This window comes from Haemophilus parainfluenzae (genome assembly GCF_003252755.1).
Lineage (GTDB): Bacteria > Pseudomonadota > Gammaproteobacteria > Enterobacterales > Pasteurellaceae > Haemophilus_D > Haemophilus_D parainfluenzae_N.
Map to the genome: position 1 here is coordinate 1 of NZ_QEPT01000010.1, position 55,629 is coordinate 55,629.

General features: G+C 38.3%; 54 protein-coding genes and 1 riboswitch. Of the genes, 32 read left to right on the forward strand and 22 right to left on the reverse strand.

Going from position 1 to position 55,629, the window contains the following annotated elements:
- From DPV95_RS09665 to bioD, 4 genes are all read left to right on the forward strand, one after another.
- On the forward strand, window positions 1-750 hold a 750-nt coding region (locus tag DPV95_RS09665), incomplete at its 5' end, for a hypothetical protein (RefSeq protein WP_111407006.1).
- A 300-nt stretch (window positions 751-1,050) separates the two neighbouring features.
- Entirely contained in the window at window positions 1,051-1,596 is a 546-nt protein-coding gene (locus tag DPV95_RS09670; protein ID WP_049366618.1) for a histone, read from the forward strand.
- A gap of 70 nt (window positions 1,597-1,666) precedes the next feature.
- Window positions 1,667-1,933, forward strand: a complete 267-nt coding sequence (locus DPV95_RS09675; protein ID WP_111407007.1) for a YcgL domain-containing protein — start codon at window positions 1,667-1,669, stop codon at window positions 1,931-1,933.
- Between the two features lie 102 nt (window positions 1,934-2,035).
- Window positions 2,036-2,770: a dethiobiotin synthase gene (bioD, locus tag DPV95_RS09680; protein WP_070852786.1), complete on the forward strand. Its 735-nt coding sequence runs from the start codon at window positions 2,036-2,038 to the stop codon at window positions 2,768-2,770.
- Between the two features lie 56 nt (window positions 2,771-2,826).
- Here the strand turns inward: bioD and can are convergent, their stop codons facing one another.
- Window positions 2,827-3,519, reverse strand: coding sequence for a carbonate dehydratase (gene can / locus DPV95_RS09685; RefSeq protein WP_049366615.1), 693 nt, complete (start codon window positions 3,517-3,519; stop codon window positions 2,827-2,829).
- Between the two features lie 127 nt (window positions 3,520-3,646).
- Window positions 3,647-5,050, reverse strand: a complete 1,404-nt coding sequence (asnS, locus tag DPV95_RS09690) for an asparagine--tRNA ligase (RefSeq protein ID WP_111407008.1) — start codon at window positions 5,048-5,050, stop codon at window positions 3,647-3,649.
- A 140-nt stretch (window positions 5,051-5,190) separates the two neighbouring features.
- Between asnS and sohB the strand changes: the two genes are divergently transcribed.
- Both sohB and DPV95_RS09700 read left to right on the forward strand, forming a co-directional pair.
- Window positions 5,191-6,246: a protease SohB gene (gene sohB, locus DPV95_RS09695; protein WP_111407009.1), complete on the forward strand. Its 1,056-nt coding sequence runs from the start codon at window positions 5,191-5,193 to the stop codon at window positions 6,244-6,246.
- A 214-nt stretch (window positions 6,247-6,460) separates the two neighbouring features.
- Entirely contained in the window at window positions 6,461-7,318 is an 858-nt protein-coding gene (locus DPV95_RS09700; RefSeq protein ID WP_014065433.1) for an OmpA family protein, read from the forward strand.
- 62 nt (window positions 7,319-7,380) lie between these two features.
- Here the strand turns inward: DPV95_RS09700 and DPV95_RS09705 are convergent, their stop codons facing one another.
- Window positions 7,381-8,244 (reverse strand): fructosamine kinase family protein, encoded by an 864-nt coding sequence (locus DPV95_RS09705; RefSeq protein ID WP_111407010.1) that lies wholly within the window; start codon window positions 8,242-8,244, stop codon window positions 7,381-7,383.
- A gap of 200 nt (window positions 8,245-8,444) precedes the next feature.
- On the opposite strand from DPV95_RS09705, the gene pheS reads away from it, so the two are divergent.
- The 4 genes from pheS (at window position 8,445) to DPV95_RS09725 (ending at window position 12,749) form a co-directional block, all read left to right on the forward strand.
- Window positions 8,445-9,434, forward strand: a complete 990-nt coding sequence (pheS, locus tag DPV95_RS09710) for a phenylalanine--tRNA ligase subunit alpha (RefSeq protein WP_111407011.1) — start codon at window positions 8,445-8,447, stop codon at window positions 9,432-9,434.
- Window positions 9,435-9,512: 78 nt separating this feature from the next.
- Window positions 9,513-11,903 (forward strand): phenylalanine--tRNA ligase subunit beta, encoded by a 2,391-nt coding sequence (gene pheT / locus DPV95_RS09715; protein WP_111407012.1) that lies wholly within the window; start codon window positions 9,513-9,515, stop codon window positions 11,901-11,903.
- A gap of 13 nt (window positions 11,904-11,916) precedes the next feature.
- Window positions 11,917-12,216 carry an integration host factor subunit alpha gene (locus tag DPV95_RS09720; protein ID WP_005697518.1) on the forward strand — a complete coding sequence of 100 codons (300 nt, stop codon included), beginning with the start codon at window positions 11,917-11,919 and terminating at the stop codon, window positions 12,214-12,216.
- Between the two features lie 47 nt (window positions 12,217-12,263).
- Window positions 12,264-12,749 (forward strand): C40 family peptidase, encoded by a 486-nt coding sequence (locus tag DPV95_RS09725; protein ID WP_005696176.1) that lies wholly within the window; start codon window positions 12,264-12,266, stop codon window positions 12,747-12,749.
- Window positions 12,750-12,791: 42 nt separating this feature from the next.
- Here the strand turns inward: DPV95_RS09725 and metF are convergent, their stop codons facing one another.
- Complete coding sequence (gene metF, locus DPV95_RS09730; protein WP_049365449.1) at window positions 12,792-13,682, reverse strand: methylenetetrahydrofolate reductase; 891 nt, start codon at window positions 13,680-13,682, stop codon at window positions 12,792-12,794.
- A gap of 328 nt (window positions 13,683-14,010) precedes the next feature.
- Between metF and rplM the strand changes: the two genes are divergently transcribed.
- The 4 genes from rplM to DPV95_RS09750 all read left to right on the forward strand — a co-directional run bounded on the left by rplM (window position 14,011) and on the right by DPV95_RS09750 (window position 16,163).
- The gene (rplM, locus tag DPV95_RS09735; protein WP_005628896.1) at window positions 14,011-14,439 is read left to right on the forward strand and encodes a 50S ribosomal protein L13; all 429 of its coding nucleotides are present in this window, start codon (window positions 14,011-14,013) and stop codon (window positions 14,437-14,439) included.
- 16 nt (window positions 14,440-14,455) lie between these two features.
- Complete coding sequence (gene rpsI / locus DPV95_RS09740) at window positions 14,456-14,848, forward strand: 30S ribosomal protein S9 (RefSeq protein ID WP_005696173.1); 393 nt, start codon at window positions 14,456-14,458, stop codon at window positions 14,846-14,848.
- 230 nt (window positions 14,849-15,078) lie between these two features.
- Window positions 15,079-15,717, forward strand: coding sequence for a stringent starvation protein SspA (gene sspA, locus DPV95_RS09745; RefSeq protein ID WP_005696172.1), 639 nt, complete (start codon window positions 15,079-15,081; stop codon window positions 15,715-15,717).
- Window positions 15,717-16,163: a ClpXP protease specificity-enhancing factor gene (locus DPV95_RS09750; RefSeq protein WP_049366607.1), complete on the forward strand. Its 447-nt coding sequence runs from the start codon at window positions 15,717-15,719 to the stop codon at window positions 16,161-16,163. Before sspA ends, DPV95_RS09750 begins: the two co-directional genes overlap by 1 nt.
- 49 nt (window positions 16,164-16,212) lie before the next feature.
- Here DPV95_RS09750 and trpA read toward each other — a convergent pair whose 3' ends face one another.
- The 9 genes from trpA to DPV95_RS09795 all read right to left on the reverse strand — a co-directional run bounded on the left by trpA (window position 16,213) and on the right by DPV95_RS09795 (window position 24,828).
- A complete protein-coding gene (trpA, locus tag DPV95_RS09755; RefSeq protein ID WP_049366606.1) occupies window positions 16,213-17,019 on the reverse strand; it encodes a tryptophan synthase subunit alpha in 807 nt (268 codons plus the stop codon).
- Window positions 17,019-18,215, reverse strand: coding sequence for a tryptophan synthase subunit beta (trpB, locus tag DPV95_RS09760; RefSeq protein WP_049355740.1), 1,197 nt, complete (start codon window positions 18,213-18,215; stop codon window positions 17,019-17,021). Before trpB ends, trpA begins: the two co-directional genes overlap by 1 nt.
- Before the next feature lie 12 nt (window positions 18,216-18,227).
- On the reverse strand, window positions 18,228-18,986 hold the full coding sequence (locus tag DPV95_RS09765) for an SDR family oxidoreductase (protein WP_111407013.1): 759 nt from the start codon (window positions 18,984-18,986) through the stop codon (window positions 18,228-18,230).
- Window positions 18,987-19,009: 23 nt separating this feature from the next.
- Window positions 19,010-20,446 carry a bifunctional indole-3-glycerol-phosphate synthase TrpC/phosphoribosylanthranilate isomerase TrpF gene (gene trpCF / locus DPV95_RS09770; protein ID WP_165818940.1) on the reverse strand — a complete coding sequence of 479 codons (1,437 nt, stop codon included), beginning with the start codon at window positions 20,444-20,446 and terminating at the stop codon, window positions 19,010-19,012.
- Window positions 20,447-20,487: 41 nt separating this feature from the next.
- Window positions 20,488-21,489 carry an anthranilate phosphoribosyltransferase gene (gene trpD, locus DPV95_RS09775; protein WP_111407015.1) on the reverse strand — a complete coding sequence of 334 codons (1,002 nt, stop codon included), beginning with the start codon at window positions 21,487-21,489 and terminating at the stop codon, window positions 20,488-20,490.
- An 11-nt stretch (window positions 21,490-21,500) separates the two neighbouring features.
- Entirely contained in the window at window positions 21,501-21,887 is a 387-nt protein-coding gene (locus DPV95_RS09780; protein WP_005629316.1) for a tautomerase family protein, read from the reverse strand.
- Between the two features lie 9 nt (window positions 21,888-21,896).
- Window positions 21,897-22,481, reverse strand: a complete 585-nt coding sequence (locus DPV95_RS09785) for an aminodeoxychorismate/anthranilate synthase component II (RefSeq protein WP_111407016.1) — start codon at window positions 22,479-22,481, stop codon at window positions 21,897-21,899.
- A gap of 12 nt (window positions 22,482-22,493) precedes the next feature.
- Window positions 22,494-24,044 (reverse strand): anthranilate synthase component I, encoded by a 1,551-nt coding sequence (gene trpE / locus DPV95_RS09790; protein WP_111407017.1) that lies wholly within the window; start codon window positions 24,042-24,044, stop codon window positions 22,494-22,496.
- Window positions 24,045-24,246: 202 nt separating this feature from the next.
- The gene (locus DPV95_RS09795; protein ID WP_111407018.1) at window positions 24,247-24,828 is read right to left on the reverse strand and encodes an FMN-dependent NADH-azoreductase; all 582 of its coding nucleotides are present in this window, start codon (window positions 24,826-24,828) and stop codon (window positions 24,247-24,249) included.
- A gap of 259 nt (window positions 24,829-25,087) precedes the next feature.
- Between DPV95_RS09795 and thrS the strand changes: the two genes are divergently transcribed.
- The 6 genes from thrS (at window position 25,088) to rplT (ending at window position 30,385) form a co-directional block, all read left to right on the forward strand.
- Window positions 25,088-27,019, forward strand: a complete 1,932-nt coding sequence (gene thrS / locus DPV95_RS09800) for a threonine--tRNA ligase (RefSeq protein WP_049366599.1) — start codon at window positions 25,088-25,090, stop codon at window positions 27,017-27,019.
- 97 nt (window positions 27,020-27,116) lie between these two features.
- The gene (locus DPV95_RS09805; RefSeq protein WP_049366598.1) at window positions 27,117-27,992 is read left to right on the forward strand and encodes a hypothetical protein; all 876 of its coding nucleotides are present in this window, start codon (window positions 27,117-27,119) and stop codon (window positions 27,990-27,992) included.
- A gap of 71 nt (window positions 27,993-28,063) precedes the next feature.
- Window positions 28,064-28,882: a D-hexose-6-phosphate mutarotase gene (locus tag DPV95_RS09810; RefSeq protein WP_049366597.1), complete on the forward strand. Its 819-nt coding sequence runs from the start codon at window positions 28,064-28,066 to the stop codon at window positions 28,880-28,882.
- Between the two features lie 145 nt (window positions 28,883-29,027).
- Window positions 29,028-29,570, forward strand: a complete 543-nt coding sequence (gene infC / locus DPV95_RS09815) for a translation initiation factor IF-3 (protein WP_080351268.1) — start codon at window positions 29,028-29,030, stop codon at window positions 29,568-29,570.
- Between the two features lie 197 nt (window positions 29,571-29,767).
- Window positions 29,768-29,965: a 50S ribosomal protein L35 gene (gene rpmI / locus DPV95_RS09820; protein ID WP_005596065.1), complete on the forward strand. Its 198-nt coding sequence runs from the start codon at window positions 29,768-29,770 to the stop codon at window positions 29,963-29,965.
- 66 nt (window positions 29,966-30,031) lie between these two features.
- Window positions 30,032-30,385, forward strand: coding sequence for a 50S ribosomal protein L20 (gene rplT, locus DPV95_RS09825; RefSeq protein WP_005596075.1), 354 nt, complete (start codon window positions 30,032-30,034; stop codon window positions 30,383-30,385).
- Between the two features lie 242 nt (window positions 30,386-30,627).
- Here the strand turns inward: rplT and dxs are convergent, their stop codons facing one another.
- The 3 genes from dxs to xseB form a co-directional block, all read right to left on the reverse strand.
- On the reverse strand, window positions 30,628-32,481 hold the full coding sequence (gene dxs, locus DPV95_RS09830; RefSeq protein ID WP_049366596.1) for a 1-deoxy-D-xylulose-5-phosphate synthase: 1,854 nt from the start codon (window positions 32,479-32,481) through the stop codon (window positions 30,628-30,630).
- A gap of 69 nt (window positions 32,482-32,550) precedes the next feature.
- On the reverse strand, window positions 32,551-33,444 hold the full coding sequence (gene ispA / locus DPV95_RS09835; RefSeq protein ID WP_049366595.1) for a (2E,6E)-farnesyl diphosphate synthase: 894 nt from the start codon (window positions 33,442-33,444) through the stop codon (window positions 32,551-32,553).
- Between the two features lie 3 nt (window positions 33,445-33,447).
- On the reverse strand, window positions 33,448-33,690 hold the full coding sequence (xseB, locus tag DPV95_RS09840) for an exodeoxyribonuclease VII small subunit (RefSeq protein ID WP_049355728.1): 243 nt from the start codon (window positions 33,688-33,690) through the stop codon (window positions 33,448-33,450).
- A gap of 167 nt (window positions 33,691-33,857) precedes the next feature.
- Between xseB and thiI the strand changes: the two genes are divergently transcribed.
- A complete protein-coding gene (gene thiI / locus DPV95_RS09845) occupies window positions 33,858-35,309 on the forward strand; it encodes a tRNA uracil 4-sulfurtransferase ThiI (RefSeq protein WP_049366594.1) in 1,452 nt (483 codons plus the stop codon).
- Between the two features lie 34 nt (window positions 35,310-35,343).
- Here thiI and DPV95_RS09850 read toward each other — a convergent pair whose 3' ends face one another.
- On the reverse strand, window positions 35,344-36,288 hold the full coding sequence (locus DPV95_RS09850; RefSeq protein ID WP_111407019.1) for a gluconeogenesis factor YvcK family protein: 945 nt from the start codon (window positions 36,286-36,288) through the stop codon (window positions 35,344-35,346).
- 157 nt (window positions 36,289-36,445) lie between these two features.
- Window positions 36,446-36,587, forward strand: a riboswitch (molybdenum cofactor riboswitch).
- Between DPV95_RS09850 and moaA the strand changes: the two genes are divergently transcribed.
- From moaA to DPV95_RS09875, 5 genes are all read left to right on the forward strand, one after another.
- Complete coding sequence (gene moaA, locus DPV95_RS09855) at window positions 36,576-37,589, forward strand: GTP 3',8-cyclase MoaA (protein WP_049355725.1); 1,014 nt, start codon at window positions 36,576-36,578, stop codon at window positions 37,587-37,589. It overlaps the preceding riboswitch by 12 nt.
- An 88-nt stretch (window positions 37,590-37,677) precedes the next feature.
- Window positions 37,678-38,160 carry a cyclic pyranopterin monophosphate synthase MoaC gene (gene moaC / locus DPV95_RS09860; RefSeq protein ID WP_009499888.1) on the forward strand — a complete coding sequence of 161 codons (483 nt, stop codon included), beginning with the start codon at window positions 37,678-37,680 and terminating at the stop codon, window positions 38,158-38,160.
- Window position 38,161: 1 nt separating this feature from the next.
- Window positions 38,162-38,407, forward strand: coding sequence for a molybdopterin synthase sulfur carrier subunit (moaD, locus tag DPV95_RS09865; RefSeq protein ID WP_005625813.1), 246 nt, complete (start codon window positions 38,162-38,164; stop codon window positions 38,405-38,407).
- Window positions 38,408-38,860 carry a molybdopterin synthase catalytic subunit MoaE gene (gene moaE / locus DPV95_RS09870; RefSeq protein WP_049366592.1) on the forward strand — a complete coding sequence of 151 codons (453 nt, stop codon included), beginning with the start codon at window positions 38,408-38,410 and terminating at the stop codon, window positions 38,858-38,860.
- Window positions 38,861-39,112: 252 nt separating this feature from the next.
- Window positions 39,113-41,695 carry a YadA-like family protein gene (locus tag DPV95_RS09875; RefSeq protein WP_049366591.1) on the forward strand — a complete coding sequence of 861 codons (2,583 nt, stop codon included), beginning with the start codon at window positions 39,113-39,115 and terminating at the stop codon, window positions 41,693-41,695.
- A gap of 99 nt (window positions 41,696-41,794) precedes the next feature.
- On the opposite strand, the gene DPV95_RS09880 is transcribed toward DPV95_RS09875, so the two are convergent.
- The 3 genes from DPV95_RS09880 to purE all read right to left on the reverse strand — a co-directional run bounded on the left by DPV95_RS09880 (window position 41,795) and on the right by purE (window position 44,778).
- Window positions 41,795-42,985 (reverse strand): amino acid aminotransferase, encoded by a 1,191-nt coding sequence (locus DPV95_RS09880; protein ID WP_049366590.1) that lies wholly within the window; start codon window positions 42,983-42,985, stop codon window positions 41,795-41,797.
- 139 nt (window positions 42,986-43,124) lie between these two features.
- On the reverse strand, window positions 43,125-44,213 hold the full coding sequence (gene purK / locus DPV95_RS09890) for a 5-(carboxyamino)imidazole ribonucleotide synthase (RefSeq protein WP_049366589.1): 1,089 nt from the start codon (window positions 44,211-44,213) through the stop codon (window positions 43,125-43,127).
- Between the two features lie 70 nt (window positions 44,214-44,283).
- On the reverse strand, window positions 44,284-44,778 hold the full coding sequence (gene purE / locus DPV95_RS09895) for a 5-(carboxyamino)imidazole ribonucleotide mutase (protein ID WP_049366588.1): 495 nt from the start codon (window positions 44,776-44,778) through the stop codon (window positions 44,284-44,286).
- A 161-nt stretch (window positions 44,779-44,939) separates the two neighbouring features.
- On the opposite strand from purE, the gene pepN reads away from it, so the two are divergent.
- From pepN to rnm, 4 genes are all read left to right on the forward strand, one after another.
- The gene (gene pepN / locus DPV95_RS09900; RefSeq protein WP_049366587.1) at window positions 44,940-47,549 is read left to right on the forward strand and encodes an aminopeptidase N; all 2,610 of its coding nucleotides are present in this window, start codon (window positions 44,940-44,942) and stop codon (window positions 47,547-47,549) included.
- 147 nt (window positions 47,550-47,696) lie between these two features.
- The gene (locus tag DPV95_RS09905; protein ID WP_049366586.1) at window positions 47,697-49,307 is read left to right on the forward strand and encodes an ABC transporter substrate-binding protein; all 1,611 of its coding nucleotides are present in this window, start codon (window positions 47,697-47,699) and stop codon (window positions 49,305-49,307) included.
- 136 nt (window positions 49,308-49,443) lie between these two features.
- Window positions 49,444-50,463: a quinone-dependent dihydroorotate dehydrogenase gene (pyrD, locus tag DPV95_RS09910; RefSeq protein WP_111407020.1), complete on the forward strand. Its 1,020-nt coding sequence runs from the start codon at window positions 49,444-49,446 to the stop codon at window positions 50,461-50,463.
- Entirely contained in the window at window positions 50,464-51,291 is an 828-nt protein-coding gene (gene rnm, locus DPV95_RS09915; RefSeq protein ID WP_111407021.1) for an RNase RNM, read from the forward strand.
- A gap of 27 nt (window positions 51,292-51,318) precedes the next feature.
- Here the strand turns inward: rnm and DPV95_RS09920 are convergent, their stop codons facing one another.
- Window positions 51,319-52,218 carry a LysR family transcriptional regulator gene (locus tag DPV95_RS09920; RefSeq protein WP_111407022.1) on the reverse strand — a complete coding sequence of 300 codons (900 nt, stop codon included), beginning with the start codon at window positions 52,216-52,218 and terminating at the stop codon, window positions 51,319-51,321.
- Window positions 52,219-52,315: 97 nt separating this feature from the next.
- Here DPV95_RS09920 and topA point away from each other — a divergent pair, with 97 nt between their 5' ends.
- Both topA and DPV95_RS09930 read left to right on the forward strand, forming a co-directional pair.
- Entirely contained in the window at window positions 52,316-54,922 is a 2,607-nt protein-coding gene (gene topA / locus DPV95_RS09925) for a type I DNA topoisomerase (RefSeq protein WP_111407023.1), read from the forward strand.
- Between the two features lies 1 nt (window position 54,923).
- A complete protein-coding gene (locus DPV95_RS09930) occupies window positions 54,924-55,484 on the forward strand; it encodes an LOG family protein (RefSeq protein ID WP_111407024.1) in 561 nt (186 codons plus the stop codon).
- A gap of 35 nt (window positions 55,485-55,519) precedes the next feature.
- Here the strand turns inward: DPV95_RS09930 and DPV95_RS09935 are convergent.
- The coding region (locus DPV95_RS09935) for an IS3 family transposase (RefSeq protein ID WP_133253133.1) at window positions 55,520-55,629 on the reverse strand (110 nt) is incomplete at its 5' end.

A 55,629-nucleotide genomic window follows, 5' to 3' on the forward strand; every position in this document is an offset into this window, starting at 1 on the left:
AAAGATGCAGTTGTAGATAAAGTTGCTGAAGTAAAAAATGCAGTTTTTGAAGTAAAAGATGAAGCTGCTGATAAAGCGGCTGAGTTAAAAGATGAAGCTGAAGATAAAGCTGCTGAAGTGAAAGATGCGACTGAAGATAAAGCAAAAGAAGTAAAAAAAGCAGTTTCAGAAGCAAAAGATGAAGCTGCAGATAAAGCATCTGAGCTAAAAGATGCAGCTGAAGATAAAACTGTAGAAGCAAAAGAAGCGGCTTCAGAAGCAAAAGATACAGTTGTAGACAAAGTAGTTAAATTCAAAGATGCAGTTGTAGATAAAGTTGCTGAAGTAAAAAATGCAGTTTTTGAAGTAAAAGATGAAGCTGCTGATAAAGCGGCTGAGTTAAAAGATGAAGCTGAAGATAAAGCTGCTGAAGTGAAAGATGCGGCTGAAGATAAAGCTGCTGAAGTGAAAGATGCGGCTGAAGATAAAGCTGTAAAAGCAAAAGAAGCTGTCGAAGATAAAGTTGCTGAAGTAAAAGATTCGCTTTCAGAGGCAAAAGATGTAATGTCTTCTAAAGTTGAAGCTGCAAAAGATGCCACAGTAAGCGCGGCAGTACAAGTTAAAGATGCTGTGGTTGCTGCAGCTAACTATGTTAAACATGTTGCGGAAAATAAAATGACTGAAGCAAAAGATGCTGTGTGCTCTAAAGCAGAGGAAGTAAAAAATGTAGATTCTGAAACAAAAGATCAATCTGCAGCCGTAAAAAAGTAACTAAAAAGTAAAAGCAATAGTTAAGGATTATTCAAATTAACTGAGTGGGATTGTTCAAAAAAAACACAAAAAAGTGATTTTTTATCTTTACAAAAAATAAAATTTTTATAATGAACTTTTTTACAAATCTTTTAATTTCATTGGGTTATAGTTGTTTTAGAGAGGTATTATAAAAAACTATATCTTTAGAAATGTAAATTTTTTTGGAAGATGTTTTATTTTAAGTTTTTTTTACGTAAACTAGATCACACAAAGCAGATAGCTTTGGATTAATTCTTAATTATAAAATGGAGAATGACAATGAAAAAATCAGTATTAGCCGTATTAGTATTAGGTGCATCTTTAGCCGTAACTGGTTGTTTCGATAAACAAGAAACAGCTCAAAAAGTTGAAGCAGCAAAAGATGCAACAGCAAATGCAGCAACACAAATTAAAGATGCAGCAAAAGAAGTTGCAACTGATGTTAAAAATGCGGCAATTGACGCAAAAGATTCAGCTGCAAATAAAATGGCTGAAACAAAAGAAGCAGTAGCTGATAAAGCTTCTGAAATGAAAGATGCTGCTGCAAATAAAATGGCTGAGGCAAAAGATGCAGTGTCTTCTAAAATGGAAGAAGTAAAAAATGCAGCTTCTGAAGCAAAAGATGCAGCAGCAGATAAAGCAGTTGAAATGAAAGATGCTGCAGCAAATAAAATGGCTGAAGCAAAAGATGCGATGTCTTCTAAAATGGAAGCAGTAAAAAACTCAGCTTCAGAAACAAAAGATGCGGCAGCTGATAAAGCGGCTGAAGCAAAAGATGCAGCAGCAAATAAAGCAGCTGAAGTAAAAGAAGCTGTGACTAAATAATTAAACTTTCGTAAAATAAAAACCTATCAGAGATTATCTGGTAGGTTTTTTCTTTTTGGAGCAATATGAAATGTTATGTGCAATTTATAAAAGTAAACGTAAACCAGGCTGCTACCTTTATATTTCCAAACGAGATGATTTTTCAGCTGTACCGGATATATTAATGCAGAGTTTTGGCAAGCCTCAGTTTCTTATGCCTTTCAATTTGAAGGGGAGTAAGTCGCTTGTTCATGCAGATAAAGATGAGATTATGGAGAAAATTACTCAGCAGGGATTTTACCTTCAGATACCAAAACAGGATGATGGGTTATTTAATAGTTTGAGTGAGATCAAATAACCTTATTATTTTTTCGTAAAAATCTTCAAATCTTGCTTTATCTCAATATTTTCTTCAAAAAACTCATCTAAAATTCACCGCACTTTTAAAAGGAGAATGAAAATGAGTAGTTTCTTTGTGGCAGGTACAGATACCGACGTGGGCAAGACCACCGCCTGCCGTGCTATTATTCAGGCATTACAAGCAAAGGGCGTGCGAATTGTGGGTTATAAGCCGATTGCTTGTAGCTGTGAAGAGGGGATTTATCCTGTCGAAAATCAGTCTAATGAATCCCAAACAGATTATGATGCTGAAAATAATTCAGACGTGTTAGCTTTAATGGATGCAACGAATGAGTCCGTATCTTATCAAGAAGTAAATAGCTATACTTTTGCTCATTCCTTGCCAATGCTGACTCGAGATAAATCACGCATTAAATTAAGTAAGATTAACCAAGCCTTAACAACATTAGTTCAAAAATATCAATCTGTTGTGGTGGAAGGTTCATTTGGTTTACTCACACCAATGGCAGAAGGTAAGAGTTTTGCTGATTGGGTTGTTGAACATAAAATGCCCGTTGTGTTGGTTGTCGGCATTAAAGAAGGTTGTATTAATCACGCATTGCTGACAGCTCAAGTGATTAAACAGCTTGGCGTTCCTTTATTAGGCTGGATTGCAAATCGAATTAATCCTTGCTTAGGGCATTATAAAGAGGTGGTGGATATTTTAGAGGCTCAGATTGATGCGCCTTTGCTAGGTAAAATCCCTTATATTCATAAGCCAGAATCCCAAGAGTTAGGACATTATTTAACGAATATTGATCGTTTGATGTATATGCAAACAGAGTTAGTTAAATAGTAAGTTTGAAATAAAAAGTGCGGTTAAATTTCATTAGATTTAACCGCACTTTTTTTTTATTCTTCGTTTTCTGGAAGTTCTTTTTTCAGGATATCTTCTTCCGCGAGGCTAGATAGGCGAGCAATCGCATTACGGTAAGAGATTTCAAGAGTTTCCCGACTGGTTGCAATAACACCTTGATCTACTAAGAATCCATCATTTACATCATATACCCAGCCATGTAGGGAGAGTTTTTGTCCACGTTCCCAAGCACTTTTTACAATAGATGTACGTCCTAGGTTATAAACTTGTTCCGCAACATTTAATTTAGTGAGCATATCTGAGCGTTTTTCGGCTGAAAGATTGCCTAATAGGTGCCCGTGTTTAAACCAAATATCACGAATATGGAGTAACCAGTTATTGATCAATCCAAGATCGTGATCTTGCATCGCTGCTTTGATACCACCACAATTGGTGTGGCCGCAAATAATAATATGTTCAATTTTGAGTACATCAACGGCATATTGCACAACTGAAAGGCAGTTAAAATCTGTATGAATAACTTGATTGGCTACATTACGATGTACAAATAACTCGCCTGGTTCAAGATTTGTTAATTTTTCAGCTGGAACACGGCTATCTGAGCAGCCAATCCAGAGGTAATGAGGTGTTTGGTGATCGGCAAGTTCTTTAAAATAAGTGGAATTTTCTTCCTTCATTCTTTGCGCCCAACTGTAGTTATTAGCAAAGAGTTGTTTAATTTTGTCCATTTTTACTTTCCTCAATACGATGTGCTAAAAGCTTGTTTTAAGCACAATAAATGAAATAGGGGATAAAATTATCGCCTAAAATGATAACCGCACTTTAAAGAAAGTGCGGTCAATTTAAACAATATATTTAGAAATTTGCATTTCTTGGTGCGCGAGGGAATGGAATCACATCGCGAATATTTTGTACGCCTGTTACATAAACAATTAAGCGTTCAAAACCAAGACCAAAGCCTGAATGTGGTACAGTACCATATTTACGAAGATCACGATACCACCAGTAATCTTCAGGGTTTAAGCCCATTTCTTCCATACGTTTATCTAAAATTTCTAAACGTTCTTCACGTTGAGAACCACCGATGATTTCACCAATTCCTGGGGCGAGAACATCCATTGCCGCAACGGTTTTACCATCGTCATTTAAACGCATATAGAAGGCTTTGATATCTTTCGGATAGTTTTTCACGACAACAGGTGATTTGAAATATTCTTCTGCTAAGAAACGTTCATGTTCAGAAGATAAATCGATCCCCCAAGAAACAGGGAATTCGAATTTCTTACCTGATTTTAATAACACGTCGATCGCATCGGTATAGTCGATTTGAGCAAAATCAGAGTTTACAAAGTTTTCTAAACGAGTAATAACATCTTTATCTACATGTTTTTCAAAGAATTTCAAGTCATCTTTACGTTCAGCAAGCACGGCGCGGAAAACGTATTTCAACATGTCTTCTGCTAATTTCGCATTATCAGCAAGTGTTGCAAATGCAACTTCAGGTTCAACCATCCAGAATTCTGCAAGGTGACGAGTTGTATTTGAATTTTCAGCACGAAATGTTGGACCGAAAGTATAGATTTTGCTTAATGCACACGCGTAAGTCTCACCGTTTAATTGGCCAGAAACCGTTAAAAATGATTCTTTCCCGAAGAAGTCTTGGCTGAAATCGACTTTACCATCTTCACCACGAGGAAGATTTTCTAAATCAAGTGTTGAAACACGGAACATTTCGCCCGCACCTTCAGTATCAGATGCCGTAATTAATGGAGTAGCAACCCAATAGAAGCCTTGTTCATGGAAGAAACGATGAATAGCTTGTGCTAAGCAGTGACGAACACGCGCCACGGCACCGATAATATTGGTACGAGGACGTAAGTGAGCTACTTCACGTAAGTATTCAATTGAGTGACGTTTTGCTGCCATTGGATAAGTATCAGGATCTTCTACAAACCCTGTCACTTCTACTTTTTCAGCTTGAAGTTCAACAGTTTGACCTTCAGCAGGTGACTCAACAATGATACCGGTTACGATAACAGAACAACCCGTTGTTAAGCGTAAGACTTCACTCTCATAATTTTCAATATCGTTATTAACAATTGCTTGAATAGGGTCAAAGCAAGAGCCGTCATAAACTGCAAGGAAAGAAAGACCAGCTTTAGAATCACGACGGGTACGAACCCAGCCGCGTACGGTAACTTTTTCGCCTATAGCGATTTTACCTTGTAACACATCAACAATAGATGCAACTTTAGACATATAAACCTCTGTAATTCATTATAAATTAGGCAATAAAACCGTGTTAGTTTACCTTAAATCGCAAAATTTTCCATAAAAAGTTAGTGTAAATCGGGCTTGCACAGTAAAATAATTCCTTCACTTTATTTAGGAGAAAAACTATGTGGTCTGATATTTTGACCGGCTATGGCATTTTTATTTTAGAGATTTTAACGATTTTACTTGTAATCGCAGCTATCGTGGCAATGATTATTTCTGCAAAGCAACGTAATGCGGCACATCATGGTGAATTAGTTGTGACAGATCTTTCTGAAGAATTTAAGGAAACAGTTAAGCATTTACGCGATTTCCAACTTTCAGAAGAAGAGCTTAAACAAGCGGAAAAAACAGAGAAGAAAGCCAAAAAACAAGAAGCAAAGGCTTTAAAAGCAAAATTAAAAAACGGTGAGAAAGCAGCACCTAAACCTTGTGTTTACGTGCTCGATTTTAAGGGTGATATTTCTGCATCAGAAACAACCGCACTTCGTGAGGAAATTTCGGCAATTATTAATGTGGCAAAAGCCGATGATGAAGTCTTATTACGTTTAGAAAGCCCAGGTGGTGTTGTTCATGGTTATGGCTTGGCTGCATCACAGTTAGCTCGCTTAAAGCAAAAAGGGATTAAATTAACGGTTGCAGTAGATAAGGTCGCTGCAAGTGGTGGGTATATGATGGCTTGTGTGGCAGATAAAATTGTTTCTGCGCCTTTTGCGATTATCGGTTCTATTGGTGTGGTTGCACAAATCCCTAATATTCATCGTTTATTAAAAAAACATGATGTCGATGTTGATGTGATGACAGCCGGGGAGTTTAAACGTACAGTCACAGTGTTAGGTGAGAATACCGAAAAAGGAAAACAGAAATTCCAAGCTGAACTTGAAGAAACCCATCAATTATTTAAACAATTTGTGGCCCAAAATCGACCGCACTTAGATGTGGATAAAGTCGCAACTGGTGAACATTGGTTTGGTCAGCAAGCTCTAGAGCTTCAGCTGGTCGATGAGTTAGCAACCAGTGATGATATTATTCTTGAAAAAATGAAAGATAAATCTGTTATCTCAGTGAAATACAAAGTGAAAAAGCCACTTTTACAAAAAATAGGTAAACAAGCAGAGGAGAGTATTGAGGGAATTATCCACCGAAATTTAACAAAAAATGGTCAAGATTTTATTCAATAAGAAAAAATTTTTACTTATTTGACAACTCTTTACACAACTTTACAAAAAAGTTCCATAAAAAATCATTTTTTAATGTTTTTTTATTTACAAGTTAAAGAATTATGACTACCATACGCAATGAAACTTTTTATAGTTTTATTTGTAAAATTTATAAAGTTTAGTTGTGTTGGTTCTTCTTGCAAGGATTGCACCTTAACAGTAAAAAGGTAAAGAAATGAAATTATCTCGTATTTTATTATCTGCAGTAGCAGTAGCGACAGTTGCTGCTTGTGGTAACTTAAGCAAAGTTACAGAAGCTGGTACTCCAGAATATAAAGAAGTTGATGGTCAACAAGTACCACAACTCGTATGGCCTAAGATTGATAAAGCTGGTTTCAACCATGACGGTAGCCAATTTGGTTCATGGCCAAACTGGGACAACGTTCGTATGATCGAACGTGGTATGAACAAAGACCAATTATATAACCTAATCGGTCGTCCACACTTCTCTGAAGGTTTATACGGTGTTGAAGAGTGGGATTATGCGTTCAACTATCGTGAGAACGGTGTTCACAAAATTTGTCAATATAAAATATTATTTGATAAAAACCACAATGCTCAAAGCTTCTTCTGGTATCCAAACGGTTGTAACGGAAACTCAGCATTTACTTTAAGTGGTGACTTCTTGTTCGACTTCGATAAAGATACTTTAACTCCACGTGGTAAAGAAGTTGTTGATAACGTTGCAGCACAATTAAAAGAAACTGGTGCTAAAGAAGTTAAAGTTGCAGGTTACACTGACCGTTTAGGTTCTGATGCTTACAACTTGGATCTTTCTCAACGTCGTGCAAACCGTGTTAAAGCTCGTTTAATTGAAGATGGTGTAACATCTGAAATTACAGCTGTTGGTTACGGTAAAGTGCCACAAGTTAAAGCTTGTAATGGTTACAAACACGCAAGTAAAGCTGAGAAAGACTGTTTACGTCCAAACCGTCGTGTAGAAATCACTGCTTCTGGTTCTGTATTAAAATTACAAGAAGGTGGTCAAACTAACGGTGGAACTCAAGGTCCAGCACCTCTTTATCAAAAATAATTAGATAGAGAAGACAAAAGAGCGTAATAAAAATTACGCTCTTTTTTATTTTATGTAAGAAATTATTCAAGTAAAAGTTCTTCAATCAATTTAGTGGTTAAGTTTATATAACTTCCATTGAAACGATGACTGAAATTTAGCAGGTAATAAAGCTGATAAAGGTGTTTTCTTTCTTCAAAACCTTCTTTATCAAGCGAAAAAGTGCGGTCATAAATTTCATAGAATTCAGGTGAGAAAGGTTGGAATAGTTCACTGAATGCTAAATCACACTCTCTATCCCCCCAGTAGCAAGCAGGATCATAAGTAAAGGTTTGATTACCTACGATAGCCGTATTCTCAATCCATAAGTTACCATGTAACAAAGAAGGTTTGGGATTATGTTTTGAAAGTTTGTGTTTTACCTTTTCAATAATTAAATCAATGTCACCAAAGTCTAAACCTTTATCTTTGCAAAGTTGTAATTGCCATCCAATACGTTGTTCTGCAAAAAATTTTGCCCAACTTCCATTCCATTTATTCGGTTGATACTCAGGGCCAAGCCAAGTATCAAAATCTAATCCATAGTTTTTAGTGCCAGATACTTGATGGAGTTTAGCTAATTCTTCAGCAAAATGTGGCGTAGCATTGGTTTGCTGAGTAATAGGAAGCGCCTCTAATAATAAGAAACTATGATTTTGAGAACAGCCTACGCCATAAACTTGTGGAAGTCTGATTGTATTGGTTTTGCCTAGTAGGTTTAACTGATCAGCCTCAGCACGAAACATTGAACGATAAGACCGTTCATTCACTTTAACAAAGACAGGTTGGATTCCATCCGTAATAAGCCAAGTTTCATTCACTTCGCTACCAGGAACTTTGTTTTTTTCTTTGATGTTATAGTAAGCACCAAATTGATCAGCTAAGACTTGAGAAATTGATTTCCACATAATACGCCTCCTAGACATGCTCGATTCTTCTTCATTCTATCTAAAATGTTAAAAATTACTGTGATATATCTCAAAAAATAGCAAAAATCTTTGTCATTTTTCATCTGAAACATCAATTCACTAATAAACGCGTGATTTTTTAATGAGTTAGTATTATCATTAAGCGTATTTTTAGTTAGAAAAGATAATCAGGGGAAACTATGCAACATCTGAAAGATCTTGTTGAGAAAGCAAAATCGGCGATTGAACAAATCGAAAATAAAAGCTTAACCACATTAGATGAAATTCGTGTGGAATATTTTGGTAAAAAAGGGCATTTCACCCAACTTATGCAAGAATTGCGTAATGTTGCTGCAGAAGAGCGTCCAGCAATGGGCGCTAAAATCAATGAAGCCAAACAAGCAGCATTAGATTTTTTGAATGCTAAAAAAGCAGAGTGGGAACAAGCTGAACTCAATGCGAAATTAGAGAAAGAACGTATTGATGTGAGCCTTCCAGGTCGTAAAACAGAAACAGGTGGTTTACACCCAGTGACCATTACCATCAATCGCGTGACAAAATTCTTTTCAGAGTTAGGTTTTTCTGTGGAAACCGGTCCCGAAATCGAAAGTGATTATTACAATTTTGATGCATTAAATATCCCTAAACATCACCCCGCACGTGCTGATCACGATACATTCTGGTTTAATCCAGAATTATTACTTCGTACACAAACCTCTGGTGTGCAAATTCGTACCATGGAAAAAATGCAGCCGCCTATTCGTATTATGGCGCCAGGTCGTGTGTATCGTAATGACTACGATCAAACACACACACCAATGTTCCATCAAATTGAATTGCTTTATATAGATAAAAAAGCAAATTTCACCGAGTTAAAAGGCTTATTACACGATTTCTTACGTGCATTTTTTGAAGAAGATTTACAAGTTCGTTTCCGTCCTTCCTATTTCCCATTTACTGAACCTTCTGCAGAAGTCGATGTAATGGGTAAAAACGGCAAATGGTTAGAAGTATTAGGTTGTGGTATGGTGCATCCTAATGTGTTACGTAACGTAGGTATTGATCCAAATGAATATTCTGGCTTCGCTGTCGGCATGGGGGTTGAGCGTTTAACCATGTTACGCTACAACGTCACAGATTTACGCTCATTCTTTGAAAACGACTTACGTTTTTTAAAACAATTTAAGTAATTAACCACTGGGTTAAATTGACGATAATGATTAATTTAGAACGTAACACGTTCATCAATAATAAAGGATACAGAGATAATGAAATTTAGTGAAAATTGGGTGAGAGAATGGGTTAATCCATCAATTTCAACAGAGCAGTTATGTGATCAAATCACTATGCTTGGTTTAGAAGTTGATGGTGTTGAAAAAGTAGCTGGCGACTTTACAGGTGTTGTTGTGGGTGAAGTTGTTGAATGTGCGCAACACCCTGATGCAGACAAATTACGTGTCACTAAAGTAAATGTTGGTGGCGACCGTTTATTAGATATCGTTTGTGGTGCACCAAATTGCCGTCAAGGTTTAAAAGTAGCATGTGCAACTGAAGGCGCTGTATTACCTGGTGATTTTAAAATTAAGAAGACTAAATTACGTGGACAACCTTCAGAAGGGATGCTTTGCTCATTCTCTGAATTAGGCATTGATGTGGATGCAGATGGTATTATTGAATTACCGTTAGATGCACCAGTAGGCACAAATCTACGTGAATATTTAGATTTAGATGATAGAGCCATTGAAATTAGTTTAACGCCAAACCGTGCAGATTGTTTAAGCATTGCAGGTGTTGCGCGTGAAGTTGGCGTGGTTAATAAACAAGTTGTTAATCAACCGCACTTTGATGCTGTACCTGCAACGATTTCAGATAAAGTTCAAATTGAATTAAATGCGCCAGAAGCATGTCCGCGTTATTTATTGCGCGTGGTGAAAAATGTGAATGTTAAAGCGCAGTCACCAATTTGGTTACAAGAAAAATTACGTCGTTGTGGTATTCGTACTATCGACCCAATTGTAGATATTACTAACTATGTTTTGCTTGAATTAGGCCAACCAATGCATGCTTTTGATGCATCAAAAGTGTCTCAACCTGTTCAAGTACGTTTAGCCAATAACGGCGAAGAACTTGTTTTATTAGATGGCACAACGGCAAAATTACAGCCGAATACTTTAGTTATTGCAGATCAAACTGGTCCATTAGCAATGGCGGGTATCTTTGGTGGTCAAGCAAGTGGTGTTGATGCTGAAACAACAAGAGATGTAATTTTAGAAGCAGCATTCTTTGCTCCATTAGCGATTGCGGGACGTGCAAGACAATATGGTTTACACACCGATTCTTCGCATCGCTTTGAACGTGGTGTTGATTTTACGCTACAACGTCACGCAATGGAAAGAGCAACAGCATTGTTACTTGACATTTGTGGTGGCGAAGCAGGTGAAATTTGCGAGGTGGTGAGCGAGCAATATTTGCCAAAAGTCAATGAAGTCACTTTACGTCGTGAAAAATTAGATAGCTTATTAGGTCATCATATTGAAACTGAAACCGTGACCGAGATTTTTGAGCGTTTAGGTTTTGCCGTGAAATATGCTAATGATGTTTGGACCGTGACCTCAGCAAGCTGGCGTTTTGATATTGAAATCGAAGAAGATCTCATTGAAGAAGTAGCACGTATTTATGGCTATAACAGCATTCCAAATAATGCACCATTAGCACATCTTCGTATGCGTGAACATAAAGAGTCAGATTTAGATTTAAGCCGAATTAAAACTGCTCTTGTTGATGCAGATTATCAAGAAGCGATTACTTATAGCTTCGTTGATCCAAAAGTACAGACTTTACTTCATCCAGAAATTGAAGCGCTTGTATTGCCAAACCCAATTTCAGTTGAAATGTCAGCAATGCGCGTTTCATTATTAAGTGGATTACTCGGTGCAGTGCTATACAATCAAAATCGTCAACAAAACCGCGTGCGTTTATTTGAAACAGGATTACGTTTTATTCCTGATGCCAATGCAGAATTTGGTGTGCGCCAAGAGTTTGTTCTTGCCGGTGTGATTACCGGTACAGCAAAATCAGAATGTTGGACAGGTAAAGCAGAAACGGTTGATTTCTTTGATCTTAAAGGTGATTTAGAAAGTATTCTTTCTCTTACCGAAGTGGGTAATCGAGTTAAATTCGTGGCAAAAGCATACAGTGCCTTGCACCCAGGTCAATCTGCTGCAATTGAATTAGATGGAAAAGAAATTGGTTTTATTGGAACTATTCATCCACTTATTGCTCAAAAACTAGGATTAAATGGCAAAGCGGTTGTTTTTGAAATTTTATGGGATGCCATTGCAAATCGTCGTGTGGTTCAAGCCAAAGAGATTTCAAAATTCCCTGCGAACCGTCGTGACTTAGCTTTAGTTGTTGCAGATAATGTCCCTGCAGGAGACATTATTGATGCATGTAAACAAGCCGGCGGAGAAAAATTAACACAAGTCAATTTATTCGACGTATATCAAGGCATTGGCGTTGCTAGCGGACATAAGAGCTTAGCAATCAGTTTAACCATTCAAGATAATGAAAAAACGCTTGAAGATGATGAGATTAATGCGGTAATCTCTGCTGTATTAAACGAAGTTAAACAACGCTTTAATGCGGAGCTTAGAGACTAAACAGGAGACTAACATGGCAACGATTACAAAAATTGATATTACTGAATACTTATTAGATAAGTATCAATTACAAAAAGCGGAAGCTAAAGCATTAGTGGAAGACTTTTTTGAGGAAATTCGTTTATCGTTAGAATCTGGTGGTGAAGTGAAATTATCCGGTTTTGGTAATTTTGAACTTCGTAATAAAGCTTCACGTCCAGGGCGTAATCCAAAAACAGGTGAAAGTATTCCAGTTTCTGCACGCCGTGTAGTGGCGTTCAAGCCAGGTCAAAAATTACGTGCTCGCGTGGAAAATACCAAGCCAAAACAATAGTAATAAAAGTGCGGTCGTTTTTGACCGCACTTTTGTCAGGATTGAACATGAATAAGATTAAATGTGCTTTTTTAGTCGCAGGAAGTTTTTTGCTTTTTGCTTGTTCAAGCGGTGTTCGTGAAGAATATGCCATGAACTATAAAGGTCAGATTGGAGATCCGATTATAGCCATTGCCATGTTAAGTGAACAACAATATGAATGGGCGGGTACACCTTATGTGTTAGGTGGGCAGTCTCGTGGTGGTATTGATTGTTCTGGTTTTGTGCAAAAAACCTTTATTGATCGTTTTAATATCAATCTTCCTAGAACTACGAAAGATCAAGCGGGTTACGGAAAACTTGTTCGTAAAGAAGATATACAAACAGGCGATTTAATTTTCTTTAAAACCGGACGAGGACCAAATGGCTATCATGTTGGGATTTATGTGAAAGAAGATAAATTTTTACACGCGTCAACCAAAGGCGGTGTGATTTATTCTTCGATGAACAGTCCTTATTGGAAAAAAGCTTTTTGGCAAGTTAGACGAGTATAGTGGAAATAAAAAAGTGCGGTTAATTTTAACCGCACTTTTCTTTTATGGATTTGCTGTAGGGCGAATGCCTAATGTATGGCAAATCGCATAAGTGAGTTCGCTACGATTTAACGTGTAGAAGTGGAAGTCATTTACGCCTTCACGAGAAAGGATTTTTACCATATCCATTGCCACACTCGCCGCGACGAGATTACGAGTAGTAGGATCATCATCTAATCCTTCATACGCCTTAGCCAACCATGCTGGAATTTTTACATTCGTAAATGATGCCATTTTTTGAAGTTGTTTGAAGTTAGTTACAGGTAGAATACCCGGAACAATTTCAGCCTCAATACCAATGGATGCACAGCGGTCACGGAAGCGAAGATAACTGTCAATATCAAAGAAGAATTGAGTAATGACATGATTAGCGCCTGCATCAATTTTACGTTTCAAATTGATTAAATCTGCTTGTGCTGATTTTGCTTCAGGGTGAACCTCAGGATATGCTGCAACTGAGATATCAAAATCAGCTACGGAGCGGAGTAGTTCAACTAAATCAGCTGCATAGAAAGGTTTTTTCGCATAGCCTTTGGGCTCATCGCCGCGTAAAGCCACAATGCGACGAATACCGCTATCCCAATAATCTTTTGCAATTTCTTTTAATTCTTCAGGTGTGGCATCAATACCCGTTAAATGTGGTGCAGCTTCTATGCCAGTTTCTGCTTTAATAGCTTTCACGATGCTATGTGTACGATCACGTTCGCCAGAGTTTGCGCCATAGGTGACGGAAACAAATTTAGGATTTAATACTTTTAAGCGATGAATGGAATCCCAAAGCATGCTTTCCATTTTTTCATTTTTAGGCGGAAAGAATTCAAAGGAGACATTAATTTTTTTGTTCGTATCAGCAAGATGTTGATTTAATGTGTTAATTTCGTTTGCGTAGCTCATAGCATACCTTTTTACGTTTTCATTAGAATGCACTTATCATAAGACAAGAACTAATATGCGTCAATTTCAATGATTTCATCAAAATGATGAATGAAATTAATGATTATTTATGACGCGTTGTATTTTAAAAGAAAATCAATTTATTTGCACAAAAAGTTAGCATTTTTTCTAAAAATAGGTATAATACGCCGACCCTGTAAATGCACGGATTCCCACCGTGCATTATTTTATCGAGATCACACTCGAAGGGGTGGAGATTAAGATTAATGGTTGTGTTTCAAACAATATGGAACACTGGGTATCAAACTTATATTTTGGTAATTAATTAATGAAAACTTTTGTAGCAAAACCGGAAACAGTAAAACGTGACTGGTATGTGGTAGATGCGACAGGTAAAACTTTAGGTCGTTTAGCTACTGAATTAGCACGCCGTCTTCGTGGTAAACACAAGGCTGAGTACACTCCACACGTAGATACTGGTGATTACATCATCGTTATCAACGCAGACAAAGTGGCAGTAACTGGTCGTAAAGAAACAGATAAACTTTACTACTGGCACACTGGCTATGTAGGTGGTATCAAACAAGCGACTTTCAAAGAAATGATCGCTCGCCGTCCTGAAGCGGTGATTGAAATTGCGGTTAAAGGTATGTTGCCAAAAGGTCCATTAGGCCGTGCAATGTTCCGTAAATTAAAAGTGTATGCAGGTGCAGAACACCAACACGCAGCACAACAACCACAAGTATTAGACATTTAATCACGAGGTTTAGGAAATGGCAGAGAATCAAAACTACGGCACTGGTCGCCGCAAAAGCTCTTCAGCTCGTGTATTTATCAAACCGGGCAGTGGTAAAATCACTATCAACCAACGTGAATTAGACGTATATTTCGGTCGCGAAACAGCTCGTATGATCGTACGTCAACCGTTAGAATTAGTGGAATTAACTGATAAATTAGACCTATACATCACTGTTAAAGGTGGTGGTATTTCTGGTCAAGCGGGTGCAATCCGTCACGGTATCACTCGTGCATTAATGGAATATGATGAGACTTTACGTCCTGCTCTTCGTGCAGCTGGCTTCGTTACTCGTGACGCACGTCGCGTTGAACGTAAAAAAGTTGGTTTACACAAAGCACGTCGTCGTCCACAATACTCCAAACGTTAATTTTTTATTATCGTTTCAAGAAAGCAGAGAGCAATCTCTGCTTTTTTTATGTCTGTAAAAAACAAATTAATTAAAAATTCCCGTTCTTTGATTTTTCATTGATTGCTTATAATTAATTGATTTTAAAGGAAAAATAAGAAATTATTAGCAATTTACCTGTCGGTTATGTTAAAATAATCGCCCATTTTTAGTAGAAGTATATAAGTTAGTTTGGATCTTCGGAGGAATAAATGTCCAATGCATCAAGTAAACGTTCAGTAATGACTCTTTTTTCAAATAAAAATGACATTTACTGCCATCAGGTAAAAATTGTTTTAGCTGAAAAAGGTGTTGCTTACGAAAACGAAGAAGTTGATCTGCAAGCATTATCAGAAGATTTAATGGAATTAAATCCTTACGGCACATTACCAACCTTGGTGGATCGTGATTTAGTGTTATTCAGCTCACGCATCATTATGGAATATCTTGATGAGCGTTTTCCACATCCTCCACTTATGCCAGTTTATCCAGTTTCTCGTGCGAAAAGCCGTCTTTTAATGTTACGTATCGAACAAGATTGGTACCCAACATTAGAAATTGCTGAAAAAGGCACGGAAGTTGAACGTGAAGAAGCATTAAAACAGTTAAAAGAAGAATTGTTAGCGGTATCGGTTATCTTCCAACAAACTCCTTATTTTATGAGCGAAGAGTTTGGCTTGGTTGATTGCTATGTTGCACCATTATTATGGAAACTACGTAATATGGGCGTTGAATTTAGCGGTACAGGAAGCAAAGCAATCAAAGGCTATATGGATCGTGTATTTAGCCGTGATTCATTCTTACAATCAGTGGGTGAAGCAGCACCTAAAAATTTAATGGATGATAAATAATGACTCATACACCTTCTCCAAAACGCCCTTATTTACTAAGAGCCTATTATGATTGGCTAGTGGATAATGATTTCACCCCATATTTAGTGGTGGATGCGAATTATTATGGTACTAATGTGCCTGTGGAATACGTGAAAGATGGGCAAATCGTCTTAAATCTTTCTGCGGGGGCGACTGGGAATTTGCAATTAACAAATGACTTTATTCAGTTTAATGCACGTTTCAAAGGTGTGGCTCGTGAGTTATATATTCCGATGGGCGCTGCTTTAGCCATTTATGCACGTGAAAATGGTGATGGCGTGATGTTTGAGCCAGAAGAAATTTACGATGAATTAAATCGTGAGCCAACATCAGAACAGCCATTAAGCTTTGCAGAAGCGGTAGATAAACCTAAAGCTGAAAAGAAACCACAGAAATCAGCATCTCATTTACGAATTGTAGATTAATGAAAGAAAAACAAAAGTGCGGTTAAAATTAACCGCACTTTTTTATTTATTATTTTGTTGCCGCTTTCATATTACGAACAAATTCGGCAAGTTCAGATAAGCACTGAGCCTGATTATCTAAATTTCGCTCAATAATTTTTACAGTTGCAGAACCTGAAATTGCACCTGCTGCCCCTAGTTGAAGGGCTTCTTTTACTTGAGCAGGTTGAGCAATACCAAAACCTTGTAGAATTGGTGGAGCTTTGTGGGCTTTGAGTTGTTCTACAAGTGTATCTAAGTTTGCGGCATGAGCTTGATTCTCTGCACTTGTTACACCTGCACGAGAAACTAAATAAGTATAGCCTTCGCTGTTTTCAGCAACGCCTTGTACTGTTTTGGCATCTGCATTTGGTGGGCAAATAAAGACAGGTTGAATGCCATGCTTTTTAGCAGCTTGAACATAGTCTTCTTTTGCTAATAGTGGAATATCTGCCACTAAAACCGCATCCACGCCGACTTCTGCACAGCGTTGATAGAAATTATCTAAGCCTTTCGCAAAAATTAAATTCGCACAAAGGAGTAAGCTAATCGGAATTTCTGGATATTTTGACCGCACTTTAGCGAGTAATTTAAAGCTGTCTTCAGTGCTATGGCCAGCATTGAGTGCACGGTTATTAGCTGCCTGGATAACGGGACCGTCTAATAGTGGATCAGAAAATGGAAAACCTAATTCCAACGCATCTGCGCCATTTTCGACTAACGTGCAAATAATCTCAAAAGAGCGATCAAATGTTGGATCGCATAATGTAACGAAAGGTACAAAAGCCCCTTCTTTTTTCGCTGCAAGTTCTGCAAATTTAGTTTCAAAACGGCTCATTATTGCATTCCTTTTTCTTTTAAAACTTTATCAACGGTAAAAATATCTTTATCACCACGACCAGAGAGATTCACCACTAAAATTTGTTCTTTATTCGGTTCTTGATGAATCATTTTTAGTGCGTGCGCTAATGCATGAGAACTTTCCAATGCAGGAATAATCCCTTCATGTTTTGCTAATGCTTGGAAAGCGTTTAACGCTTCATCATCTGTAATGCTTGGGTATTCAGCACGACCAATGCTTTGTAAGTAAGCATGTTGAGGTCCTACAGAAGGGAAGTCTAATCCCGCAGAAATGGAGTAGGATTCTTCCACTTGGCCATCTTCAGTTTGCATTAAAGGTGATTTCATACCGAAATAAATACCCACTTTTGCATGGCCTAATGGTGCTCCATGTTCACCACTTTCGATGCCATGACCTGCAGGTTCCACACCAATTAAGCGTACGCCTTTTTCATCAATAAAATCAGTAAACATTCCAATCGCATTCGAGCCACCACCGACAGCAGCGATGACAGCATCCGGTAAACGGCCTTCTTTTTCTAAAATTTGACGTTTAGTTTCTTCACCAATCATTTTTTGGAATTCACGTACAATGGTTGGGAATGGATGAGGACCTGCCGCAGTACCCAATAAATAATGGGTGTTTTCATAGTTGGCTGACCAATCACGCATTGCTTCACAGCATGCATCTTTCAATGAGCAAGAACCTTTTTGTACAGGAATCACCTCTGCGCCCATTAAACGCATGCGGAATACGTTAGGGGATTGACGTTCCACATCTTTCGCGCCCATATAAACACGGCAAGGCATATCTAACATTGCACAAGCAAGAGCAGTTGCCACGCCATGTTGGCCGGCACCGGTTTCGGCGATAATGCGCGTTTTACCCATACGTTTCGCTAATAAAATTTGACCCAATACTTGATTGGTTTTATGGGCACCACCATGAAGTAAATCTTCACGTTTCAAATAAATTTTTGCTTTTGTGCCTTTGGTTAAATTACGGCAAAGGGTAAGTGCGGTTGGTCTGCCCGCATAATTTTTAAGTAAATCTTGAAATTCACGTTGGAATTCAGGATCGTCTTTTGCTTCAACAAAGGCTTTTTCTAGCTGTTGTAGTACCGGTACGAGAATTTCCGGTACATACATTCCGCCAAATTCACCGAAATAAGGATTTAAAAGGGTTTCTGACATAATATTTCCTTGTTATTTTTGAATTCTTGCGACATTAAGTGGTGCAAAGGTTTGTGCAGTAGGCATCACTTCAATGCGATTAATATTGACATGTTCAGGTTGTTGATTGAGCCATAAAACAATATTAGCAATATCTTGTGGGCTGACATATTCTACATTTTCATAGAGTTTTTTAGCTCGGGCATCATCACCTTTAAAGCGGATATTAGAAAATTCAGTTCCACCACAAAGACCGGGTTCAACATTGGACACACGAATTTGTGTACCAGCAAGATCGGCTCGAAGATTTAAACTAAATTGTTTGATAAAAGCTTTAGTGCCACCGTATACATTGCCACCTGGATAAGGATAAGTCCCTGCAATTGAGCCTAAATTAATAATATGACCTGAATTGCGTTCAACCATTTGTGGTAACACAAGACGAGTGATGGTGACGAGTCCTTTAATATTGGTATTAATCATTTGCATCCAATCGTCTAAACTCGCTTTATCTGCACTTTCTAAACCTAATCCTAAACCTGCATTATTCACCAATAAATCAATGGATTGCCAATTAGCGGGAAGGGAATGGAAAGCATCTTCTGTTGCTTGGCGATCTGAAATATCAAAGGCAAGAAAATGGAAGTTCTCATCTAATTCTTGTTGTAATTGTTCTAAACGAGCTACGCGGCGCCCTGTGCCAATTACACGATAACCATTTTCAATAAGTGTGCGACAAATTGCCGCACCAAATCCGGCAGTTGCGCCGGTTACTAACGCTGTTCTTTGCATAATGCTTCCCCTTAGCAATCAGATTAATTTGACAAAATCGTCTTAAAAACTGACCGCACTTTTTCGCTGTCTTTTACGCCTGCGGCAGTTTCTACACCAGAATTGAGATCAACCCCTAGGCAACCTTGCTTAATGGCTTGTTCAATATTGTCAGGCGAAATGCCACCAGCCAAAATAATTTTGTGTTTCAAGTTTTCAGGAATGACTGACCAATTAAAGGTTTTTCCTGTACCGCCTTGTTGGTTTACTGTTTGGCTATCGAAAATATAGCGAGCAATATTTAAATCATCAGTAAAATCAACCGCACTTTGTGTCTCAGTATCGACTGAAATGGCTTTCCAAATTTGAGTTTCCTCGGGCAGTTGGTGACGAAGTGCGGTAATAAATTCAGCGGTTTCTGAACCGTGTAGCTGAACGGCATAAAGCTGCAATTGTTTAGCGATTTTTACAATAAAATCAATTTCTTGATTCTGGAATACGCCCACAAAACGAAGTGGTGATGCTGTCACTAATTCTTGAGCTTGACGTAGGCTCACACAGCGTTTTGAATGTTCGACGAAAATTAAGCCGCCGTATAATGCTCCGTTTGCGTAAACCTCTTTGACATCTTGTGTGCGAGTTAAACCGCATACTTTATTTTCGCCAAAAATCACTTCACGCACAGCATTATTTAAATCTGCACTGCCCATTAGGCTGCTGCCGATTAAAAAGCCATGTGCCACTTTTTGCAAATCACGAATTTGGCTGTGATTATAAATACCCGATTCGCTGATAATACGTGCATCACTAGGAATGCGATCGGCATATTTTTGTGTGAGTTCTACCACGCGGTTTAAATCAACAGTGAGATCGTGAAGATTACGATTGTTAACCCCGATAATTTTTGCACCTAAAGCAAGGGCGCGCTCAAACTCTTCTTCGTTGCTGGTTTCCGTCAATACGCCCATACCGAGAGAATGCGCCAGATCAGACAGTACGCGATAGGTTTCGTCATTTACTACCGAAAGCATCAATAAAATAGCATCAGCTTGATAGTAGCGCGCAAGATAAACCTGATATTTGCTGATCATAAAATCTTTGCACAATACAGGTTGTGAGACAACGTCACGTACTTGTGGCAAATAGTCAAATTTACCTTGAAAGTATTTTTCATCCGTTAGTACAGAAACAGCTGACGCATAATGTTTATACACATTGGCGATTTCGCCTAAATTAAATTCATCACGAATTAATCCTTTAGAAGGGGACGCTTTCTTACATTCCAAAATATAAGCGGGCTTTTGATGCGTACCTTTAGCCAATGCATCATAAAAAGAGCGGTCAGATTTTTGAATGTTTTCTTTAAATTGTGAAAGCGGAAATTCGGCTTCCTTTGCTTTAACCCATTGTGCTTTGTCTAAGACGATTTTTTGCAGCACCGTCGCAGAGTCAATTGGTTTAGTGAAATCTTGCGTGATCATAATCTTTCTTCTTATTGTGGCTTATCAAATCAGCCTTTATCTTAATATTTTGTTAAATGTTGTAATGTCTCAAACGCTTTGCCTGATGCAAGGTGAGCTAACACATTTTGAACATTTTCTTTTAAGTCATCATGACCAAATAATTTCAGCAATAATGCCACATTCGCCGCTACCGCATTAGCATGTTCAGCTTTGCCTTTACCTTGTAAAAGAGCGGTCAGATATTGGGCATTTTCTTGCGGTTCGCCACCACGTAAACTTTCTAAAGATTGTGTTTTTAAACCAAAATCTTCTGGTGTTAAGGTGAAGTAGTCAATTTTGCCGTTTTTAATTTCTGCCACTTGCGTTTCACCATGTACGGCGACTTCATCTAGACCGGCACCATGAACCACAAAAGTATGTTGATGACCTAATGCGACAGCGGTTTCAGCATATGTTTTCACTAATTCAGGGGCATACACGCCAAGCAAATGATAAGTTGGGCGAGCAGGGTTAATTAATGGACCTAAAATATTAAAAAGCGTACGTGTTTTTAATGCCGCACGAACAGGGGCCACATGTTTAAACCCACTGTGATATTGTTGAGCAAATAAGAAACATACGCCAATATCGTCAAGCGCTTGACGCGCTTGTTCTGGCGTGGCATTCACATTTACACCGAGTGCGGTTAATACATCACTGGCACCGGATTTACTTGATACGCTACGATTACCGTGTTTGGCTACTTTGGCACCCATAGAGGCTGCAACAATGGCACTGGCAGTAGAAATATTAATTGTGTTTTGACCATCACCGCCAGTGCCCACAATATCGGCAAAAGGGTAGTCAGGACGAGGGAATGATTTGGCATTTTGCAAAGACGCAGATACCGCACCACTTAATTCATCAATAGTGGCGCCACGTACTTTTAACGCAATCAGCATGGCAGCGATTTGTTCGTTATTCAGTTCGCCTTGCATAATAGCATTAAAAATGACCGCACTTTCTTCTTTATTAAGTGTTTTTCCGCTGTAAAGTTGTTCTAATAATTGAGCCGTTTGCATAATCTCGTCCCTTATACGTAAATATCGTAATCTAAATCGCGCGCTTCATCGCCAGTCATACCACGGAAGCCCCAGCAGTGCGCTGGTTGTTCTTTAATCGTAATTTCAACGTTATGAGATTTAATACCAATTTTGTATTCGAGTTCGCTGAAGAGCATTTTGATTAAACGTTTTTTTGTACCTTCCATACGACCTTGCATGAGGTTAATTTCAATAACGGTATAATCATCGTTACGATCGATAGGATAAAGGAAATCTTCTTTATCTAAACATAAAAAACGAATTGCATGTTTTCCGCGAGGAATGTCTAAACCAAGGTTTAAACAGTTATAAATTACTTCAGCAATATCTTGACGACGAGGTGCAAGCACTTCTTTTAATCCATATACGGTAATCATTTTTCTTCCTTAATCTCTGTTTAATACCCATTCCACAGATTGTTGTAATAATTTGGAACCTTGCACAGTAAGGATGCTTTCTGGGTGGAATTGGAAAGCACAAATTGGCAAGGTTTTATGACGAATTGCCATCACGATCCCATTGTAATCAGCATTGACAATAAATTCGTCAGGCAGGTTTTTACCCATTAAAGAGTGATAACGCGCCACAGGCATTGGGTTGGCAATATCTTTAAACATGGCTTGGTTATCATGTTGAATGCGCGATACTTTACCATGTAATACTTCGCCTGCATGTACAACCTCTCCACCAAAGGCTTGAATAAGCGCTTGATGGCCTAAGCAAATCCCGATAATTGGCACATCATTTTTTAAACGTTCAATAAGTGGGAGCAAGATGCCTGCTTCTGCCGGAGTACCTGGTCCTGGAGAGAGTGCAAGAATCGTATCCGGTGTATTTAATGCCTCTTGTACCACTTGCTCTAAATTGGTGTCATTACGATAAATTTTTACGTTATGCCCAAGCACACGGAATTGATCCACTAAGTTATAAGTGAATGAATCAAAATTATCTAAAAAGAGAATATTAGCCATAATTTATCGTCCTTATTTTGCTTGGGTATTGATTTGTTTGATTGCTTTAAGCACTGCAGCCGCTTTATGGCGAGTTTCATCCGCTTCCATTTGTGGATCAGAATCCAACACTTCACCACAACCCGCTTGAATATGGGCAATGCCATTTTGTACAAAAGCAGAACGAATCACGATACAGGTATCAAAATGACCATCAGAGGTGAGATAGCCGACCGCACCGCCGTAGCTGTGACGTTTTTGCTGTTCAAATTGATAGATTAACTGCATCGCTTTGATTTTAGGCGCACCAGTTAATGTCCCCATATTCATGCAAGCTTGATAAGCATGTAAGGCATCAAGTTCAGGACGAAGTTTACCCACTACGCGAGAAACCAAATGCATGATGTGAGAATAGCGATCCACTTGCATTAATTCGGCGACTTTACGTGTACCACTTTGGCACACGCGAGCAATATCATTACGGGCTAAATCCACTAACATTAAATGTTCGGCTTGCTCTTTATGATCAAGACGTAATTCTAATTCCAAACGCGCATCCAATTCAGGGTCAATATTGCCATGGGCATCAAAACCACGCGGGCGAGAACCTGCAATTGGGTAAATTTCTAATTGACGATTATCCGGTGCATATTTCAACGCACTTTCTGGTGATGCACCGAATAAAATGAAATCCTCATCATTCATGTAGAACATATAAGGGCTTGGATTGTTATGTTTTAATTGTGCATAGCTCGCAAGGGTATTCGGGCAAGCCAATGAAAAACGGCGGGATGGCACGATTTGGAACACATCACCAATATTAATATGATGTTTTAATGCTTTGACAATGCCGATGAATTCAGGATCTTCAAAGTTGGTGTTGACCTCATCACTTGCTGCTTTAATGGAAAATACGCCATCAATATTTTTTAATTTTTGAGTAATAGAAAGTGCCGTTTTCGCGACTTCCACTTGTTCTTCTTGACTAAAACAAAAGCTTTTTAATGTGGCTTGTTGGCTTTGGTGATCGATGGTGATTAAATTTTCTGCCAGATAGAAACTGTAATCAGGGCAGTTAATGCCATCATCTTTTAATGCAACACCTTGCATTGGAATAAAATTTGCCACCAAATCATAAGCAAATAAACCACCTAAAAAGACAGGTGTGCTGCTATGTTGATAATGGTTAGAAATTACACGAAGTCCATCAAAAATGGTTGCAGCTTGTAATTTGCTGTCTTCATCTAATTGATTGTCGAGCGGCGCGAATTGTACAGAAAATTCATTTTCAAAATTAATCGCACTTACGGTACCGAGTTGGCTTAATACAGGATGAATTTCGTTTAATACTTGTTTGCCGTTCGCATTCAGTGCTCTAAAGGTCACCTGATTGCCTAAACAAGTAATTTTAACGGCAGCATTAATTAGAATAAGGCTCTGTAAGCTATTTTTACTGCCAATTTCGGCAGAGTCGAGTAGAAGAGAATTTGAGTTCTGTTGACATAGTGTATTAAAAATTGCGGTGGTGTCGGCATGATAGGGAACCGGTTGAGAGGTCACCGCAATAAAAGGGGTATTTTTCATAATCAATCCTGTATTTTGAACTTTTGCACTATTAAACTAGTGCATAATGCATAAGTCAAGAAAATAATCAAAAAATTGGCGTGATTTTACAATATTTTTTTAATTTTTAACCAAAGATATTAAAAATAGAGGACATTGATTAGAAAAAAGCCATTTCGAGGCATATCTCAAAATGGCTTAATAGAAGAAGTAGCTCCAGTGATTAGAGAGAAGCAACGATCTCATCAATTTTATTTCTTGCTGAACGTTGTGCTTTTTCAATTGCCTCTGCACCTAATCCAATACCTTTTGCATAAGCAAACTGAACATCGGTAATACCAACAAAACCTAAAATGGCTTTTAAGTAATTTGTCACATTGTTGTTTTCATCATACATGCCACCAAAACTTGCTAATACAATCGCTTTTTTACCTTTAAGTAAACCTTCAGGGCCATTTGCGGTGTATTGGAAAGTCACACGAGGACGAGCGATAAAATCAAAATAAGATTTAAGTTGTGTTGGGATGCCTAAGTTATACATAGGTGCACCAATTACAATGATATCCGCAGCCTTTAATTCAGCAACTAATTCATCTGATAGCGCTAAAAGTGCATTTTCTTCCGTTGTTTTAGGCTCGCCACGTACCGCAGTTGCCGCCGTTGCATCAAAATGGGGAAGGGGTTGCGCCGCTAAATCACGTACCACAATGTTGTGGTCTTTTAATTTTTCAATGGTGTAATCGGCTAATTTATTACTTTGAGAGTTATCTGCAAGGATGCTTGATTTTAATACTAATACGTTCATAGAGTTTCCTTTAATTTGTGTTTATCAAAAGTGCGGTCATTTTATCGCAAATTTTGAATAGATAAAGTCGCTATCAGGAAAATCATTATTTACTCATTGGAAAGAATTCAGCGAGATATTAACAAGCGTGGTGGAAAGTGTTAAAATTCTCCGCCGCACTTGGTTTGCTCGATAGTGGGAGTGAATGAAAGTGCGGTTTGTTTTTAATCATTATTGCATGTTGCCTTTCGTATGGGCGACCACTGTATAAGGAAAAATTATGCCTATTATTACTTTGCCGGACGGTTCTAAACGTGAATTTGATCGTCCAGTTTCTGTGTTAGAAGTGGCTCAAAATATCGGAGCCGGTCTTGCCAAAGCAACCATCGCTGGCCGTGTAAACGGCGAACGTCGTGATGCCTGTGACATCATCAATGAAGATGCTAACCTTGAAATTATTACAGCAAAAGATGAAGACGGTTTAGAAATTATTCGTCACTCTTGCGCACACTTGCTAGGTCACGCAATCAAACAATTATTCCCAGATGTCAAAATGGCAATCGGTCCAACGATTGAAAATGGCTTCTATTATGACGTGGATTTAGACCGTTCTTTAACGCAAGAAGACATTGATGCTATCGAAAAACGTATGCTTGAATTGGCGAAAACCAATTATGACGTCATCAAAACTCCGGTAAGCTGGCAAGAAGCAAGAGATACTTTTGAAAAACGCGGCGAGCCATACAAAATGGCTATCTTAGATGAAAATATCGAACGTACCGCAACGCCTGCGCTTTATCATCACGAAGAATACATTGATATGTGTCGTGGGCCACATGTGCCGAATATGCGTTTCTGTCAACACTTCAAATTAATGAAAGTGGCAGGTGCGTACTGGCGTGGTGATAGCAAAAATAAAATGTTACAACGTATCTATGGTACGGCTTGGGCAGATAAAAAACAATTAGCAGAATACTTAACTCGCTTAGAAGAAGCGGCAAAACGTGACCACCGTAAAATTGGTAAAGCGTTAGATTTATATCATATGCAAGAAGAAGCTCCGGGTATGGTGTTTTGGCATAACGATGGTTGGACAATTTTCCGTGAATTGGAAACCTTCGTACGTACTAAGTTAAAAGAATACGATTATCAAGAAGTGAAAGGTCCGTTCATGATGGACCGCGTGTTATGGGAAAAAACAGGTCACTGGCAAAACTACGGCGATTTGATGTTTACTACACAATCAGAAAACCGTGAATATGCGATTAAACCAATGAACTGCCCAGGACACGTTCAAATCTTTAACCAAGGTTTAAAATCTTATCGTGATTTACCAATTCGTATGGCGGAATTCGGTTCTTGCCACCGTAATGAGCCTTCCGGTTCTTTACACGGTTTAATGCGTGTACGTGGCTTCACTCAAGATGATGCACACATTTTCTGTACTGAAGACCAAATTGAAAGTGAAGTAACCAGCTGTATCAAAATGGTTTACGACATTTACAGCACGTTCGGTTTCCAAAATATTCAGGTGAAATTATCTACTCGTCCTGAAAAACGGATCGGTGCTGATGATATGTGGGATCGTGCAGAAGCAGGTCTTGCGGCAGCATTAGCGCATAACGGTCTTGAATATGAAATCCAAGAGGGTGAAGGTGCATTCTATGGTCCGAAAATTGAGTTTGCACTACGTGACTGCTTAGATCGTGAATGGCAATGTGGTACTATTCAATTAGACTTCGCATTACCTGGTCGTTTAAATGCATCTTATGTTGCAGAAGATAATGACCGCCGTACACCAGTTATGATTCACCGTGCGATTTTAGGTTCTATCGAACGTTTCATTGGTATCATCACCGAAGAATATGCAGGTTTCTTCCCTGCATGGTTAGCGCCAGTTCAAGCGATTGTCATGAACATTACAGATAGCCAAGCAGACTACGTTCAAAAAGTGGTGAAACAACTTTCTGATGCCGGATTACGCGTTAAAGCTGATTTACGTAATGAAAAAGTCGGCTTTAAGATCCGCGAACACACCTTACGTCGCGTGCCTTATATGCTTGTTTGCGGTGATAAAGAAATCGCAGAAGGCAAAGTGGCTGTACGTACCCGTAAAGGTGCAGATTTAGGTACTTTCACGATTGAAGAGTTTGCTGAAATCTTAAAATCCCAAGTAAGACAACGTGAGTTGAAATTGTTGGGTGAAGAGTAATTAATCTATAAAATCGGTACACTAAAAAGTGTGCCGATTTTTTTATATTTTATAAGATTGCGAGTAGTAATTTTTATCATAGGATTGGTAATTAGAGATGACAGTAATTTCCATAGATGATATTCGAAAAATTGATGATCAATTAATTTCTCAAAATGTTTTAATTCATCAGAGACCTTTCCAGACCACATTAGAGTGGATGCGTTTAAATAAGATTCAAGGAGATATATCCAGTTTCTATAAACAAGTGGAAGATATATATCAGAAACTTTATCCTCGACAAAAATTTAGTATTCCTAATTTGTTAATTGGTGGTATTGCTTTTAGAGATCAAATATATATAACTAGAATACCGGTTATCTATGGAATGACAGGGATTAACCTATTTGATTTTGTTGATATTGATCCTTCTGAGTTAGCATTAATGCATAATGTCTATTTTGAACAATATAAAAAAGCGATATATTCCATTTGCGATTTATATGATATAGCCTTTGGCATAGATGATATTCTTAAAGAAAAAGAATCTAATGAAATCCTGGTGTATTGGTTAGAAATGATTTTGTCTTCAACTATGTCTGCAGCATTTGCTTTATCGGAGAATATTAATCTTGCTAATGCAATTCAATCATCACTACTTTCGGTAGAGTTAGCTGCTAAATCTAGTTTAATGTACTTAGGTTGTGATGCTAACTATATAAAATCCTTAGGGCATTGTAGGAAGATGATTAAAGAAAATCTAATTTCCTACAAGATAATAGATGAAAATGATGATTTTTTTGAAATATATTATTCATTACCTAAATATGTCGATTCAAGATATAAGCCTCAGAATCTTAGTAAACAAGAATTGGTAAATATAGCAATTAAATCACAATTTTTAGTATCCGAAATCATTAGAAAAATTAGTAAGAGAAATCTAGCAGAGTCCATACAGTTAGAACGAGAGTTTATTAGACCTTCTTTAAAATAAACGTAAAAGTCTATTAACAAACTCAAATTCATTTTTCTTCTATATAATAGCCTTATCACAAGGAGGCGAATATGGCAGCTCAAACTCAACAATTAACACCAGAATTAACTTTAGAATATATCAATGAAATTCCTGTTTTAATCTTAAATCACCCAGTAGGATCGGCTCGAATTGCATTACAAGGGGCGCAATTATTAAATTGGCAACCTAAAGGGGCAGAGCAGGATATCTTTTGGTTAAGTGATATCGAACCTTTTACGAAAGGTGTCGCTATTCGAGGCGGTGTACCACTTTGTTACCCTTGGTTTGGAGGTGTTAAACAGCCTTCACACGGTACAGCGCGTTTACGTTTGTGGCAATTAAGTGATTATGATCTCCAAGCGAATAAAGTGCGGTTAGAATTTTCGCTCTTTTCTGAATATGGTGTGATTGAAGCCAAAATGAAAATGGAATTTACCGATAAATGCACAATGACTTTAACGCATTTAGGGCAAGAACCAGCTCAAGCGGCATTACACAGTTATTTTAATATTGGTGATATTTCACAAATTGAAGTCCAAAATTTACCAAGTCGTTGTTATGACTCATTACAAGGTAAACATACTGATGTTCCTTCAACACGCAGAATAGAACAAGGTGTGGATTGTATTTATACGTTAGAGAAAGATAAAACATTGTTGGTGGATAAAGTGTTTAATCGACATATTCAAATTACACACCATCATGCAGATTCAATTGTGCTATGGAATCCTTGGGAAAAAACACCAAGTGCGATGCAACCAGAAGGGTATAGAACAATGGTATGTATTGAAACCGCAAGATTAGAAAAACTACTTCAATTTGGAGAGAGTATTTCAGCTGAAATAACTGCTTTACCCGCTGATATTTAAAGGAATAGAAATCCTTGTTGCATAAACGTGGCAAATACTATAAAATTTTGCCCGTTTTTTGTTTGTTTTTATAGCAAATGATTGAAGAAATCTTCTGTTTTAAATGCAGTGGGTTTTATCTTAAATAAATAGAAGGAATAACATTATCAAAACCGTAAAAAAAGCTCCGGCAGCTAACCGCCCGAATCGCATTAACGATGAAATTCGAGTAAAAGAAGTTCGTTTGATTGACCAAGATGGTGAACAAGCGGGGATTGTATCAATCCAACAGGCCTTAGATATGGCAGAACAAGCAGCGCTTGATTTAGTTGAGATCAGTCCGAATGCCGAACCACCGGTTTGTCGTATTATGAACTACGGCAAGTTCCTCTATGAAAAGAGCAAAACCGCAAAAGAACAGAAGAAAAAACAAAAAGTCGTACAAGTGAAGGAAATTAAATTCCGTCCAGGTACTGACGAAGGTGACTACCAAGTTAAATTACGTAGCTTAATCCGTTTCTTAGAAGATGGCGATAAAGCGAAAATTACTGTACGTTTCCGTGGTCGTGAAATGGCTCACCAAGATATCGGTTTAGACGTATTAGAACGCGTTAAAAACGATTTGGCTGACATTTCAGTAGTGGAATCTGCACCGGGTAAATTAGAAGGTCGCCAAGCGGTAATGGTGTTAGCACCTAAGAAAAAATAATTTTTTATTTAGATCTAATCTAGATAATCGAATTTTCACTTCGGTGAGAATACAACTGCATATTGGGCAAACTACGCAGCCTAATTGCTTTTGGAGAAGGGCAATTCAATTTGCCATATTGGAATAATTAGTGCCTACAAGTAATCTTCGGATTCGCCTAATTATGTGTTTAACTTAAAATGCGGAGTTTTTTAACAATGCCTAAAATTAAAACAGTACGTGGTGCTGCTAAGCGTTTCAAAAAAACAGCTTCAGGCGGTTTCAAACGTAAACAATCTCACTTACGTCATATTTTGACTAAAAAGACAACTAAACGTAAACGTCATTTACGTCATAAATCAATGGTTGCGAAAGCAGACCAAGTTTTAGTAGTAGCTTGCTTACCATACGCATAAGCCGTTATTTAAGCAAAACGTACGATTAGTTAAATTAGTTAAAAATATTACATAGGAGATTAAATAATGGCTCGTGTAAAACGTGGTGTTATTGCAAGAGCACGCCATAAGAAAGTTCTTAAGGCTGCTAAAGGTTATTATGGTGCACGTTCACGCGTGTATCGCGTTGCTTTCCAAGCGGTGATCAAAGCTGGTCAATACGCATATCGTGACCGTCGTCAACGTAAACGTCAATTCCGTCAATTATGGATTGCACGTATCAACGCTGCGGCTCGTCAAAATGGTTTATCTTACAGCAAATTCATCAACGGCTTGAAAAAAGCGTCTGTTGAAATCGACCGTAAGATCCTTGCTGATATCGCTGTATTCGACAAAGTGGCGTTCGCTGCATTAGTTGAAAAAGCAAAATCTGCACTTTAATTTTTTAAAGTTTAGATTCAAAAATTAGGACGCTGAAAAGCGTCCTTTTTTATTACCTCCAAAAAAGAAAAAACCGCTACTCAAAACTTGAATAGCGGGGAGGTCTTAATTATAAGAAACTTCAAAAAGATAACTGCAATATGCAGTGCACTAGCAATGTATCAGACTGTGTATTTTTGAAATAGTTCGATATTTTTGAAAAAATTTTTTAAAATATCAAAATTAAACCAAAATGAACGAATTTAGCCCTTTATAAAGGCGATAATTTGCTCTTCAATCCCTTTTTCATCTAATTTAATTTCAGCAAGTGCTTCTTGTTGTGTACCTTGCGGAATAAAGATATCAGGTAAACCAAGTTGTAAAAGTGCGGTTGTTTTTCCATGAGAATTTAGCACTTCTGAAACAGCAGAACCTGCGCCACCTTGAATCGCATTTTCTTCCAATGTCACAATGACGTCATGGGTATCTGCCATTTCTAGAATACGAGCTTCATCAATTGGTTTTACAAAGCGCATATCGACAACAGTTGCATTGAGTTTTTCTGCCACAGATAAAGCGGCAGGTAAGAGTGTGCCAAAATTCAGAATCGCGATTTTTTCACCTTGACGAACCATTTTTGAACGACCAATTTCTAATTCAGCAAGTGGGGTTAATTCTACGCCGATTGCATTTCCACGCGGATAACGTACCGCAGCAGGTTTACCACATTTATAACCCGTATAAAGCATTTGGCGGCATTCATTTTCATCACTTGGTGTCATAATGATTATATTCGGAATGCAGCGCATAAAACTTAAATCAAACGCACCTTGGTGAGTCTGACCATCCGCTCCTACAATACCAGCTCGGTCTATGGCAAAGAGAACAGGTAAGTTTTGAATGGCGACATCATGAATAAGTTGATCGTAAGCACGTTGTAAGAAGGTAGAATAAATTGCTACAACAGGTTTATAACCACCGATTGCAAGGCCCGCAGCAAAAGTGACAGCATGTTGCTCAGCGATGGCAACATCAAAATATTGTTGCGGGAATCGTTCTGAAAATTCAACCATGCCGGAACCTTCACGCATTGCAGGTGTGATGCCCACTAATTTATCGTCTTGTTCTGCCATTTCACATAACCAATCACCAAAGATTTTTGAATAGGTTGGTTTGGCATTTGATTTCGGGAGTTGACCGCTTGTTGGGTCAAATTTTGGCACACCATGGAAACCAATAGGGTCTTTTTCTGCAGGCTCGTAACCTTTCCCTTTTTTGGTTTTGATGTGTAAGAATTGTGGGCCTTTAAGATCGCGCATATTGCTTAAGGTAGCAATTAATTCATCAATATTATGCCCATCAATTGGTCCAATATAGTTAAAACCGAGCTCTTCAAAAAGCGTACTTTCTGGAGAGAACATTACACCTTTCATGTGCTCTTCAGTTTTCTTCATAAAGTTTTTAACAGTAGGAACCTTATCTAAAATTTTCTTACTGCCGTCACGAACTGTTGAATATAATGAGCCCGAGAAAATACGGGCTAGGTGATTATTTAATGCCCCCACATTTTCAGAAATAGACATTTCATTGTCATTTAAAATAACCAACATGTCAGTATGCAAAGAACCTGCGTGGTTTAAAGCTTCAAACGCCATACCTGCAGTAATTGCACCGTCACCAATCACACAAACGGTTTTACGACCCGCATTTTCACGTTCTGCCGCCACAGCAATACCCAGTCCGGCACTGATTGAAGTGGAAGAGTGCCCAACACTTAATACATCAAACTCACTTTCTTCACGCCAAGGGAAAGGATGAATACCGCCTTTTTGGCGAATGGTAGACATTTGATCACGACGACCCGTCAAAATTTTGTGTGGGTAAGCTTGATGTCCCACATCCCAAATTAATTGATCAAAAGGAGTTTTAAAAATGTAGTGTAGCGCAACAGTCAATTCAACAGTACCAAGACCAGATGCCAAATGGCCACTAGTTTGACTAACGGATTCCAACAGATAACTTCGCAATTCCTGACAAAGTTGCGGAAGCTGATCTTTATTTAAAAGACGCAAATCTTCCGGCGAATTAATTAAGGATAAAAGAGGATAATTGTTCATATATTCCTTAGTCCTAAAATTTAAAAAAGTGACCGCACTTTGATAAATTAAAAATAAGTGCTGTCACCATTAACTTTTACGATTGACAATAAATTCAGCTAATGCACGCAGTGCTGTGGTATCAAAAGGTAAATTGTCTAATTGGTGTAAGGCAATTTGATAGAGTTCTTGCGCTTTTTGTTTTGCGCCATCTAATCCTAATAGTTTTGGATAAGTGCTTTTATCTAAATCTAAATCAGAACCTACCGGTTTACCGATTTCCGCACTGTCGCCTTCAATATCTAAAATGTCATCCTGTACTTGGAAAGCTAAACCAATAGTTTGTGAATAACGTTCCAGTTGTTGCTCTAATTTCTTGTTTTCAAAGTGAGGAGAACAGATAAAACCCAGTTTTAATGCCGCCGTTAGCAATGCACCAGTTTTATTGCGATGGATAAGTTCTAATTCAGCTAAATTAACTTGTTTATGCTCAGAAATTAAATCTAAGCTTTGCCCTAAACACATGCCTTGTACGCCAGATGCTTGAGCCAATACTTTCACTAATTGCAATTTTTGTTCTGTAGAAAGAGAAGGGGCTTCAGTAAGAATTTCAAAGGCAAATGTTTGTAACGCATCGCCAGCTAAAATGGCCGTCGCTTCATCAAAAGCAATATGACAAGTTGGTTGACCACGACGAAGTTCATCATTGTCCATGGCAGGCAAATCATCATGAATTAAAGAATAAGCGTGAATAGACTCAATGGCTGCTGCCGCGTAATCTAAAGCAGTCGTTTCTGCCCCCAGCATTTTACCTGTTGCATAGACAAGGAAAGGGCGAACGCGTTTGCCGCCTAGTAATAAACCATATTTCATGGCATCACGTAAAGGGGCATTATAAGAGTCAATTTCTTCAAATTGATTGGCTAAAAACTGATTAATACGATCTTGAACTTGTTTGAGTTCAGTGCCGAATTGATAACTCATGGATTACTCGTCCCCTTGATAATCACTTAATGGGGCGGTTTCGCTTTTTTGTAACAAAATTTGAATACGTTGTTCTGCTTGTTGCAAGCGCTCTTGACCAAGTTGAGCCAATTTAATGCCGTTCTCAAATTCTTTCAGCGCATCTTCCAATGGTAATTCACCGCTTTCAAGTTTTGCCACAATTGTTTCTAATTGTGCAAGTGTTGTTTCAAAATCAGGTTCAGCATTTGCTGGTTTACGCGCCATTAAATTATCCTTTTCAGATGAATAAATTGCTCCGTATTGTACTTGATTTTTATAGGGATGTTAAAAACTTATTTCAAAGTGCGGTCAGTTTTTCGTGAGAATTTGAACTTTGTGGGATCTGGAATTTAGCGTACAATACGGCCATTTTTTATTATTCACAGATTATTATGAAATTTATCGTTAAACTTTTTCCTGAAATTATGATTAAAAGCGAAACCGTGCGTAAGCGTTTCGCGAAAATTTTGACCTCAAATATCCGCAATATTTTACAGAAATATGATGAAGAAACGGCGGTTGTTCGTCATTGGGATTACATTGAAGTGCGCTCAAAAAATGAAGGCAATCGTGAAGAGTTGATTGCGCTTTTACAACGCATTCCAGGGATTCATCATTTTTTAGAAGTGGAAGAAAAACCGTTTACCGATTTACATCATATCTTTGAATTGACGTTAGCGGATGTCGCAGCTCAACTTGAAAACAAAACCTTTTGCGTGCGTGTAAAACGTAAAGGGAAACATGATTTCAGTTCCATTGAAGCTGAACGTTACATCGGTGGTGGTTTAAATCAGCATATTGAAAGCGCAAAAGTACGCTTAAAAAATCCTGATGTGACTGTTCGTATTGATATTGAAGATGACAAAATGATGCTGGTAAAAGCTCGTCATGTTGGTCTTGGTGGTTATCCAATTGGGACGCAAGAAGATGTGCTTTCATTGATTTCAGGTGGCTTTGACTCAGGCGTATCCAGTTATATGCTTATTCGCCGTGGTTCACGTGTGCATTATTGTTTCTTCAATTTGGGCGGCGCAGCCCATGAAATTGGCGTGAAACAAATGGCTTACCATATTTGGAATCGCTATAGCTCATCTCATAAAGTTCGCTTTATTGCCATTCCTTTTGAAGGCGTAGTGGGCGAGATTTTAGAGAAAGTTGATAACGGCCAAATGGGCGTCGTGTTAAAACGAATGATGGTGCGAGCTGCAAGTAAAGTTGCACAACGTTTTGATATTCAAGCCATTGTTACCGGCGAAGCACTCGGACAAGTTTCGAGCCAAACTTTAACCAATTTACGTTTAATTGATGAAGCATCTGATGCGTTAGTATTACGTCCACTTATTACCCATGATAAAGAACAAATTATCGCGATGGCGAAAGAGATTGGCACAGATGATATTGCCAAATCGATGCCTGAATTCTGTGGGGTAATTTCTAAAAATCCAACGATTAAAGCGGTACGTGAAAAAATTCTTGAAGAAGAAAATCACTTTGATTTTGGCGTGTTGGAAAGTGCGGTTGAAAATGCACAATATTTAGATATCCGCCAAATTGCAGAAGAAACAGAAAAAGAAGTAGTGGAAGTAGATACCATTTCAGTGCTTGGTGAAAACGATATTATTTTAGATATTCGTAGCCCTGAAGAGACAGATGAAAATCCATTTGAATCAGACGAGCATCAAGTAATGCAGTTGCCGTTTTACAAATTATCTTCGCAATTCGGTTCATTAGATCAAAGTAAAAACTATGTGCTTTACTGTGAAAGAGGCGTGATGAGTAAACTGCAAGCACTTTATTTAAAAGAAAATGGTTTCACGAATGTGAGAGTTTTTGGGAAAAAATAAGCAAAAAATGACCGCACTTTAACGTGCGGTTTTTTTATTCGTAATCTAATTCACCCACTAATTCATCGATAGCTTGGGCAAGTAATGTCCGATCATGACGATAGCTGATATCATCTGCATTCAAGCGTTTAGCTAAGATTTTAACGGAAGAAATGGCAGACAAATCGACTGCACTTTGTTCACGATAAGGGGTTATAGCACCATCAATAACGGATTCACCGACGATTTCATTAATTTTCTGAATACGATCGGCTAGTGAAAGCTGAGAGGCTGCACCAATTTCTGTCCCTAAATTATCAATAAAAATCACTTTCGCTTTGCTATTACGCAGGGCAGTAGCTAATTCAGGTAGCAATAGCGGGGGCATAATACTCGTCATGAAACTTCCAGGTCCAAGTAAAATGACTTCCGCTTGCTCCAATGCTTGGATGGCTTCTTGTGCGGCTTTAACCATAGGTACTAAGAAAAGTGATTGGGGTAATTCTGTTAAATTATCAATGCTCACTTCACCGACAATACTGGAGCCTGAACCTAAACTTGCGGCAAGATGAACAGGTTCTTCTGACATGGGAATAATGTGAGATTTTACTTTGAGTAGTTCACGAATTAAGTTAATGGCTTCAATAGGGCGAATATGCATATCCTCTAAGGCTTTGAGCATTAAATTACCTAAATTATGCCCAGAAAGTTCACCTTCACCAGTAAAGCGGTATTCAAATAATGCAGATGCCGTGCTTGGCTCAATGATGATTTGATTTAAGCAATTACGTAGATCGCCCCATGCAATACCACCTTGTTCTTGGCGAATTCGACCCGTTGAACCGCCGTTATCTGTGGTGGTGACTATACCGGTTAAACGCTCTTTCATAAAACTAAGCGCCGATAATACACGCCCTAATCCATGGCCACCACCAATGGCAACAATATGTTTGATTTCGTCTAAATGTTCATGACGGCTGTGACGAGATAAATCAGACATTTTTCTTCCTTTTTTACCTATAAATAATTATAAAAAATAATGTTATATATTTTTTTATATAAGTTAATGCTGTTATTTTTATCAATATAGTCGGGTTATTCTACCAAATTATTGCTATTAACCGCTTGCTTTTATTACAATACCAACACAATTTATTTTTAACGCATAACTCCGAGCTTGTTTAGCCTAAGTTTCACAAGAAATATGGTGGCAAGCCAATAACGCGGTACGTTATTCAGGGATACGCTGGAAACGGTTTATCCTCTCCATATTTAGAAAGGTGTAAAATGCAATCCATTCCTATCAAGAACGTAGGAGAGTCTCGCTTAGTCGATCCTTTCCAACGCCAATATTACTATCTACGACTGTCGATTACCGATCAGTGTAATTTTCGTTGTACCTATTGTTTACCTGATGGTTATCAACCCGAAGCTAACAAACCAAGTTTCTTAACCTTAAAAGAAATTACCCATCTTGCTCAAGCGTTTGCTGAAATGGGCACAGAGAAAATCCGTTTAACGGGTGGCGAACCGACTTTACGCAAAGATTTTATTTCTATTGCTGAAAGTATTGCTAACATTGATGGCATTCGTCAATTAGCCGTTACGACAAATGGCTATCGCATGGCAAAAGATGTGGCTGATTGGAAGAAAGCAGGGATTACGTCTATTAACGTCAGTGTTGATAGCTTAGATCCAAAAATGTTCCATCAAATTACGGGTATCAATAAATTTGATGACGTGATGCGTGGTATCGATCGTGCATTTGAAGTGGGCTACAACAAAGTTAAAGTCAATTCAGTTTTAATGAAAAATTTGAATGACAAAGAGTTTGAGCAATTTCTTGTTTGGGTGAAAGATCGCCCAATTCAAATGCGCTTTATCGAACTCATGCAAACGGGCGAAATGGATAGTTTCTTTGATAAATTCCATCTTTCAGGACAAGTATTAGCGGATAAATTGCTGCAAAACGGTTGGCAATTACAACACAAATCCCATACTGATGGTCCAGCTAAAGTATTTACGCATCCTGATTATGCAGGCGAAATTGGCTTAATTATGCCTTATGAGAAGAATTTCTGCGCAAGCTGTAATCGTCTTAGAGTATCAGCGAAGGGCAAACTTCATCTCTGTCTATTCGGCGAAGAAGGCATTGAATTACGTGATTTATTGCAATCCCATGAACAGCAAGATATTTTGCAAGCACGTATTTTTTCTGCATTGCAAGGCAAACGTGAACATCATTATTTGCATATCGGTGATAGTGGCGTAAGAAATCATTTAGCTTCTATCGGTGGCTAAAAGAAAATAGGTGAATTTTATTGTTCACTTATTTTGCTTTCGTCACACATGTAAAACATTCAATATTTTAACCGCACTTTATTTTATTATGACTACATTTACGCATATCAATTCTCAAGGTGAAGCCAATATGGTGGATGTTTCTGCAAAGGCAGAGACCGTTCGTGAAGCTCGAGCTGAAGCCATTGTGACCATGTCAAAAGAAACTCTTTCCATGATCGTGGAAGGCAAACATCACAAAGGCGATGTATTTGCTACAGCACGTATTGCAGGTATTCAAGCAGCAAAACGTACTTGGGAACTTATCCCGCTTTGCCATCCATTGTTACTTTCTAAAGTAGAAGTGAATTTAGAACCGTTACTTGAAACAAACCAAGTTCGTATTCAATCTCTTTGTAAATTAACCGGAAAAACAGGTGTAGAAATGGAAGCATTAACGGCAGCAAGCGTAGCAGCCTTAACCATTTACGATATGTGTAAAGCCGTACAAAAAGACATGGTAATTGAGCACGTTCGCCTGTTAGAAAAGAGCGGTGGAAAATCCGGTCATTTTATTGCGGAGGAAAAATAAGATGTTAAATGTTTTATTTTTTGCTCAAACTCGAGAATTAATTGGGGAAGATTCTATTCAGCTTGAAGGCGATTTTGCGACAGCAGAAGCGGTGCGTGAACATCTCGCTCAAAAAGGTGATAGATGGGCGTTAGCGTTAGAAAAAGGGAAGCTTTTAGTCGCTATCAATCAAACCTTGATGCCATTAGAAAGTGCGGTCAAAAATGGGGATGAAATTGCATTTTTCCCACCTGTAACAGGGGGCTAAATGACGGATATTCAAATTTCAGTACAAGAACAGCCTTTCGATCAAAATGTTGTTTACCAATGGCTTTCTGAGCAACATTCAGTTGGCGCAACGGTTATTTTCGTGGGTAAAGTTCGCGATCTTAATTTAGGTGATGAAGTGTCCAGCTTATACTTAGAACATTATCCCGCCATGACAGAAAAAGCCTTACGTGAAATTGTAGAACAAGCGAAAGCCCGTTGGAATATTCAGCGAGTGTCTGTAATTCATCGTGTGGGACTTTTACATACTGGCGATGAAATTGTTTTAGTTGGTATAAGTTCCGCTCACCGAGGTGATGCTTATCACGCCAATGAATTTATTATGGACTTCTTAAAATCAAAAGCTCCGTTTTGGAAAAAAGAACAAACCAATCAAGGCGAACGTTGGATTGAAGCAAGAGAGAGCGATAAAAAAGCGTTAAGTAAGTGGTAATTCAATATAAAAAATATGGTCATTTTATGGCCATTTTTTCTTTCTGTAAAAAAAAAAACATAACCGTATTTTGGTATGTGATGGGATAATTTATGAATTTTTTATCTTTCAATAAGAAAGATTATTTTATTGAATGATGTGTAAAATAATGTAAATCCAGTATTCATTGTAATAAATATTGTATTATACTTGTACAGTATTGTTCAGGGTTCTTTGTATTTGAATATAACCATATACAATAGGAAATTAATTATGAATCATGTTTTTAAAATTATCTGGAATATAGTAAACCAATGCTGGATTGCTGTTTCAGAACTAAGCAAATCTGTGGGTAAATCATCTCAAACAGACAAACTTAAAGCATTAAATGTAATTATTGGAGCTGCGGTTTTAGCGGGTGTAAGCACAACCGCAATGGCTGAAACCAATGTGGTATTAAATAATGACGGAAATATTGTTGGTGGTACTGATGTTAGTGCAGTTGCCGGAGTTGGTACCACAGGTGATTCTGTTGTTTTAGGCAAAAAAGCAAAATCAGAAGAAACAGAGAGCATTGTAATTGGTAATAACGTGACAAATAAAGCACGTTGGTCAATAACATTAGGAAATAATGCAACAAGTCAATCAGGGTATGGTGTTACTCTTGGTGATCGCGCATCAACAGGTAAAGGCGGAAACGCAATTGCTATCGGTTTAATGGCAAAAACCTCTAATGAGAAAGTTGGTGGAAATAGTCAGACTGCAGTAGGGGTGGCATCTTATGCAGATGGTGAAGCTGCTTCAGCCTTTGGTTCATATGCCAATGCAACAGGCAGTCTAGCAACTGCAATTGGTCGAGGCACTAAAGCTACAGCACTAAGTGCTTCTGCTTTTGGTGATAGCGCATCAGCCTCTGCATGGGGCGCAACTGCATTAGGCGTTGGCGCATCTGCTAGAGCGAATAATTCTATTGCAGTTGGTTCTCAAGCAGTAACAGAAGGGCAAGAATCAACAGCATTAGGACGTCGTTCTTATGCTGGAGCTCAAAGTGCAACAGCTTTAGGTACAGGTGCAAACGCTAGTGCAATCGTTTCGACTGCTGTAGGTAATGGGGCTAAAGCGAGTGCTTTAGGAGCTTCATCATTAGGTAACGGTGCAGATGCTAGCGGTAGAGGTTCAATGGCTTTAGGTTATGCATCTAAAGCTTCAGGTGTGGATGCATTGTCATCTGGCTCTAATGCTAATGCTTCATCAATGAATGCCGTTGCGGTTGGTAAAGATAGTAATTCCTCTGCTGTTAATGCTATTGCTCTTGGTACATCTAGTAACGTCTCTTCGGTTAGTGCTGTTGTGATTGGTACTCAAGCAAAAGGTACGCATGAAAACTCTGTGACATTAGGTTCTTATTCAAGTAGTGCAGCCAATGATTTTAATCAGACGGCAAAAACTTTATCTTATTTTGGTGATAAGAGCAGCGTGACAGTTAACTACAATGGTACTTCTTCAACTCAAAAAGGTGCAGTATCTGTTGGTGATGGAAAACTTGTTCGCCAGATCCAAAATGTGGGTGCAGGTCGAATTACTGATAAATCAACCGACGCAGTAAATGGTAGCCAGTTGTATCAAGCCTATTACAATGCAGGCTTTAATATTCAAAACAATAAAACTGACACATCACGTATTAATACCAATGGCAAAGTAAATTTTGTGAATGGTAAGAATACCGAAGTGGTTGTTACAGACGGTGATAATGCAGCTAATATCACAGTGAATTTAAAAGATGATATTGAAGTTACTAGTGTTAAAGCTAATAATCTCACCGTAGGACCTGTTACGATTAATAAAGATGGTATTAATGCAGGTGATAAAAAAATCACTCATGTATCAAATGGTACAATTTCAGCAGATAGTCAAGATGCTGTGAATGGTAGCCAATTATATGCAGCGAAGAACGAGCTTAATACCAATATTACTAAAGCCGCTGCAGCAGCTAAAACAGAAGTAAAAGCTGGAACAAATGTAGAGGTTACTTCTGAAACTGGTGCGAATAATCAAACGATTTACACCGTTAATGCAAAAGACACTTCAGCTTCTGTTGAAGCAGCTTCTGATGCTGTTACAGTAACAGTTGGTGAAAAAACAGAAGTTAAAAATGGTATTTCTGTTACCACAGTAACCAATTACAAAGTAGATCTTTCACAAAAAACCAAAGATGAAATCAAAAATGCAGGTGGTCGAGGATTTAACGTGACTGCAAGTGCATCTGAAGGTACTGTTGTAAATGAAGTGGCAGAAGAAACAGTTCAATCTACAGCAACAAAAATGGATAAATTGACACTTGATGCGGGTAAAAATATTAAATTAACTCACAAAAAAGGAAAAGTGTTAAGCGTTGCAGTATCTGACACACCGACATTCAAAAATGTAACTACAACAGGTGACGTTAACGTTGGTGGTACTATCCATGCACATGGTGGATTAGATATGCACAATAATCGTATTGTAAATGTGGCTGATCCGAAAGACCCAACTGATGCAGTAAATAAACGTTATGTTGATAATGCTGTGAAAAACATTAATAACAACATCAATCGTTTAGACAACAAAATTGATCACGTTGATCGTAAATTACGAGCAGGTATTGCAGGTGCGACAGCGATTTCTTTCTTACAACGTCCAAATGAAGCGGGTAAAAGCTTAGTTTCTGTTGGTGTTGGTGGTTATCGCAATGAAAATGCAATCGCAGTTGGTTATGGCCGAAATTCTGATAACAACAAAATTTCGATTAAAGTTGGTGCAAGTATCAATTCCCGCAGTGATGTAAACTGGGGTGGTAGCATCGGTTACCAATGGTAATTGTTTGATAAAAAGGCAGAGTAAAATCTGCCTTTTTTTATTATATTGAGATGAAAAAAAGTGCGGTCAAATTTAACCGCACTTTTTTGCTTTTATTGATTAAAGCACTTTTACAATGCTTTCACATAAATAACGAATATTGTCCTCAGTGATACCTGCTACATTGATACGACCAGAACGAACAGCATAAATCGCAAATTCTTCTTTTAAGCGATCAACTTGTTCAGGTGATAAGCCGCTGAAAGAGAACATACCATTTTGTTCCATGATAAAGCTGAAATCTTGTTCTGCACCATATTCTTTTAATAACTGAACGAATAAATGACGCATTTTTTTGATACGTTCACGCATTTCAGTCAATTCATTTTCCCATTCTTGACGAAGTTGTGGATCATTTAACACCGTTGCTACGGTTGCACCACCATGAGACGCAGGGTTAGAGTAGAGAGTGCGAATAATTGATTTCACCTGTGTTAATGCAGTTGAAGCAATTTCTGCATTTTCAGCGACAAGCGTAAAGGCACCTACACGCTCATTGTATAAACCAAAGTTTTTAGAGAATGAACTCGCCACTAATAATTCTTTATGATTTGCTGCAAATGCACGTAAACCGTAAGCATCTTGGTCTAAGCCATTGGCTAAACCTTGATAAGCAAAGTCAAAGAGTGGTAACCAGCCGTTTTTCGCTGAAAGCGCGGCTAATTCTTGCCATTGTTCAGGGGTTGGGTCAATACCGGTTGGGTTGTGGCAGCAACCGTGTAAAAGCACCACATCACCTTCGCTTGCTTGGCTTAAATCTTCAAGTAAATGTTCCCAGTCAAGGGCTTTGCGTTCAGCATCATAATAACGATATTCACGAATCGTCATGCCCACTGCATTGAAAATTGCATTGTGGTTTGGCCATGTAGGTGTACTAATCCATACATTTTGTGCTTTGGTTTGACGTTTAATGAATTCTGCCGCAATGCGTAATGCACCTGTGCCACCTAAACTTTGCGCAGTTCTTGCACGGTTTGCTTTAATGACTTCTGAATCTTTACCGAAAAGGAGCTCTTTTGTGCGTTCGTTATAATCGGCAATACCATCGATAGTCAGATAGTTTTTAGTCTTTTCGTTATCAAATAAGCGTTTTTCGGCTTCTTTTACCGCGCGCATAATCGGTGTTGTACCTTGTGCATCTTTATAAACGCCAATACCTAAATTGATTTTATTTTTACGCGTTTCAGATTTGAATGCTTCGCCTAAGCCTAAGATAGGATCGGCCGGAGCCGCTTTGATATGTTCAAACATAGCTTTTCCTTATGTATGTGTTGTGAGATAAGTAATTTTATACTTCAGCCGATAGATTTTATCAAGAAGAACCTGATAAAAATTAACCGCACTTTGATGTTTTTAGATATTCATCAAAAAGTGCGGTTGTTTTTTTCGATTATTTTAATTTCTCAATCGCCCAATTTAAACCAGATTGATAGTCTTCAGGGAGTTCGTGACGAAGTTTTTCAAGCTGTTGAATAATGACTGTTTTATCCGGATGCGTAATATTGATATGACCTAACTTTCTACCCGGACGAACTTCCTTACCATACCAATGTAATTGGGAGAAAGGCGTGTTTAACCATTGTGGATTATGTTCTGTACCAATTAAATTGACCATGACACTTGGTGCAATAGGCTGCAATGATGGAGTGGGTAAATCTAACAAGGCTCGTAAATGTAATTCAAATTGACTAATAGCACAGCCTAATTGTGTCCAATGTCCACTGTTATGTACACGAGGGGCAAGTTCATTAATTAATAATTTATCACCCACCACAAAGCATTCCATCGCCATTACCCCCACATATTCAAGCTTGTCCATGATTTTTCCGAGCATAGACTCCGCCTGAATTTGTTGGTTTTGTTGTTGAGGGAATGAAACATCTGTCACACTGTAACGTAAAATGCCATTTTGCTGCAGGTTATGCGTTACAGGATAGAAACGTTTTTCACCATTTTTAAATCTTGCGCCTACAATAGACACTTCGTAATCAAAAGGAATGAATTTTTCTGCAATCACTTCACCAAATAAGTCATCAGTGATATCTGCTTTTTTTTCATCGCTGATAATCCATTGACCTCGTCCATCATATCCTCCTGTTCTACGTTTGACGACGACTTTCTCGCCAATAGTTTGGAAAATATCATTCCATTGCGTTTTATCTTTTAATAAACACCAAGGCGAGGTAGAAAGATTAAGTTCATCCAGTAAAGATTTTTGGGTAAAACGATCAGCCAATAAGCCAAAAACATTCTGATTAACGAAATTTTTATGATGACCTAATAATTCAGTTAACGGTGTTTTTTCCCAACGTTCAATTTCCGCGGTAATGATGGCATCTTTAGGTAAATCAAATACAGGCGCATTGAACTCAAGTGGCTGTACATGAATATCTAATGGGGCACCAGCATAACGTAACATTCTGCCGAGTTGACCATTACCAAGTACATAAACGGTAGGATATAGGGTAGAGTTTTGCATAAAATTTCTCATCAAATCTAGCTAAAAAAACAACCGCACTTTAAAAAGTGCGGTCAAAATGAAAGGTGTTTTATTTACGTGGATCAGGATTATCCAATACCACATTAGTTTGATTTTCGCGGAATGCTTGTAGGCGAGCGAATAACGCATTATCCCAACCGGCAAGAATTTGTGCGGCGAGTAATCCTGCATTAGCAGCACCAGCAGGGCCAATTGCTAACGTACCAACAGGAATGCCTTTAGGCATTTGTACGATAGAATAAAGGCTATCAACACCGCTTAACATAGAGCTTTTAACAGGGACACCCAATACGGGCACAAGCGTTTTGGCCGCAATCATACCAGGTAAATGTGCTGCACCACCTGCACCTGCAATAATCACTTTGTAACCGTTTTTTTGTGCATTTTCGGCAAATTCAAACAGTTTGTCGGGGGTTCGATGTGCGGAAACGACTTCAACATGATATGCCACATTGAGTTCATCTAAAATTTGAGTTGCTTCTTGCATGGTTGCCCAATCGCTTTTAGAGCCCATAACAATAGCAATTTGTGCGGTATTTGACATATTTTTAAAAAATTATCTGATAAAAAACGATGCGTAGAATAGCACATTTACTCACTTTTAAGCAAACGTTTGCTATGCGGTAAAGACTGAAAATTACATTGCAAGTTTTGTCATAAAATTTTATCCTAATAGGAGTTTTTTTCTTAGAAATAGAGCAGATTATGTTAGCTAAAGCGAAATATAGAAAAGATTACAAACAACCTGATTTTACAGTTACGGATATTTTCCTTGATTTTCAATTAGATCCTAATCATACCGTTGTCACTGCAAAAACAACCTTCCAACGTTTAAACGACGAAGCAACACACCTACGATTAGATGGTCATGGTTTCCAATTTGCTTCCATCAAATTTAATGGCGAAGATTTTAAACATTATCATCAAGACCATGAAAGTTTAACGTTAGATTTAACCAATCAAAGTGCGGCCAATTTTGAACTTGAAATTGTGACGAATCTAGAGCCTGCACAAAACACCTCTTTACAAGGGCTTTATCAATCAGGTGAAGGCATTTGTACTCAATGTGAAGCAGAAGGCTTCCGTCAAATTACTTATATGCTTGATCGCCCTGATGTATTAGCGCGTTATACAACCAAAATTACCGCAGATAAAACTAAATATCCTTACTTGCTTTCTAATGGTAACCGCATTGCAAGTGGCGAGTTAGAGGATGGTCGTCATTGGGTTGAATGGAATGACCCATTCCCGAAACCAAGCTATTTATTCGCTTTAGTGGCTGGTGATTTTGATTTATTACAAGATACCTTTACGACAAAAAGTGGTCATGAAGTAGCTTTAGAGCTTTATGTTGACCGTGGCAATCTTGATCGTGCCTCTTGGGCAATGGAAAGTCTGAAAAAAGCGATGAAATGGGATGAAGACCGTTTCAATTTAGAATATGACTTAGATATTTACATGATTGTTGCTGTGGACTTCTTCAATATGGGCGCCATGGAAAATAAAGGGTTGAATATCTTTAACTCTAAATTTGTGTTGGCCAATCCACAAACGGCAACCGATGATGATTACCTCGCCATTGAAAGCGTGATTGCGCATGAATACTTCCACAACTGGACCGGAAACCGTGTAACTTGTCGTGATTGGTTCCAGCTAAGTTTGAAAGAAGGTTTAACAGTTTTCCGTGATCAAGAATTTTCATCTGATACTGGTTCTCGTGCAGTCAATCGTATTAATAACGTGAAATTCTTACGTACGGTACAATTTGCCGAAGATGCAAGCCCAATGTCACACCCAATTCGCCCTGAAAAAGTCATTGAAATGAATAACTTCTATACCGTGACTGTATATGAAAAAGGGGCAGAAGTGATTCGTATGTTGCATACCTTATTAGGTGAACAAGGTTTCCAAAAAGGAATGCAACTTTATATTGCAGAAAATGACGGTAAAGCAGCAACTTGTGAAGATTTTGTTTCTGCAATGGAGCGTGCGAATGATGTTGATTTAGCACAATTCCGTCGTTGGTATAGCCAATCAGGTACGCCAGAATTATTGATTAGCGATGCCTATGACGAACAAACTCATACTTATCGTTTAACCGTTTCGCAATCTACGCCACCAACAGCTGACCAAATGGAAAAAGTAAACTTACATATTCCATTAAAAATTGCGCTTTATGATGCTAAAGGCACCAAACAAATGTTACAGCATAACGGTGAATTGTTAAGTGATGTGTTAAATGTAACAGAAAAAGACCAAGTGTTTGAGTTCCACGGCATTTATGGTCGCCCAATTCCTGCATTATTATGTGATTTCTCTGCGCCGGTGAAACTCGATTATGATTACACTACAGAGCAATTATTGGGTTTACTTAAATTTGCAGATAATCAATTTGCTCGTTGGGATGCAGCACAAATGCTGTTTACTCAAGAGTTGCGTCGTAATGTGGCGCATTTCCAACAAGGTGAAGCTTTTGACATTTCGCCTGATGTTTTAACCGCACTTGCGTATGTATTGGAAAATTACGAACAAGATATCGAATTAGCCACATTAATTCTGACTTTGCCAAAAGACATTGAGTTTGCAGAAAGCTTTAAAACGATTGATCCAGATGGTATTGCAACCACAAGAGAATTTATGTTGGTGCAAATTGCAGAATACTTGAAAGAAGATTTATTGCGTATTTATACCCATATTCGTCTTGAAGATTATCGAGTGGCGCAAGAAGATATTGCCTTACGAGCAATGCGTAATCTTTGTTTAAGTTATTTGGCTTACACCAATCTTGGTAATAATGTAGTCCAAAAACATTACAATAATGCCAATAATATGACAGATACGCTGGCGGCATTAAATATGGCAACCAAAGCCGCATTACCTTGTCGTGATACCTTGTTAGCGGATTTCGAACAAAAATGGCAACATGATGGTTTAGTCATGGATAAATGGTTTGCTTTACAAGCAACTCGCCCGGATGAAAACGTATTGGAAATTGTACAAGCATTAATGGATCACCCAAGCTTTAACTTCAACAATCCAAACCGTTTACGTTCATTAGTTGGGAGCTTTGCAAATCACAACTTAAAAGCATTCCATCATATCAGTGGTTCAGGCTATCGTTTCTTAACAGATGTTTTAATTCGTTTAAATGAAAGCAATCCACAAGTGGCTGCGCGTTTAATTGAGCCATTAATTCGTTTCTCTCGTTTTGATGCGCAACGTCAAACGTTAATGAAACGTGCTTTAGAACGATTGAGTGCAGTTGAAGAGCTCTCGAAAGATTTATTCGAGAAGATTGAAAAAGCCTTGCAATAATTGCTATAAATTTATTTTATATGCAAGGGATATCTAGAAGATATCCCGTATTTTTTTCAAATTTGTTAACTATATCAATCTTTTCTTTTATTCACTTTGATAAAATAGAAAACGGCATTTTGCCGTATTAGTTAATAAGGATTTTATATGAAAACATACAAAACATCAGTGCTGGTCAGTATGATGCTTGGCATTTTTTCAACAACAGCATTTTCTGCCACTGTACCTGCTGGTACGTCACTTTCTGACACTCAAGTCTTCCGTCAAAACACACATAGTGATCCTGGTTCTCTTGATCCCCAATTGGTACAAGAAAATACCGCTGCCCAAATTGTGATTGATTTATTTGAAGGGTTAATTTGGTTGGATGAAAATGGTCAAGTGCAGCCTGCACAAGCAGAAAAATGGACAGTCTCTGACGATGGGAAAATTTATACCTTTTCATTGCGTGATGCAAAATGGTCGGACGGTACACCAGTAACTGCTCGAGATTTTGTGCTAGGTTGGCAACGTGCAGTTGATCCTAAATTTGGTAGCCCTAATGCCAATTATTTAACAAAGGCACATATTTTAAATGCAGAAGAAGTGATGCAAGGTAAAATGCCATTAAATGAATTAGGCATTAAAGCACTTAATGATAAACAAGTTGAAGTTACTCTTACCCAAGCTACACCTTATTTCTTGCAATTACTTGCGTACCCTACGACATTCCCTGTACCACATCATAAATTGGCTCAATTTGGTGATAAATGGGCGACAGCTCAAAATATAGTAAGCAATGGAGCCTATCAATTAAAGCAATGGACGATTAATGAGAAAATTACAGCGGAACGTAATCCACTTTATTGGAATGATAAAAATACGCTCATTAATAGTTCTGAATATCTATTTCAAGAAAGTTTAGCTTCTGCATATCAACGATACCAAGCTAAAGAATTGGATTTAACTTGGGTACCAGTAGAACAGATTCCACATATTCAAAAACACACACCGGATGCACTGATTGTCGTGCCTCGATTAACCACGGAATTCTATACATTCAACGTGGCTAAACCTCCATTTGATAATGAAAAAGTACGCAAGGCGTTATATCTTACCTTAGATAGATCATTGATTGCCGAGCATATTATTGGTTTGCGCAAACCAGCAGCAACATTGACACCACCAGAAGTTGATGGTTTTAATGCGCCAAATATTGCTGAATTAAATCAGCCATTAACAGAAAGAATAGCGCAGGCTAAAAAATTATTAAATGAAGCGGGGTATAGTGAAAAAAAACCGCTTCAATTTGAAATTTTTTATAATAAGTATGCAACTCATGAAAAAGTGGCGTTGGCGCTCGCTTCTGAATGGAAGAAACAATTAGGTGCAGATGTAAAATTACGTACGATGGAATGGAAAACCTACTTGGGTGAACGCAATGTCGGTAATTTCCAATTATCCCGTATGTCTATTGATGCTGAATACAATGAACCGTCTGCATTTCTCAATTCTTTGCTTTCTACATCACCAGAAAATGTGGGGCAGTGGAAGAACAAAAAATTTGATCAAGTCATGAAAGATGCGCAAAGTACTTTAAATGACAAAACTCGTGCTGATTTATATCAACAAGCCGAGCAGCTTATTGCGGAGCAAGCACCTTTAATACCGATTTTCTATTCACCGTTGATCAAAGTAATTAATCCAGCAGTAGGTGGGTTCCCAATGCATAATCCACAGGATTATGTTTATACTAAGGAGCTTTATATTCGTAAGTAGTGTTATCTAAGCACCTTTCGTTGCATATACATTGCTTTCATTTTAAAATGCTATGCAACGAAATTTTCAGCTAAAGTGCGGTTAATTTTGACCGCACTTTCCATTTACAGTGAACTATCCTGAGAGATAAACGAGTATGTATTCTTTGATCCGTAAAGCCATCTTTTCCCTTGATCCTGAAACCGCCCATGATTTAGTGATTAAATCATTGCACGTAGCGGGTAAATCACCTTGTCAATTTTTATTGAAGCAGCTTTTGGCTTATCCACAAGGTACGCCTAAGCAAGTAATGGGCATTACGTTTAAAAATCCTGTTGGGTTAGCGGCGGGCGCAGATAAAAATGCCGAAGCGATTGATGGATTTGGTGTAATGGGATTTGGTTTTATTGAAGTCGGCACGGTTACGCCTTTGGCACAAGAGGGAAATACGAAACCTCGTCAATTCCGTTTAGTGGAAGCGGAGGGGATTATTAATCGTAATGGATTCAATAATTATGGCATTGATTATGTGGTCGAGAATGTTAAAAAGACAAAATTTGATGGTGTAATTGGGATTAATATTGGCAAAAATAAAGTCACGCCACTTGAAAAGGGGAAAGATGATTACTTATTTTGCTTAAATAAAGCCTATAACTATGCTGATTATATTACGGTAAATATTTCGTCACCAAACACACCGGATTTACGCCAATTACAGTATGGTGATTACTTTGATGATTTACTGCAAAGTGTAAAACAACGCCAAAAAGTATTAGCTGAGCAATATAACAAATATGTACCGATAGCAGTAAAAATTGCACCTGATTTATCCGAGGCTGAGCTCGTTCAAATTGCAGATACGTTACTTCGTCATCAGATGGACGGGGTAATTGCGACTAACACGACGATTTCACGAGACAACGTCACTGGTTTGAAAAATGCGGAACAACAAGGCGGTTTAAGTGGAAAACCGTTACAGCAGAAAAGTACAGAAATTATTCGAAGATTGCATCAAGAGCTGAGAGGGCAAATTCCGATTATTGGGAGTGGTGGCATTGATGGTGTACAAAATGCACAAGAGAAGATTAAAGCAGGTGCTGAATTGTTACAAGTTTATTCGGGTTTGATTTATCACGGTCCAAGCTTAGTTAAAGAATTAGTGAAAGCGATTAAATAAATGACCAAAAAATATGATTTACATTGCCATAGTACAGCTTCAGATGGTGTTTTAACGCCTACGGAGCTTGTGCAACGTGCTCATGAACAAGGTGTCAATGTGCTTGCTTTATGTGATCACGACACCGTGATGGGCATTGATGAAGCCAAAATTGAAGCAGATAAATTAGGTATTGAGCTAATTAATGGCGTGGAAATTTCAACGAATTGGGAAGGTTGTGGTATCCATATTGTTGGATTAAATTTTGATAAAACACATCCTAAAATGACTGCACTTTTAGCCGAACAAAAATCACAGAGAGAAAAAAGAGCGGTTGAAATTGGCCATAAATTAGAAAAAGCAGGCGTTCCAAATGCCTATGAAGGCGCAAAAGCATTAGCAAACGGGGAAGTGACTCGTGCGCATTATGCGCGTTATTTGGTACAAATCGGCAAGGTTTCAAATGATGGGCAAGCCTTTAAGCGTTATCTTGGTGGTGGAAAATCGTGTTTTGTCAAAGCTGAATGGGTAGATATTCCAACAGCGATTGATACAATTCATGCGGCAGGTGGCGTTGCCGTCATTGCTCATCCTATGCGTTATAACATGACAGGAAAATGGATTCGTCGATTAATTGTTGATTTCAAACAATGGGGTGGTGATGGCATGGAAGTCGCAGATAGTGGACAGACCAAAGATCAACGTCAATATCTTGCGCGTTTAGCCAATGAATATGACTTAGCCGCTTCATTAGGGTCAGACTTTCATTTTCCTTGCGGATGGATTGAATTAGGAAAGAATTTATTTTTACCTGAAGAGGTAAAACCGATTTGGACATTATTTGAATAATAAAGGGCGGTCAATCCGCCCTTGTTTTTATATTTGACTGTTCTCACACAAACCGAGACTCGCTAGAAATTCAATAAATGCGCGAACTTTAGCCGGTAAATGACGACGGTTTGGGTAAACCACATAAATATCTAAAGGTTTTTGTTTATATTCAGACAAAATTTCAACTAATTCACCTGAAGCAAGCGCTTCTTTTACAAAGAAACCTGGTGAATTGCTGATGCCCAAGCCTGCTTTTGTCATTTCTAACAATGCCATACCATTATTAGAAACCACTTTAGATTGAATTTTATAACGTTGAATTTGATTGGCTTTTGTTGATTGCCAATGCACTTGATTTAACGATGATTTATAAAGTAAACCTTGATGATATTCTAAATCGTCAGGTGTAAGCGGTGTGTCTCGTGCTTCTAAATAACTTGGCGAAGCAACAAAATGCATAGGGGAGCTGCTAATTTTACGAGCAACAAGTGAGCTGTCTTGCATATAGCCAATTCGTAATGCTAAGTCATAGCCCTCAGCAACGAGATCGACACGTTTATCTTCAAATTCAATTTCTACGTGTAAATTGGGATGAAGCTCAATAAATTTAGGTAAGTTAGGCGAGATATAAAGCAAGCCAAAATCACGCGGCACAGAGATTAATAAATTACCTTGTAAGCTTGTTGCCATATTACTAATGCTAGAATCAGCCTCGCTTAAATCTAATAAAATGGCTTGGCAACGTTGGTAATAAAGCATGCCGGCTTCAGTTGGCACAATTTTTCGCGTTGTACGTTGTAATAATCGAGTTTTTAAATGTTCTTCTAATTGTGAAACTAATTTACTCGCCATCGCCACAGAAATATTCTGTTGGTTTGCGGCTTGTGTAAAACTTTGCGTTTCGATCACTTTACAGAAAACCGAAATTGCATTGAGTTTATCCATTTATAAATCCTTTTTGAAAAAAAGCTTGATTTTATCGGCGTAAGTTTGCAGTATATCGCCAATCTTAAAGAATTCTAGTTATATTTTAGGTAAGCAAATGAGCAAATCTTTAGTGATTGTGGAATCGCCAGCCAAAGCGAAAACCATCAATAAATATTTAGGTAGCCAGTATGTGGTGAAATCCAGCGTAGGGCATATTTGTGATTTGCCTACTGCAGGGAGTAGCACAGGTGAGAAAGCTAAACCGATTTCCACAAAAGGATTAAGTGCGGAAGAAAAAAACAAAATTAAAGCAGAAAAAGACCGCACAGCCTTAGTGAAACGTATGGGAATTGATCCTTATCATGATTGGAAAGCCAATTACCAAATTCTACCAGGCAAAGAAAAAGTGGTAGCCGAATTAAAATCTCTCGCTAAAAAATCCGATCATGTTTATCTCGCAACCGACTTGGATAGAGAAGGAGAGGCTATCGCGTGGCATTTACGTGAAGTGATCGGTGGCGATGATAGTCGTTTTAGCCGCGTTGTGTTTAATGAGATTACGAAGAAAGCAATTGAAAAAGCGTTCCAGCATCCAGCTCACATTAATATGGATCAGGTTAATGCTCAACAAACTCGTCGTTTCTTGGACCGCGTAGTAGGCTTTATGGTGTCGCCATTACTATGGAAGAAAGTGGCACGTGGGTTATCTGCCGGACGTGTGCAATCTGTTGCCGTGAAATTGGTGGTAGAGCGTGAACGCGAAATCAAAGCATTCCAACCAGAAGAGTTTTGGGAAATTGAAGCGCTAACCCAAACGAGCAAGAAAGAAGGCTTGCGTTTGGATGTGGTGCAATATAAAGGCAAGAAATTTGAGCCGAAAAATGAAAAAGAAGCGCAAAGTGCGGTCAATTTCTTAAATAAATCACATTACGTTGTCACAGATTTAGAAACAAAACCAACAGGTTCTAAACCAAGAGCCCCATTTATTACTTCAACCTTACAACAAACTGCAAGCACGCGTTTAGGTTTTGGGGTGAAGAAAACCATGATGTTGGCACAACGTTTATATGAAGCCGGTTACATTACTTATATGCGTACTGACTCTACCAACTTGAGCCAAGATGCGTTAAATATGGCACGCTCTTATATCGAAAGCCATTTCGGTAAAGATTATTTGCCAGCTAAACCGAATTTCTACTCGAGTAAAGAAAACGCTCAAGAAGCGCACGAAGCGATTCGTCCCTCTGATGTAAAAACGCTCGCAGATCATTTAAGTGGCATGGATAAAGATGCTGTGCGCTTGTATGATTTAATCTGGCGTCAATTTGTAGCCTGCCAAATGCCGGCTGCACAATATGACAGCACAACGGTTACCGTAATGGCAGGCGATTATGAATTGAAAGCTAAAGGCCGTATTTTACGTTTTGATGGTTGGACAAAAGTGTTGCCACAAGTAGGTAAAAATCCAGAAGACCAAATTTTACCGGCTGTGAGTTTGAATGAAACATTGGCACTAAAAACGGTTTCGCCAAGCCAACACTTCACTAAACCGCCCGCTCGTTTTACCGAAGCTGCATTGGTTAAAGAATTGGAGAAACGTGGTATTGGTCGTCCTTCTACTTATGCGGCAATTATTTCTACTATTCAAGAACGTGGTTATGTACGCATTGAAAATCGCCGTTTCTATGCCGAAAAAATGGGCGAAATTGTTACTGATCGCTTAAATCAATCTTTTACTGATTTGATGAGCTACGATTTCACCGCCAACATGGAAAACGTACTAGACCAAATTGCATCTGGTGAGAAAAATTGGAAAGAGGAGTTAAATCAATTCTTCAAAGATTTTTCTACCCAACTTTCTAAGGCTGAATTAGACGAGTTAGAAGGTGGAATGAAGCCAAATAGCCTTGTACTCACAGATATTGATTGTCCGACTTGTAGCCGTAAAATGGCGATTCGCACAGCAAGTACCGGTGTATTCCTTGGTTGTTCTGGTTATGCGTTACCACCGAAAGAGCGTTGTAAAACGACGATTAATCTCATTCTAGAAGCAGAATTACTCAATGTATTGGATGAGGCTTCTGAGACCAAAGCCTTAATGGATCGTAAACGTTGTCCGAAATGTGGCACGGCGATGGATAGCTATATCATTGACCCACATCGTAAATTACATATTTGTGGTAACAATCCTAATTGTGATGGTTATTTGGTTGAACAAGGCCAATTCAAAATTAAAGGCTATGATGGTCCGATTGTAGAATGTGATAAATGCGGTGCAGATATGCACTTGAAACTCGGTCGTTTTGGGAAATATATGGGCTGTACCAATTGTGATAACACCCGTAAGATTTTGAAAAACGGCGAGGTTGCACCACCAAAAGAAGAGCCAGTTCATTTCCCTGAATTGAAATGTGAAAAATCTGATGCATATTTTGTATTACGAGATGGTGCAAGTGGTGTGTTCATGTCAGCACATAACTTCCCGAAATCACGTGAAACTCGACCAGCAAAAGTGGCTGAATTAGCGCTTTATCGTGATCGTTTACCAGAAAAATTACGTTATTTAGCCGATGCGCCACAAAAAGACCCTGAGGGTAATGAAGCCATTATCCGCTTTAGCCGTAAAGAAAAACATCAATACGTGACTTCTGAAAAGAATGGCAAAGCCACAAAATGGATTGTGGATTATATTGATGGAAAATGGGTAGAACGGAAAAAGTAGGATGAACATCACGGTTTATTGCGGTGCCAGTTTAGGTAATGATTCTGCCCATCAGGCTGCCGCAAAAAAATTAGGAAAATGGATTGCTGATGGTCAACATACTTTAGTCTATGGTGGCGGAAAATTGGGATTAATGGGCGTGGTTGCAGATACTGTACTTGCTCATCAAGGCAAGGTAATTGGCATTATTCCTCAGTTTTTACAAGACAGAGAAGTTGCACATCCTAATTTGACCAAGACCGTGGTTGTTGAAAGCATGTCTGAGCGAAAAAATAAAATGGTTGAGCTTGGCGATGCTTATATTGCTTTGCCTGGCGGACCTGGCACTTTAGAAGAAATTGCTGAAGTGATTTCTTGGGCGCGAATTGGAAAAAATAATAATCCTTGTATTCTGTTTAATGAAAAGGGGTATTTTGATTCACTAAAGTCCTTTTTTAGCCATATGGTGAAAGAAGGCTTCTTTACTCAAGGTGATTTTGAGAAGATTTTATTCTCGAATAATCTTCAAGAAATCGAAACCTTTATTGAACATTACCAACCTCCAGCGTTAAGAACATATTAAAAAAGTGATCTGCCCCCAAAAAGTTGGACAGGTAGTTAACTTAAATATTGAGCTCGGTATTGCACTGGGCTCAATCCTTTGAAAGCTAGTTTAATTCGTTTTTGGTTGTAATACACTAAATATTCTTCAATGTCAGCCTGTAATT

What these genes read in the sequence shown, in the direction of transcription:
- DPV95_RS09765 (WP_111407013.1), bottom strand. Translation starts at nt 18,986, where the DNA reads ATGCAAAGAACAGCGTTAGTAACCGGCGCAACTGCCGGATTTGGTGCG.
- trpCF (WP_165818940.1), bottom strand. Translation starts at nt 20,446, where the DNA reads ATGATCACGCAAGATTTCACTAAACCAATTGACTCTGCGACGGTGCTG.
- trpB (WP_049355740.1), bottom strand. Translation starts at nt 18,215, where the DNA reads ATGTCAGAAACCCTTTTAAATCCTTATTTCGGTGAATTTGGCGGAATG.
- DPV95_RS09720 (WP_005697518.1), top strand. Translation starts at nt 11,917, where the DNA reads ATGGCAACGATTACAAAAATTGATATTACTGAATACTTATTAGATAAG.
- purE (WP_049366588.1), bottom strand. Translation starts at nt 44,778, where the DNA reads ATGTCAAATACCGCACAAATTGCTATTGTTATGGGCTCTAAAAGCGAT.
- DPV95_RS09930 (WP_111407024.1), top strand. Translation starts at nt 54,924, where the DNA reads ATGAACATCACGGTTTATTGCGGTGCCAGTTTAGGTAATGATTCTGCC.
- DPV95_RS09905 (WP_049366586.1), top strand. Translation starts at nt 47,697, where the DNA reads ATGAAAACATACAAAACATCAGTGCTGGTCAGTATGATGCTTGGCATT.
- DPV95_RS09920 (WP_111407022.1), bottom strand. Translation starts at nt 52,218, where the DNA reads ATGGATAAACTCAATGCAATTTCGGTTTTCTGTAAAGTGATCGAAACG.
- moaA (WP_049355725.1), top strand. Translation starts at nt 36,576, where the DNA reads ATGCAATCCATTCCTATCAAGAACGTAGGAGAGTCTCGCTTAGTCGAT.
- DPV95_RS09705 (WP_111407010.1), bottom strand. Translation starts at nt 8,244, where the DNA reads ATGTGGAAATCAATTTCTCAAGTCTTAGCTGATCAATTTGGTGCTTAC.
- DPV95_RS09785 (WP_111407016.1), bottom strand. Translation starts at nt 22,481, where the DNA reads ATGGCTAATATTCTCTTTTTAGATAATTTTGATTCATTCACTTATAAC.
- DPV95_RS09750 (WP_049366607.1), top strand. Translation starts at nt 15,717, where the DNA reads ATGACTCATACACCTTCTCCAAAACGCCCTTATTTACTAAGAGCCTAT.
- topA (WP_111407023.1), top strand. Translation starts at nt 52,316, where the DNA reads ATGAGCAAATCTTTAGTGATTGTGGAATCGCCAGCCAAAGCGAAAACC.
- sohB (WP_111407009.1), top strand. Translation starts at nt 5,191, where the DNA reads ATGTGGTCTGATATTTTGACCGGCTATGGCATTTTTATTTTAGAGATT.
- thiI (WP_049366594.1), top strand. Translation starts at nt 33,858, where the DNA reads ATGAAATTTATCGTTAAACTTTTTCCTGAAATTATGATTAAAAGCGAA.
- DPV95_RS09880 (WP_049366590.1), bottom strand. Translation starts at nt 42,985, where the DNA reads ATGTTTGAACATATCAAAGCGGCTCCGGCCGATCCTATCTTAGGCTTA.
- DPV95_RS09675 (WP_111407007.1), top strand. Translation starts at nt 1,667, where the DNA reads ATGTTATGTGCAATTTATAAAAGTAAACGTAAACCAGGCTGCTACCTT.
- purK (WP_049366589.1), bottom strand. Translation starts at nt 44,213, where the DNA reads ATGCAAAACTCTACCCTATATCCTACCGTTTATGTACTTGGTAATGGT.
- bioD (WP_070852786.1), top strand. Translation starts at nt 2,036, where the DNA reads ATGAGTAGTTTCTTTGTGGCAGGTACAGATACCGACGTGGGCAAGACC.
- xseB (WP_049355728.1), bottom strand. Translation starts at nt 33,690, where the DNA reads ATGGCGCGTAAACCAGCAAATGCTGAACCTGATTTTGAAACAACACTT.
- can (WP_049366615.1), bottom strand. Translation starts at nt 3,519, where the DNA reads ATGGACAAAATTAAACAACTCTTTGCTAATAACTACAGTTGGGCGCAA.
- trpA (WP_049366606.1), bottom strand. Translation starts at nt 17,019, where the DNA reads ATGAGCCGTTTTGAAACTAAATTTGCAGAACTTGCAGCGAAAAAAGAA.
- DPV95_RS09780 (WP_005629316.1), bottom strand. Translation starts at nt 21,887, where the DNA reads ATGATTACCGTATATGGATTAAAAGAAGTGCTTGCACCTCGTCGTCAA.
- metF (WP_049365449.1), bottom strand. Translation starts at nt 13,682, where the DNA reads ATGAGCTACGCAAACGAAATTAACACATTAAATCAACATCTTGCTGAT.
- DPV95_RS09875 (WP_049366591.1), top strand. Translation starts at nt 39,113, where the DNA reads ATGAATCATGTTTTTAAAATTATCTGGAATATAGTAAACCAATGCTGG.
- rpsI (WP_005696173.1), top strand. Translation starts at nt 14,456, where the DNA reads ATGGCAGAGAATCAAAACTACGGCACTGGTCGCCGCAAAAGCTCTTCA.
- rnm (WP_111407021.1), top strand. Translation starts at nt 50,464, where the DNA reads ATGACCAAAAAATATGATTTACATTGCCATAGTACAGCTTCAGATGGT.
- moaE (WP_049366592.1), top strand. Translation starts at nt 38,408, where the DNA reads ATGACGGATATTCAAATTTCAGTACAAGAACAGCCTTTCGATCAAAAT.
- DPV95_RS09795 (WP_111407018.1), bottom strand. Translation starts at nt 24,828, where the DNA reads ATGAACGTATTAGTATTAAAATCAAGCATCCTTGCAGATAACTCTCAA.
- asnS (WP_111407008.1), bottom strand. Translation starts at nt 5,050, where the DNA reads ATGTCTAAAGTTGCATCTATTGTTGATGTGTTACAAGGTAAAATCGCT.
- rpmI (WP_005596065.1), top strand. Translation starts at nt 29,768, where the DNA reads ATGCCTAAAATTAAAACAGTACGTGGTGCTGCTAAGCGTTTCAAAAAA.
- pheS (WP_111407011.1), top strand. Translation starts at nt 8,445, where the DNA reads ATGCAACATCTGAAAGATCTTGTTGAGAAAGCAAAATCGGCGATTGAA.
- DPV95_RS09670 (WP_049366618.1), top strand. Translation starts at nt 1,051, where the DNA reads ATGAAAAAATCAGTATTAGCCGTATTAGTATTAGGTGCATCTTTAGCC.
- pyrD (WP_111407020.1), top strand. Translation starts at nt 49,444, where the DNA reads ATGTATTCTTTGATCCGTAAAGCCATCTTTTCCCTTGATCCTGAAACC.
- thrS (WP_049366599.1), top strand. Translation starts at nt 25,088, where the DNA reads ATGCCTATTATTACTTTGCCGGACGGTTCTAAACGTGAATTTGATCGT.
- DPV95_RS09700 (WP_014065433.1), top strand. Translation starts at nt 6,461, where the DNA reads ATGAAATTATCTCGTATTTTATTATCTGCAGTAGCAGTAGCGACAGTT.
- trpE (WP_111407017.1), bottom strand. Translation starts at nt 24,044, where the DNA reads ATGAAAAATACCCCTTTTATTGCGGTGACCTCTCAACCGGTTCCCTAT.
- DPV95_RS09850 (WP_111407019.1), bottom strand. Translation starts at nt 36,288, where the DNA reads ATGTCTGATTTATCTCGTCACAGCCGTCATGAACATTTAGACGAAATC.
- DPV95_RS09805 (WP_049366598.1), top strand. Translation starts at nt 27,117, where the DNA reads ATGACAGTAATTTCCATAGATGATATTCGAAAAATTGATGATCAATTA.
- moaC (WP_009499888.1), top strand. Translation starts at nt 37,678, where the DNA reads ATGACTACATTTACGCATATCAATTCTCAAGGTGAAGCCAATATGGTG.
- moaD (WP_005625813.1), top strand. Translation starts at nt 38,162, where the DNA reads ATGTTAAATGTTTTATTTTTTGCTCAAACTCGAGAATTAATTGGGGAA.
- rplM (WP_005628896.1), top strand. Translation starts at nt 14,011, where the DNA reads ATGAAAACTTTTGTAGCAAAACCGGAAACAGTAAAACGTGACTGGTAT.
- dxs (WP_049366596.1), bottom strand. Translation starts at nt 32,481, where the DNA reads ATGAACAATTATCCTCTTTTATCCTTAATTAATTCGCCGGAAGATTTG.
- rplT (WP_005596075.1), top strand. Translation starts at nt 30,032, where the DNA reads ATGGCTCGTGTAAAACGTGGTGTTATTGCAAGAGCACGCCATAAGAAA.
- pheT (WP_111407012.1), top strand. Translation starts at nt 9,513, where the DNA reads ATGAAATTTAGTGAAAATTGGGTGAGAGAATGGGTTAATCCATCAATT.
- ispA (WP_049366595.1), bottom strand. Translation starts at nt 33,444, where the DNA reads ATGAGTTATCAATTCGGCACTGAACTCAAACAAGTTCAAGATCGTATT.
- DPV95_RS09810 (WP_049366597.1), top strand. Translation starts at nt 28,064, where the DNA reads ATGGCAGCTCAAACTCAACAATTAACACCAGAATTAACTTTAGAATAT.
- sspA (WP_005696172.1), top strand. Translation starts at nt 15,079, where the DNA reads ATGTCCAATGCATCAAGTAAACGTTCAGTAATGACTCTTTTTTCAAAT.
- pepN (WP_049366587.1), top strand. Translation starts at nt 44,940, where the DNA reads ATGTTAGCTAAAGCGAAATATAGAAAAGATTACAAACAACCTGATTTT.
- trpD (WP_111407015.1), bottom strand. Translation starts at nt 21,489, where the DNA reads ATGCAAACGGCTCAATTATTAGAACAACTTTACAGCGGAAAAACACTT.
- DPV95_RS09725 (WP_005696176.1), top strand. Translation starts at nt 12,264, where the DNA reads ATGAATAAGATTAAATGTGCTTTTTTAGTCGCAGGAAGTTTTTTGCTT.